The following is a 57,671-nucleotide window of genomic DNA, read 5'->3' as shown; positions in this document are numbered from 1 at the left end:
AGCATGGCCCGAGCTGGGCGAAGCATCCGCTGCCGCCCCCGCAAACGATCTCAACCGAAGTCGCAGATACTCATAGCGGACACGGCGTTTACGAGCTTTTGAACGACCATGAAACGGTTTACGTCGGCGAGACTCACGACATCGGGGCTCGGTTGAGGTCGGTATCGGCGAGTCCCGCGTGGCAAAAATTTGCGCCCACCCGTGTTAGGGTGTGGGAAATCGACAGCGAGACCGAGCGGTTTTCGCTGTGGGCTCATCGCGCCGATGCGACCGATGCGCTACTGAATTCTCCGTTTTTGCGGACCCTGGAATCGACTTTGCGTTAAGCGGTGATTTCTTACGTTGAAACGTACAAAGCGGTCGAGTTTGCGTCTACAATTGGGGTTCCAATCGAATTTCGACCTCCCCTCAAGGATTTTCTATCCATGCAAACCCCACCCGATCGCCGTTCTTTTTTGAAGACCACAACGGCTGCCGCCGCCGGCGCGGCTTTGACCAGCACCATCGCAAAGACGGCTCACGCAGCCGGCAGCGATGAAATTCGATTCGTGTTGGTCGGTTGCGGCGGACGTGGTACCGGTGCAGCGGCTCAGATTTTCAATTCCAAGGGCAACGTCAAGTTGGTCGCGGTTGCGGACGCGTTCGCGAAGAATGCTGAGAACGCGATCAAAGCGCTTTCACGTGGTGAAAACAAGAGCAAGATCGACGTTCCACCAGAACGCGTCTTTGTCGGTTTGGATGCCTACAAAGCAGCGATCGACGTCGATGCCGATTTGGTCATCATCGCAACTCCGCCCGGATACAAGCCACAGCAGTTCGAGTATGCCGTCAACAAAGGCCGCCATATTTTCATGGAAAAGCCGGTTGCCACGGACGCCGTCGGAGTTCGCCGTGTTCTGGCCAGCGTCGAAGAATCCAAAAAGAAGAATCTGATGGTCGCGATCGGGCTGCAACGCCGTCACGAACCCCAGTACATGGAAACCATCGAACGAATTCACGGCGGCGCGATCGGTGATGTCCTTTCGCAACAGGTCTACTGGAACGGTGGCGGCATTTGGTATCGCAACCGCAACGAAGGCCAAACCGAAATGGAGTTTCAAACCAACAATTGGTACCACTTCAATTGGGTTTGCGGTGACCAGATTTGCGAACAACACATTCACAACCTGGATGTGGGTTGCTGGGTCAAAGGCATGTACCCGGTCGAGTGCAACGGGATGGGTGCGAACTCGCAGCGCATGGGCGGCGATGCGACCAAGTCACAGATCTTCGATCACACGTTTTGTGAGTACACGTTCCCCGACGGAACCAAGATGTTCAGCCAAGGCCGTCACTTGTCGGGCGGTTGGAATCACGTCGGTGAATTCGTCCAAGGCACCAAGGGAACCGCCGATCCATCGGGCGAGATTTTTGGCGAGAACGCCTGGAAGTTTGCCGGCGAGCGTTTGAACGGTCACCAACAAGAGCAACACGATTTGATCGAGGCTCTGATGCGTGGCGAGATTTACAACGAAGGCGAGTACGGTGCCCATTCGACGTTCACCGCAATCCTTGGCCGCGAGGCCTGCTATAGCGGCAAGATCGTGAAGTGGGACGAGTTGCTGGAAACCGGCCGCGAACTGGCGCCCGGAATCGACAGCTTCACCATGCAAAGCGAAGTGCCAGCGTCGGCCCGACCAGGCGAAAACGGCATGTATCCGATTCCGGTTCCCGGCAAGTACAGCCCGTTTGCATAAGTCGTATCGGGATTCCGAAACCAACGAAAAAGCCTCGCCGGGAACGTTCCTGGCGAGGCTTTTTTATTTGCGAGTGGGGCGATCCGAGTTACCGAATCAAGGGCATCAGATCAATGTCGTCCGGCCGAGTCGCGATCCGACGGCAAATGAGACTTCAGCGGCGTGGATCCGCTTGCCGTTTCATGGCGATCGAGTCGCGGCACGCCTTCAACCGGGTTGTTCGAGTACACCGCATCGACCCGTGCTTCTTCGTCCACCGGCATGGGAAGCTCCGACGCGGCAGACTTCAGCGGTTGGCCATCGGCACCCAACCTTGGCTTAAAGAATCGACCCAGTGGGCCAGCCAGCAACGCCGGCAGCATCACCAGGTCACCGATCAACGCCGCGCCCAGCATCACCAGCATCAACGTTCCGAAACGCTGGGTTGGCGTGAACGTCGACAGTGCGAATACAAACAAACCCAAACCGCCGACAAATGTCGTTTGGGTCATCGCGGGGCCCACGCGACGATACGTTTCGATGATCGCTTCGACTCGCGACAGCCCGCGGTCCAAGTTGTCACGGAACCATGACAGAAAGTGAATCGTATCGTCGACCGCAACCCCCATCGCGACCGAAGCCGTCATCATCGTCCCGATGTCAATTTCGATATCGAAATGACACATCAATCCGAATACGGTCAGGACGGGGAAGACGTTCGGAATCATCGCAATGATGCCGGCCATCATGCCGTTACCTAGGTTGCGTCCGGTGAACCAACCATACGGGGCCCGCCCGGGATTGAGCAGCATCACCATCACGATCCAAATCAATACGAACGCCAACCCGATCGAATCGGCCAAGCTGACAAGCAGCGTCCGCTGGGCTTTGTAGACGACCGGGATCACGCCGGTATAGATGACTTGAATGGCGCCCGAGCCGTCGACATCTGGAATCTGTTCGGCCGCGATGGCGGATAAGACGGCGCGATTTTGAATCGCATCCGCATTGATGAAATTTTTTGCGGCGGCAAAATCTTCGGGCGTCAAACCTTCGCCACCCAGCCACACGACCGTTTCGTATTTGTCGAAGATTTTCGCCCAACGGTCGCTGGCAAGATACTCTTTGGCTTGTTCATCGGTGAAGTCGATCCAAGTCGACGTCTTGATCGGTTCGCCATCGAGGAGTTCACCAAGTGTCGCGACGAACGTGTTTCGCGTTAGGATTTCTGTGTGGTCATCAGACACCAATTTCGTCATCGCCAGCGACTTGGGCCGGTTGGCGCCGACGACAAGCACGGGCCCTTTCGAATCGGACTTCTCCAATGCTCGCATGACGGCATCACGAGTGTCATAGGCACGCAACACCGGTTCGACGGCGGTCCGCAGCGTAGAAATGAATTGCCCATAGTCGACGTCGGAAATCGCCGCGACTCGCAAGCTGATTCGCCACAGTTCGCTGTCGGCATAAACGCCGCGTTTCTCTAACTTCAAATAGTCGTTGTCACGCAGCGTGTCCCCGGCCGCCAGCAGGTCGCGATTGAACTTTGCACGAACGGCACTGTATTTGTTGCTCGGCGCCGGCAGCGGTGGCAAGAACGTATCGGCGCTGGTCGCTTGGCCGACGATTCCCATGCCCGGTTCGCCCAGTGTTCGATGCACGACACTACGGATTCGCGAAACCGTTTCGACACGTTGAAGAATGTCGAGCGGTTCGACCGTTTCGCCTGTTTTGACGGAAACGGTTCGTTCGTGTTCGGATTGGATCGACGGCGGGATGCGAACGACCAACTCCATCGGCACCAGCTTGCCAAAGTTTTCTTCCAGCCACGCATAGTCGTGGATGATGCGAGAATCCGCGTCAAACAGCTTCAGCAACTGGACCGACGTTTTGATGTGTCGCATTCCCATCGCACAGGCGAACAAAACCACCAAGCAGCCAACGGTGACGATACGATGATGGTTGGTGACATGACGCCCAAAGTTCGCCCACCACTGGCTGATCGCGCTTTCGGGGGCAAGTTCGTCCTGGTCATTGGCTTTCCCGTCCGATACCGCCGGTGCAAACGTTTGGAGTGCGGCAGGCAAGTATGAAAACAGGATGCCGAGTGTCGACATGACACCGATGGCCGCGTACAGCCCAAAGTTGCTGATCGGCGCCAAGTTGCTGGTCACCAACGAAACCAGTCCGATGGCAGTTGTTAGCGAAGCCAGCGTGCAAGGAATGACCGCGTGGCGAAGTGCTCGACCGGCGGCCCCTTGAGGCCCACGCGATCGAACTTCGTCGCGGTAATAGTTGACGACGTGGATCGCACCGGAAAGGCCAAGCACATAGACCAGCGATGGCATGCTCAACAGAATCGCGTCGACTTTGCCGCCGGTCCACCACACCATTGCCATGCTAAGCATGGCCGAGCTGCCGCCGACGATGAAGATCATCAATGTGATTTTGATGCTGCGGAAACACAGGTACGACAAGAAAATGCCGACAAGGACGCTGTAGCCGACCAAGCGGACCAACGTCACGCTGCCTTCTTCGTCGATCGCCATGTTGTCGACCGGTGGACCACCCATGCGAAGCGCCGGCGCGCCACCGATCGTTTCGGGCGGCGCAACGTTGAACGGTGGCGGAGCAAGCGATGGGGGAAGGGACGGCGTCAGCCCCGAATCGGCAGCCAGCGTCAACAGCCGGCCACGGGGTTGTCCCAACACGCCTCGGCCGATGGCATAAACGAGATTATCTTTCGCCAAATCCGTCAACGTCACCAACACGCACGTCAAGCGGTGCGGCGGCTCAACGTCAATGGCGTCCCAGACGGCGTACCACGCTTCTGTCTTCTGGGTATCTGTTGCACTTTGAAGTTGATCGAGTGAACCGCCGAAATGACGTTGCAAATGGCTATCCAGTGTGGCGGTCGCCAATGCATCGAAATCGGCGGGAAATTCCGATCGACGTGTTTCGGGCAATGCGGCGCGAAACGCATCGGGTGTCCACGAAAACTGGGTGGGTACCGCCGGCGCGAACAATGTTCCTGTCAGTCGTTCGATCGCCAAACGTTTCGCGACGGCGCCACGGCGTTCTTCGTCCGTCAAATCGATGGGCCACAGCGGGCCGCCTTCGCTGGCCAGTTCCGCGACGATCGATTCACCGGTCTGGACGCTATGGAATAGCGTCGCCGTCAACAGGGACAAGTCGTTGTAGATCGGGTTGACCATCCGTGAATCGGGACGGTCGCTGGGGGCTTCGCCGAACGCGGTGACGAACGTACCACTGAGTTCAAAGCTGCCGCGACTTCGCTTGATGGATCGATCCAAGCCGGCCGGCCCCGTCATCGATTCTTCCCATCGAAATAGCTTGCCGTCGGGCGTGACGTAATACCATTGACCGGTCGGTGTCGTCAGCCACTTCTCTTTCTTGCCACCCCAATCGAAGTGGTCGTTTTCGCCTTGCAGCAAACCTAATTCATTGCCGACGGCTTTGGCGCGGCGAAAGGTCGCCGCCAACTCCGGCGGATAGTCCGACGAGGGATCGTAAGCTTCCGATTCGTGCAACAACTTGCTTGCCAACAACGTCAGTCGTTGATCTTCGACGGTGCAGCCTTCCCAAGTCGCCAATACAAAACTTTCACCGGCGAAGTGTTGGGCGAACCATTCCAATTCGGCCGTTTCGGGGAAGTCCGAAGGCAACCAGTCTTTGACGTTGTTTTCTTTCTCATTCAAACTCAGACGCGCGGCACGAAACGCAGCCGGCAAACAGAAAAAGAACGCCGCCAAAATCATCAACGCGTATGGCATCCCCAGCGGTCCACGTCGCTCAAGTAGGGAAGACTGTTTCATTGTGGGAATCTGCAAAATCGGCTGAAGCGGATGTGGATCGATGAGCGTGTGCTGGCTGGGTTAAATTACAGGTCGCCCGGTATGTGGTCTACTTCAATCCAACGTGATCCGGGTGCCATTGGCGATCGGGTCGCATTTGATGTACCGGTTGTTCGGATTGGGCTCAGTTTGCATCGGCGGACGGTTGAAGGATCACGAAGCTGAATGATCAGGCAGCGCGGCGATAAAACCGATTCCCGAGAACCTGTTCCAGCAAAAAAATGATCAACGCCAACAGCATAGCGGGCGAATGCAACGATACTCGAGTGGCCGATTGGTTGTCCGATAATTCGATCTCCTCGCGCATCGTGGCCAAGGTATAGCCGTCAGGCCCAAATATCGAGTCCAGCAGTCCCTTGTCAGCTCGATCGGTCGTGATTGCCGCCGATCCCAGGTTGGCCGAGAACCCCAAACTTCCGCCCCTGCTAGCCTCGCCGCCGGCCCTGGAAAACCCGCCACCGCGCAGCCAATACGTACCGGCCGAGCGGACTTCGCCGACGGCAACCTGCGTCGCCGAAGCGCTGACTTCAAGCGGCACGGGCGATTCGCCATTGGGGGGGAAGAGTTGAAGGCGGGTTTGGTTCGCAGATTCCGCTGCGCCGGATGCGACTTGTGGCGATTCGGCGACCGGCAACTCGATGATGTGGGGTTGGCCCACCAGGGTCATCACCTGGTTGTCGCCCCGTCCCGTCAGAAACTCCACACTTTGGCGGATCAGCAGCCACGCCGGCCAAGGGTCTGTTCCGAACAAGTCGTTCCATTTGCGAGTCGCGTCAACGCGGGCCGGGATGGGCGTTGTCAGCGTCAAGACGCGACCGGCCGCCACGATCGCTGCATGATCGGTTCCCGCGTATTGCATCAACACCGAATCACCCGTCCCCGGTTCGATCTGCCAATACTGGTTGATGCGAAAGTCGTTCCAAGGCGTATCGGACGCGACTGCGGCGACGATTGGGTGCGATGTATCGATGGTTTGCAAAAAAGTCCCCGAGGCCGGCGATCGCCATCGGCGCACCAATCGCGGCGCGAACGGCGATTCAACAGATTCGTCGCCGGCTGCTGGGCCCAGCGCCACCAACACGCCGCCACCGCCGTCGACGTAATCGACAATGGAACGGTCACCCAGGACTGCGGGCGACGGATCGAGCAAGACGACGGCGTCGTAGTCCGCCAACCTCGCGACGCCCAAGTCCGTCGATCCGATGCGCTCGGTACGAAATTCGGAACTTGCATCGTCGGCGGTGTTCGACGTCGGCGCGAGCACCTGCGAGAAAATGTACGACTCGCGTTCGTCGTCGCTCACGATCAACACCGTCGACGGCGGCAACACCGACAACGAGAAATGACGCACGTCATCGATCGCCAATGCATCATCGCCGGTCAAGCGAACGCGGCCATGATGAGTCCCTAATGGAAGCGACGGAATCGTCATTAGCAACTCACTTGAACCACCGTCGGCAAGCCGGACGCTGGTTCGATCGACACTGCGCACATTCGGATAGACGACCTTTCCGTCGCGGACCACGGGAGTCGACGGGTCGGATTCGTACATTTCAAGCTCAACGATGACCGACGTGGCCGACGCATCGTCGTCGCTTTGATCGGTTCGCGAGCGAGTCAAGATCGTCGAGATCGGAATCGGTGTCCCCAGCGGTGGCGTTGCGTCGGCAAGCTTCGGAATCGATAACGATCGGTTGGTGCCGGTCATCGGGCCGAGATCAAACACGGCCAAGCCGATCGGCGATTCGGCACCCAGCGAATCGACGAGGCCGGCTTCGGCCATCGACTCGTCCCACGTCGATGTCGCTAAGTCCGTGATGACCAAGATTTGCCGGTTCTCGATGTCATTGGTGCGCAGCAACCGGGCCGCCGCGTCAATCCGCGCCGCCAATGATTGAACGACTTGCCTTGGTTCGACCCGTTCGATTTTCGAAATCGCACCGCTGGCATCCAGCGAGTACGCTGGTGGCGCGGCGGATCGATCCAGCACGGCGATGCGACTGGATCGCGGAATTTGAGAAATTCGCCACACCGCCAATTCTTGCATCCGGCGGATTCGATCGTCTTCGCCGTCTCGCCACGCCGATGTCGGTGAGTTGTCCATCACGATCGCAATCGCCACCGGTTCGTTCTCATCGATCGACACCGATGGCCCCGACGCAAGCGTGTAAGTCCCCCAGATTGCCGCCGCGACGATGGCAGCCACTGCGCCACTCAATAATCCGACCGACACGTTTCTCGATTGACCCTTCGCGATCGCCACCGAAGCCATCACCAGCATTGCCCCGCCCGCGGCGACGATCATTCCGATGGTAAGCCAGGTTAACGACAGCGATTGGTGAATGGCCGGTCGTGCCAGCGCTATTGCCATGGCAATGACGGCCAGGATACGCATCGCCAGCAACCACCAACGGCGCACCCGCATTCGGCTGCGGTTGGATTCGAAACGCTTGGTCAAGAATGTAATCGAGGGGAACACAACCTTGCGAGGCTCGCGGCGCGCGATCAAGTGCAGCACGATCGGAACGATCGCGGCAAGGGCGCCGAAGACAAGAGTGGCGTTGAGGAACGACAAAGCAGATTCGCACGGTTAAGAAAGCTGCGGGCCAGCCAAAGCAAGGCTCTACCGTCAGTCTAACCGAACTTCGCGATCCACCAATCAGGCGAGGCGAGGCGAGGCGATGCGAGTCGGGACGGGTCCGATGGCGGCGCCATGCAATGACCGCCGCACCGCCCATCAATAGTGCTAGCCCAGTCGTCGGCTCGGGCACCGCAACGACATTGAATTGGTAACGACCAAACATAGATGGGGCGCCGAGCCGGTTTGCTTCACGCGCAAAGAATTCGACGTCCAAACTTTCGACCGTATTGCCAGCCCCATAAACCAATTGGTGTACGGTGAATCCGCCGGTTGAGGTTGAAAACGCCCTGCCATCGCCACTGAAACTCAATCCTGCTTCACCATCCGCATGAAACGGATAGTCACCCGCATTGGTAAAACTGTCGCCGGCTTGAAGCAGCGCGTCGTCGGGCGCGGCGATCCGAAGGAACCAAAACTCGCGACCGATTCCTGCGTTCAGGTTCACATAGCCCGTCAAGCTGTTGTCGCCGTTGCGGCGTACTTCAAACGTACTTTCGAGATCCTCGAATAGTTTCGTCTCACCATTTGAAACAAATTCCTGTTGCTGCCCTCGAAATGCCAAGCCAGACATGGTGCCAATATCGGGAACCGAATCGAACGGGTTCGCAAAATACTCGGTGACCTCAAGCGAAATCGGATTCAGCGAAGAAATGCCGGCGTGCGTATTTGTGCCCTGTACTTTGACGCCCATCGCCGCCGATCCGCCACGAGCGATATCGCGAAGCTCGAATGTAACGTCACGCGTGAAGTTGACCGATGCATCGGTGGCGGTGTTGAGCGAAAACGTAGGAATGAAGGAATCCGTTGCAGCAACCGAGGCTTCAAAAACGTCCGCAGCTTGCACCATGCCATCGCCGCGATAGAGGCCTGTGCCGAAATCCCTGACTTCGGCGATGCCGGCCGACGGTTCGGCCGAGACCGTTCCTGTCACGCGAGCGGCGAAGATGCCATCAGGGTTGAGTCCCGATAAATCGAACTCAGCCAATACACCGCGGTATTCACTAGTGGCTTGCCCCGGCGTTCGGCGTTGAATGAGTTCGTTTCCTGGTTCAACGACACCATCGCCCGCCGTTGGTGTCGGGTTTGAGTCCAAGTCAATGTACACGCCTTGCTGGTCAAGCATGGTGACCACGACGGGACCCTGGCCGGGCAGATCCGAAACGGATGTGATCGCGACCAGTGATGATAATGCCCACGGTTCTAAATACGATCGAAGCATCTTGTACCCCACCGAAACGAAGTTCAGCGATAAGCTTTCGACAGCTTCGCTTTTTCACGGAGGCGGCAGTGTAACGGCGTCGGTTGTCGAAAGTCAAATCCTCTGTGTGTTCGTTCAACCTCGCGTGTTGCGAATTACTTTTTGTGAATTTTGGATGGCATTGATCGAGCTGTTTTGTGGCATCGGTGGCGCGGCGGAAGCGGCGCGGCAACTCGCGCGCGCGGACCTAGTCAGTGCCCGCGCGATTGACATCGATCGTGACTGTGGCGTCGTTTACCAGCACAACTTTGGATTGGCCGTTGATCACCAAACGATTGAGTCGATCGATTGGGGATCGCTTGTTGAAATCGGCGACGACGCTTGGTGGATGTCACCGCCATGCCAACCGTATTGTCGTCGCGGTCGCGGTGACCACGAAAACGACCGGCGCTGTGATGCGTTGTTGTCGTTGATTGCGTGGTTGGACAATCAGCCGACAACATTGCCACGGGCGATGGTGCTGGAAAACGTACCCCAGTTCGCGTCGTCGTCGCATCGCGATCGGCTTTGTTGTTCGTTGGAACGAAACGGGTTCCGTACCAGCGAAGTTGTTCTGTGTCCGACTCAGTTCGGCATTCCCAATCGGCGACGGCGGTATTACCTGATTGCGTCGCGAACGCATGAAGCGACGGTCGCCGCTCCGCACGACACAAGTCTTCGGTTCTCGGTTGCCGATGTTCTGGACTCGCCGCCACCGACCCAGTCGCCGTTGTGGCTTGCGATCGAGGTTGCGTCGAAGTACGCCGGCGCACTCGATATCGTCGACGCCGATGATCCATTGGCGATGACGGCGTGTTTCGCCAGCGGCTATGGAAAGTCGATCATTCGCAGCGGTTCGTACCTGCGTCACGACGGGCGACTGCGGCGTTTCTCGCCCGACGAAGTCGCGCGGCTGTTGGGCTACTCGGCCGAGTTTTCGTTTCCCCTTGAGATCGCCGATCGCAAGCGATGGAAGATGCTGGGCAACGGTCTATCGATTCCGGTCGCGAAAGCAGTCTTGGACGCGGTGTGACGTCACGATCACGACAATTGTTGACGTTGCAGCAAGTATTCGGTCAGCGCCTTGTCGAACGGCATGCCGGTGTCCAGCGGCACGTAGTCGACTCGCAATTTCTGGCACCCGATTCGGTAGGCTTCGCGAAACTCGTCGAGTTGTTTCAAGTAGTCTTCGCGAAAGCCGGTCGCATCGACTGAAACTGTTTCGCCCGTTTCGGCGTCTTCGAATTGAACCGGTCCGTCGTAGGGGAACTTCACTTCAGCTTCGTCCATGACGTGGAACACAATCACATCGTGGCCGCCGTGGCGAAGCCGCGCCAGTGACGAGATCACGTCATCGGGTGTTCCCGTCGTAGTATCGGATGGCAGTAAATCCGAAAATAGCATCACCAGCGAATGTTGTTTTAGCATCGCCGCCAGTTGAATCAGTGATGCCGGTAAATCGGTGCGGCCGGTCGGTTGCAGTTTTGTCAGCGCGGCCATGACGTCGCCGAGATGTCCACGGCGACTTCGCGCTGGCAACAGTGCTCGCATCGTTTCCGAAAACGAAATCAGACCGACCGGGTCTTGTTGCATCGTCATCAAGTACGTCAACGACGCGGCCAAGCACGTACAGTATTCGAACTTGGTCATCGAACCCGATTCGGTGAAGCCCATCGACTTGGATAAATCCATGACCAAAAATCCGGTCAAGTTCGTCTCGGCTTCGAAACGCTTGGTGTAGTACTTGTCGGTCTTGGCATACACCAACCAATCGATCATCCGCGGATCGTCGCCACGGTTGTAACGACGGTGCTCGCTGAACTGAACCGAAAACCCCTGAAACGGACTGCTGTGCAGCCCCTGCAAAAAACCACGAACAACCATCCGAGCGCGAAGATCGAGCCGCTGGATCGATTGCAACGATTCGGGTGAGAGGGAAGGCATGGGAATGGGTGACAGATTTCAGGCAACAGGTATCAGGAAGGGCAAAGCGGAAATGGTGAGACTGTTTCATTTGGGCGAACGAGGTTCGTCATGGGGCCCTTTCCCTGAGGCCTGTTACCTGGCACCTGTTATGTATTTCTCCCTATTTCCGCGTCATCTTTTCGGGTTCGGGCGGGCGGATGTCGTTGAGTAGTTTTTCGACGATGGCGTCGGTGTTCATGCCTTCGGCTTGGGCTTGAAAGTTGGTTGCCATGCGGTGACGCAGCACCGGTATCGCAATGCGGCGGATGTCGTCGGGGTCGATGCTGAATCGGCCGTCCATCGCGGCAAGCGCTTTCGCACCGGCGATCAAGTTCTGGCCCGCACGTGGACCCGCGCCCCAGTCGACCAATTCGCGAATGTACTTTGGCGCCGTTTCATCGGCCGGCCGCGTCGCCCGAACCAATTGCGCCGCATAGCGGATCACCAACGGGTTGACCGCGATGCTGGCCACCAACTTTTGGATGTTCAGAATCGCGCGTGCCGATAAGACTTTGTTGACCGAGGGTGTTTCGCCGCGAGTCGTCGCCGTCAGAATCTGTTCCTCTTCGGCCGCCGATGGATAACCGACTTTGATGTTGAACATGAATCGGTCAAGCTGGGCTTCGGGCAACGGGTAGGTGCCTTCCTGCTCGATCGGGTTCTGCGTCGCGATGGTAAAGAACGGTGGCGGCAGGTCATAGGTTTCGCGGCCGATCGACACTTGTCGTTCTTGCATCGCTTCTAGTAGTGCCGCTTGCGTCTTTGGCGGCGTGCGGTTGATCTCGTCGGCCAACAGGATGTTTGTGAAGATGGGGCCTTCGACGAACCGGAACGATCGACGGCCTTGTTCGTCTTCTTCAAGAACTTGCGTGCCCGTGATGTCCGAAGGCATCAGGTCCGGGGTAAACTGAATTCGCTTGAACTGAACGTCCAAAATATTGGCAAGGGTACTGACCATCAACGTTTTGGCCAGTCCCGGCACACCCTCGAGCAGCACGTGGCCGCGAGTGAAGATGGCGGCAAGCAACTGTTCGATCACATCGGATTGGCCCACAATGACTTTGGCCAACTCGGCCCGCATCGTTTTTTGGTGATCGGCGAATTCGCGAAGCACGTCACCAAGATTGCGTGCCGGCGCCGCGGGTTCGCCCGATGCAGAGCCAGTTGACGCAGGACCAGAAGATGCAGGACCGGGGGGAGGTGGAGGAGAACCGCTCATGATGATTAACAAACATTCCTTTGCTCAGACGGATCGGCCAAAACTGGCAGCGATGAAGTTTAACGTCTTTCCTCGCTTTGCGGCGGCGTTGTTCGTGATGTTCGCGATCTTCGTGGCGGATACCATCCCCGTTCGTGGCGATGTCGATGCGGCTGCGGTCCAACGGGCAATCGATCGCGGAGTTGCCTATCTTCGCAAAACTCAAACCGAACGAGGCGGGTGGGACGAGTTCAGCGGGTACTCGTGCGGCCAAACGGCGCTATGTACGTTGGCGATGTTGAATTGCGGCGTCGAGAAAGATGACCCGTCAATCGCGCGGGCGATGAAGTATCTGCGTTCGTTTGAGCCCGTCGAAACGTATTCGGTATCGCTGCAGACGTTGGTCTACTGTCATTTGGGTGCTGCCGGCGATTTGCCCCGCATTCGTCGCAATGTCCAGTGGTTGGTGGACCAGCAATTTCGCGAAGGCTCGCGACCGGAAGCGATAGGGGCATGGAACTATGGCAAGAGCCGCGGTGGCTCGACCGATCCGTCGAATTCACAGTTCGCGATCCTGGCGCTCGGCGCTGCCGAAGAACGTGGTATTCAAGTCGAACCCGTTGCATTCGAGTTGGCGCTGAAATACTGGATCGGCCGTCAAAGAAACGGCGGCGCGTGGTCATACGGGTCGCGAGACGCATCGGGCAGCATGACGTGCGCGGGCATTTCGTCGATCATCATCGCGCGTGGCAGGCTGGGTGGTGGAACGTCGTCGATTGCCGGAAACGTGATCCAGTGTTGTGGCGGTCAATCCGAAAATGTGGATCCGGTCGAAGCCGGTCTGGAGTGGCTGGGGCGTAACTTCACGACTCAGGTCAATCCGGGCGGCAACCTGATGACGTTCTATTACTACATGTACGCGCTCGAGCGGGTCGGCCGATTGTCGGGACGCCGTTTCATCGGCGATCACGATTGGTACCGCGAGGGCGCCCAGCGATTGATCGAGCTACAGGACGGTTTTTTGGGGTACTGGAAAAACAGTGGCCCGTTGGAACCCGAAGCGGTTGCGACTTCGTTTGCGCTGTTGTTTTTGAGCAAAGGGAAACGGCAGGTCGTCGTCGGTCGACTTCGCTATCCACGAAATGCCCGCGGTGATTCGGCAACATCGACGCATTGGAAACAGCATCCCGACGGCATGCGGCAACTGGTGCGACACGTCGAAAGCGATTGGGGGCGCGATCTGACTTGGCAGACGATCGACAGCGAAAAAGCTGGGCTGGCCGACTTGCTGCAGACGCCGGTGTTGGTGATCAGCGGCAATCAACCGCTTGTCCTTGCCGATCAAACGAGCGAAAACCTGCGCGAGTACATCGACCAGGGCGGCACAATTCTGTTCGAAGCCGATACCGGCGCCGGTTGCCCCGACGCCAGCGGTTTCCAACGCAGCGTCGTCCAACTGTGCAGCCAATGGTTCGACGGCGCGGCGCTGGATCGCTTGCCGCCCGAACATCCGGTCTGGTTTGCCGAAAAGAAAGTGGACGCAACGGCGCTGGGGCCGGACTTTTGGATGTACGGTGTGCAAGCGTGCTGTCGCACCAGTGTTTTCTATTCGCCGACCAGTTTGTCGTGTCGGTGGGAACTCGGCGACGCAATCTTTCGTCGATCCAAAATCGCCAACGGTCCAAAATCGCAAATCGAAACGGCGATCGGTATCGGCGAAAATGTGATCGCCTACGCGACGGGACGCGAATTGAAAGACAAGTTGCAGCAAAGTTTTGTGATCGATGGAGCGTCGGCCATCGATGCTCGCCGCTCAACCATTTCGATCGCGACGCTGGGTCTCGACGCGGGTGGCCAAGAAGCTCGTCGGGCGGTTCCCAATGCCGCGGCGTTGGTCCAGTCTCGGGTGCCGCTGGCGATTGCACCGGTCGTCGATCCGGTCGGTTTCGATGCCGACACGCTGGCCGACGTCCAGTTTCTTTGGGTTCACGGTCGCACGGACTTTTCGCTTTCGGACGCGCATCGGAATGTGCTTCGTCAATTCGTTCAACGCGACGGCATCATCCTGGGCTCGGCGGTTTGCGGCGGCGAAGCATTTACCGAAGCGTTTCGGCGGGAAGTCGCGTTGATGTTCCCCGATTCACCGCTGCGTCCGATTCCCGAGGGGCATCCGCTGCTGACGGCCAGCGGCGGATACGACATTTCTAGCGTGATGATTCGGACTCCGGCCGTGGGCGGACGAGGCTCGCGGAACCAGGGGGTTGGGAAGCGGGCCGGCCGGCCGCTGATCGAGGTTGCGGTAGTGGACAATGTCGCGGGCGTATTTTTCTCGCCGCTGGACCTCAGTTGTGCCCTGGAAAGCCCTAATTCTGTGCAATGTCCGGGCTATAGCACCGAAGACGCGGCCAAAATCGTCGCAAATATGATGCTGTTTGGCCTGCAACAGTGATTTCGGCAGACATTCAGGTGGGTGAGACGATTCAGGTTTGGTTTGACCCTTGCCTAAATGGCCTGGTCCCTGCCATAATCCCGGGCCACGAAAACAACAACTTTCCCATAGTACTGTCCACCCGAAGACTCGATCGATGTCCAAGAGCAAGAAGAAAGCGGAAACCGTCTTCCTCGTTTGCGAAGAAACCGGCGATTACAACTACTCACTGCGGCGCAAGCCTGGTGGTGAAAAGCTGCGTCTTTTGAAGTACAGCTCGCGACTTCGCAAACGTACCTGGCACAACGAAAAGAAGAAGTAGTTCGCCCTCGCGAACTTCGGCCACACCAGCGACGACCCACCGACCATCGATTCGGAGTCACGGATGCAGCGAAAATGGCGGATAATCCCTCACGACTCTGCGCGCATCGAAATGCTGATGCGAGAGGCTCGGGTGCCCGCCGTTGTTGCTCAAGTGTTGGTCAGCCGCGGCGTTTATACCGCCGATGGCGCGTCGCAATTTCTTGAAACGAAACTGATGGGGCTCCGCGAGCCCCTGCTATTGCCCGGCGTGCCGAGAGCCACCGAGATTCTGGTCGCCGCGCTCCGCGAAAAATTGCCAATTGTTGTTTACGGCGATTACGACTGTGACGGCATGACCGGCACCGCGATTTTGGTCAATGGTTTTCGTTTGCTTGGCGGCGAAGTCTCGTACCACGTTCCCAACCGACTCGAAGACGGTTACGGGTTGAACGAAGACGCGATTCGCAAGCTGGCCGCACGCGGTAAGAAAGTCATCGTTTCGGTCGACTGTGGCATCACCTCCGTGTCGCACGCCAAACTTTGTAAAGAACTTGGCGTCACCCTGATCATTACCGACCACCACACCATCGGTGCCGAGTTGCCCGATGCCGCCGCGATCGTCCATCCGCGTTTGCCCGGCACGTCCTATCCGTTCGGCGAACTTTGTGGCGCAGGTGTGGCATTCAAGTTGGCGTGGGCGATCTGCCAAGAGATGTGCGGGTCAAAGAAAGTCACCGAGCCGCTGCGTCGGTATCTGATGCAATCGTTGGCACTGGCCGGCATTGGTACGGTCGCCGATGTGGTGCCGTTGCTGGACGAGAACCGCATCCTGGTCGAGCACGGTTTGAAGATGCTCAAGGCCGAGCCGCTTCCCGGCCTGTTGGAACTGATGAAGATTTTAAAACTCGACGAAGCGACAACGCTGGATACCGAATCGATCGGATTCGCGATTGCACCGCGGCTGAACGCGGCCGGCCGCTTGGGTCAGGCCCAATTGGCGGTCGAACTGCTGACGACGCCTGCGGGTGATCGAGCACGTGCCCTGGCCGACTACATCAACGAACTCAACGGCAGCCGCGACACCCTTCAGCGCAGCGTTTACCTAGCCGCACAAAAACAAGCCAAAGCGGATTTCGATATCGAAGGCGACGCGGCGCTCGTGCTTGCTGGCGTCGGTTGGCACCAGGGTGTGATCGGTGTGGTCGCCGGACGTTTGGCCGAAAAATACGCCAAACCCGTGCTCGTCATCTCGCTGGATTCAGCGGGCAAAGTCGACGCGGTCGGATCCGGACGAGTCGGAGGGACGAACATCGACTTGTACGAAGCCTTATCCGAATGCAGCGAGCGACTGGTTCGCTTCGGCGGTCACAAGGCGGCGGCCGGTTTAACGATTGACGAACGGCAACTCGATGCGTTCCGCGGCGATTTTTGTGAAGCGGTGGCCAAACAGTGGGCGGACAACGAAGTCGTGCCCGAGATCGTGATCGACGCCGAAGCACCACTTGGCCAATTGAATCTCGAAACGTTGAAACAGATCGAAATGCTGGCCCCGTTCGGTGCGGGCAACCCGCGTCCGATTCTGTGCTGCCGCAATGTCGAATTGGATGCGCCGGCCTCGTTGATGGGCAAGACGAAGGCGCACTTGACCGTGAATCTTCGGCAAGGAAGCAAGGTGATCCGAGGCGTCGCGTTTGGAAACGCCGATTGGTGCGACGAACTGAACGCCGTAGACGGTCCCATCGAGATTGCCTATCGCCCGGTTATCAACGAATTTCGCGGCTTTCGCAAAGTCGAAATTCACCTGGTCGATTGGCGCCCGGTCACCAAGATGGCCGCGGTTTAACGTCTGACGTCGCGCGGCCGCACTTTGCGTTGCCCGTCGTAGTAGGATAGGGATCTTGCTTCCGCATCCGAAATAGCGACGACAGGCCACTATGAAAACTCAGACAATTTCGACAGGTACGCTCTTTCGATTTTTCGCGTCGTATGGGTCGACACTCAGCCGAACGATCTTCTTGCTTGCTGTGGCGATTTCGATCGAAATCACGACGTTGTCTTTCAGTGCAGTCGCGGGCGACGTCACGTCGCCGAACATTCTGATCATCTATGCCGACGATCTCGGGTTCGGTGATTTGGGATGCTATAGCGATAAGTCGAAGATTCCGACGCCGAACCTAGATCGGCTTGCTTCCGAAGGCATTCGTTTTACCGATGGCCACTCGTCATCGGGAATTTGTACGCCAAGCCGATACGCACTTTTGACGGGGCGTCACCATTGGCGTGACTTTCACGGCATCGTCAACGCGTTTGGCGGTTCGGTTTTTAAACCCGAGCGATTGACGTTGCCGGAAATGTTGAAGTCCAAGGGCTATCACACTTCGGCGATCGGCAAATGGCACTTGGGCTGGGACTGGGACGCCATTCGAATCCCCGGTGCGAAGAAGTTCGGAAGTGGTCGGGCGTCTGGTTGGGGATTCGACGCGTTCGATTGGTCGAAAACAATTCCCGACGGACCTCTGGCCCACGGCTTTGACCAATACTTTGGTGATACGGTCATCAACTTCCCGCCGTACTGTTGGATCGAAGACGATCACGTCGTCCGCGCACCCGACACCAACATGGATACGTCAAAATGGAAACCTATCAAAGAAGGCAATTGGGAATGCCGACCCGGTCCGATGACTTCCGATTGGGATCCCTACCAGAACATTCCGACGACAACGAAGCGTGGCGTTGAATTCATCAAAGCCCAGACCGATAAAGATGGTCCGTTCTTTCTGTACTTTGCGTTTCCATCGCCACATGCGCCGATCATCCCGAACGACGAATTCGATGGCCGATCCAAGGCCGGACCCTATGGCGACTTCGTCGTCGAGACCGATGACGCGTGCGGTCAATTGCTACGTGCTCTCGAAGAAAGTGGACAAGCTGAGAATACATTGGTCGTTTTTACTGCCGATAACGGCCCGGAAAAGTATGCCTATGCCCGCGACGAAAAGTACGACCATTGGTCGGCCGAACCTTTGCGAGGTTTGAAACGAGACATCTACGAAGGCGGTCATCATGTTCCCTTCATGGTCCGATGGCCGGGCCAAGCGGCCGCGGGTCGAGTTTGCGAATCGCTGGTCAGCCAAATCGACTTGATGGCCACCGTTGCAAGCGTCGTCGGATTCGAACTGCCCGACGATGCGGCCGAAGATTCGCACGATCTGGTTCCGCTGATCCGAGGGGACGTCGATGCGGTTCGGGGCACTCACATTCACAATACGCATGCGAAACAGTATGCCATTCGGCACGGTGATTGGCTGTTGATCGATCACAAGACGGGTTACGTGTCGTCGCGAGACGCTGGTTGGGAGAAACGCCACGGCTATGCCGCCGACAACGATGGGCCGGTCGAGCTCTACAACTTGAAATCCGATCTCGGGCAGCGTCACAATCTTGCTGTCGATGAACCAGGAGTTGTCGCCGAGCTGCAAGCGATGCTGAAAAAAGTTCAAGATCAAGGGCATTCGGCGCCTCGGTTGGAACGTTGATCTCACTTCTGTTTCTGTCGAACCACTGCACCTGTTTTCTCGCCGGTAACCGATGACCCCACTGCGTAGCGTCGCCGTCTTCGTCGGAATTGGGTTGGCGATCGTCGTCGCCGTTGTTTGCGAACGAGTCTTTGGGCTCTCGTCGGCTGCGTCGGTAACCGCCGGTGTGACGATACTTTGTGGCGTGTGGTGGTGTACCGAGGCGGTGCCGATTCCGGTGACGTCGCTGGTTCCTTTCGTTGTCTTTCCGTTTGCCGGCGTGTTGGATCATGGCCAGCTTGCATCGGCGTATGGTGACAAATTCGTCCTGCTATTCTTGGCTGGGTTTATGATCTCAAGGGCTGCGGAAAGCTCGCAAACTCACCTGCGAGTCTCCCATGGAATGATGAAGTTGTTGGGGACCCGTTCGCAGCGACGTATCGTGATCGGGTTTATGCTAGCGCCGGCGCTGTGCAGCATGTGGATATCCAACACCGCTACCGCGTTGATCATGCTGCCGGTCGCGCTGGCGGTGTTGCAAGAACAGAACGATCCAAAGCTCAACGTTCCACTGCTGCTTGCAGTCGCCTATGGATCAAGCGTTGGTGGCATCGCAACGATCATCGGCACGCCGCCCAATGGCGTCTTCGTGTCGATCTACGAACAACAAACCGCTCGCACGGTCGATTTTTTCTCATGGTTGCGAATCGGGTTACCCGTCGCGGCAATGATGCTTGTGGCAACCGGCGTTTGGTTGACTCGCGGGTTGGGAGTTCCGGCGAAGCCGATCGCACAGAACTTGGGGCCATGGAAACCGTACCAGCGGCGAGTGCTTTCCATCATCGCGATCACGGCATTGTTGTGGGTCACTCGCAGCGCACCGTGGGGCGGTTGGTCCCAGTGGTGTGGGGTGCCGATGGCTCACGATGCGACCGTTGGGTTGGCGGCTGTTGTTCTCATGTTTCTTGTGCCCAGTGGCGAACGCGACGAAAAAGGTCAGGCGAAGTGTTTGCTGGACTGGGAAACCGCGCGGGATATTCCTTGGGGAATCCTGATCCTGTTCGGTGGAGGACTGGCGATTGCTCGGGCAGCCGAGGTGTCGGGGTTGTCGGAGACCATCGGCAATCAGTTGGCATTGCTGAAAGATTTTCATCCCGTGCTGTTGATCGCAGCGGTTTGTCTTGCCGTCACATTCTTGACCGAGGTCACTTCCAACACCGCGACGACGACATTGTTGATGCCGATCCTGGGTGCCGCCGCGGTGGGCGCTGGGTATGACGCGTCGATGTTGATGGTGCCCGCCGCGCTGTCGGCCAGTTGCGCATTCATGTTGCCCGTTGCAACGCCACCCAACGCAATCGTTTTTGGCAGCGAACGAATCACGGTTCGCGAAATGGCGCAGGCCGGCTTTGTTCTCAACGTGATCGGGGTGATCGTCATCACGTTGGTATGTTACTGCCTGCTTGATTTCGAGTCCGGCATCGGGCATTAGCCCGCTTCCTGCGTCGTCCGGCGGAATCGCATGGCGTGAATCGTTACCACAGCGTCGCTAATTGCGATGGAATCACCGCTTTTCTTGGGTTCAAATATGGGACATCCGGTTTGCTAAGATGGATGAGAGTCTTTTCGTGCGCTGACCGACGCAGCGTCCCGCCCGCAACCTCAACCGGTTACTTGATCCATGAATAAGTTTCTCTCTGCGTTCTCGTTGCTCATCGTCGCAGCGAGTGTTGCGATTGCGGACACTCCGCCCGCCAAGCCGAATATCATCATCGTGATGCCCGACGACTTGGCCTACGGAGACTATGGCTGTCTCGGCAATCCTATCTTGAAGACGCCATCGGTCGATGCGTTCATGAAGGAAAGCTTGCTGTTCACGCAGTTCCACGTCAGCCCCACGTGTTCCCCGTGTCGCGCGGCATTGATGAGTGGTCGCCACGAATTTAAGAATGGTGTGACGCACACGATTCTAGAACGTGAGCGAATGAGTTTGGCCACGATCACGATGCCGCAAATGCTGAAGACCGCGGGTTATACGACCGGCATCTTCGGCAAGTGGCATTTGGGTGATGAAGAAGCCTATCGGCCCGAGAGTCGCGGCTTCGATGAAGTGTACATTCACGGTGCTGGTGGTATCGGGCAAACGTTTCCCGGTTCGTGCGGCGACGCACCCGGAAACACCAACATCAATCCGACGTTGTGGCATAACGGTACGTTCGTAAAAACCGAAGGCTATTGCACCGACTTGTTTTTCGAGCAGTCGATCAAGTGGATCGATGCGAAACGCCAGGGTGACCAACCGTTCTTTGCTTACGTCTCGCTCAATGCCGCCCACGGACCCCATGTCGTGCCCGATGAGTATTGCGCCAACTACGCGGGCAAGCCGAACATCAGTGATGATCTGGCAAAGTATCTCGGGATGGTCGAGAACATCGACACAAACTTTGGCAAGCTGTTGGCGAAACTGAAGCATTGGAACATCGAAGACAACACATTGGTGATTTACATCGGCACCGACAACGGTGGCGGGATTAGTCGACGGATTTTTAATTCGGGGTTGAACGGTGGTAAGAATTCGGTGACGCAAGGCGGGACCTTGTCGCCGACGTTCTTCCGCTGGCCCGCTGGTGGAATTCCTGCAGGCGAAAAGTGTGACGCTCTTAGCGCGCACCTAGACCTTTACACCACGTTGGCCGAAATCGTTGGAGCAACATTGACGCCTGCGATGCAAGAGCAAGCCGAAGGTCGCAGTCTGGTTCCGCTATTGAAAAACCCAAGCGCCCAATGGACCGACCGGACGTTAGTGCATCACACCGGACGCTGGAAAAAGGGAACGGTAGCGGAATCGAAGTACAGCAAAGCAGCGATCCAAAATTCGCGTTTTTCGTTGGTTGAAAACACGGCGCTTTATGACTTAAAAGCCGATCCCGGTGAGACAAAAAACGTAATCGACCAACATCCTGAAATCGTGACCCAACTGCGTGCCGCATACGACGCGTGGTGGAACGACATTCAACCGTTGATGGTGAATGAAGACGTCATGCCGGTAAAAATCAATCCTTTTCAAGAACTGTATTTCAAACAGTTCGGTGGCAGTCCATCGGAGAAAGACCTAGCGAAGATGAGTGGACAGCCTCAGCCGAATTCCAGTGAAAAGCCAAGCCGCGCCGCTCAACGAAGAAAAGCTAGAGAGCAGGCGAAAGCTCAGCAATAACGGTTGCCATCCACTGAACTCTACGAGATCTTGCTTCATGTATTTTTTAAGACCGCTTTCTCTTGTTTGCGTTTTGTTGTCATTGTTGATCGCCGCGTCTTCCTGGGCGCAAGATTCGGCGAGTGCGAAGTATGACGGCAGTTGGGAATCGCTTCAAAAGATGCCGGTGCCGGCTTGGTTCGACGATGGAAAAATCGGCATCTTCATCCACTGGGGACCGTACAGCGTCATCGGTTATAAGAAGGGGAATCGTGGCTATGCCGAACACGTGCCGAAACTGTTGTACGCTGAACCGGATCACTATTATCCGTACATGCAAAAGCGCTGGGGATCGACTCCACCGCAGTTCGGTTACAAGGACATCATCCCGGAGTTCAAAGCCGAAAATTGGGATCCCGATGCCTGGGCGGACTTGTTCGCCGACGTGGGGGCCAAGTATGTCGTGCTGACCGCCGAGCACCACGACGGTTGGGCCAATTGGGATTCGGATCTCACCCCATGGAACGCGGCCGACAAAGGCCCCAAGCGGGATCTCGTGGGCGACTTGGGCACGGCGGTGCGAAAACGTGGACTGAAGTACGCTCCGTCGTATCATCGTGAACGTCATACCGGTTTCTTTGCCAACGATTTGTATGTCGTTCACAGCGAACCGCGGTCCGATGTTGCCGAAGAGATTCGTCGCGTTCCCGAAGCCGCTTCACTGTACGGCCCATTCCGTCTCGACAAGGCCTTTGTCGACGACTACGTCGCCCGTTGGAAAGAGATTCAAACCAAGTACCAGCCCGATTTTTTGTGGATCGACGATGTGCCGATCTTCACGCGTGATGGCAATGACACGCGGAAGAGTCCCCAAGTTTTCAAGCCAGAGGTGCGGTACTTTTACGATCAATGCCGGTCAATGATTACCGACTTCATGAACGATGCCGCTGCGCGTGGTCAAGACGTTTATTTGAACAACAAGGGTGGTAACCGAAATTGGCCCGAGGGTGTCGGATGCTTAGAAAAAGACAATTTGAAACTGAAAGTGATCGGTCCCAAATGGGAAAGCTGCACGACGTTCGGCAGTTCCTTCGGTTACTTGGAAGGTGACGGATACAAGTCGGTCGAAAGGGTGATTCACGAAATGGTTGAAGTGATTAGCCGCAACGGAAACTTTCTGATCAATATCGGCCCGAAAGCCGACGGCACGCTGGTTCCCGAACAGGTCGAGCGACTGCGTGCGATGGGTGATTGGTTGAAAATCAACGGCGATGCGATCTACGGTACCCGCTATTGGAAAGAGAGCGAGCAGAAGGACGAGCAGCTCGCGTTCACTACCAGGGACAAGAGCCTGTACGCGATCAAGCTAGCCAAACCCGCCGGGCGATTCACCGTTAGTGGTGCCGCCGGATGGAACGCCAAACAGGTGCATTCGGTTCGCTTGCTAGGTTCCGAATCATCCGTGCTCTGGTCGATGACGTCGTCTGGTTTACAGATCACGCCACCCGCGGATCTAGGCACCACCGAACATGCTTGGGTATTCGAAATCGTGACCGACCAAGAACAGCATCATCCCAACCCCACATTGATTCAATGAACCAATACTTCCTTAGCTCGATCGTCGCCGTTTCGTTGTGCAGCCTCGTCTCGACTGCGAACGCCCAAAACGCTTGGACGGTGGATAGCCAGTCCGATTGGGTCGACGGAATGGCGAGCCAGTCTGACGTGAAAATTCAGGACGGAATGGCGGTGCCGACCGGGCAAACGGCAGCTTTGCAAAGCAAGCTCAACTCCTTTGACGAGAAACGATCGGCAAAGTCGATCACGGTGACTCAGTCTGCTGTTTGGCAAAACTGGGAACAAGCCGATGACCTTGGTCCAACCAACCTGGGCGATGCTCCGGTGATGTTGAGTCTTGGGCCGGATAACTACTGGATGTTTGGTCGCTATGGAAATGGACGCAAACGAGGCGATACGTCCAAGCAACCTCCCTTCGTGCCCGAATCGGCAACGCTCGAAGGCTTTGACGTTCCGTTGAAAACGACACGATTCCCGAATCAGTTCGATGCACCGGGCGGACTGCAGCCAAGGTTAGGTGGTTACCACGCGTGGCAAAGTAAAGACATGGTCAACTGGGTGCATCACGGCGCGATCACGGAAAAGAAATCCGCATGGATGACGACGGCCGAGTACGCCAACGGTAAAGCGTATTTTTACTACGACTTTCCCAATGACCAGGATCCCCACGTCTATGTCGATGCCGATATGTTCGATGGTGTTCCCGGTGAAAACAAAGGAATGGCCTACGACGATCCAACGCACGGTTCCGACTGCGCGATCATTCGTGACCTGGACGGAAAGTTCCACTTGATCGTGGAAGACTGGAGTCCGATCAATGCACAACGTCATGCATGGGATTCGCCTCTTGCGGCGCACGCGGTCAGTCCCGATGGCATTCAAGACTTCAAACTGCTTGCCCCACCGGTGGATGAACGCACGAAACCGACCGGCGAGACGGGGACTTACAAGCATCCGCATTGGTTGAAGGAAAACCCAGAACGATTTAAGACCAACATTGCTGAGTATCAGATCCACGAACCCGAGCAAAATGCTTACGGTGATTGGGCGGCGATTTCGATCGGTGGCCAGTACTACCTGTTCTGTGACTATGATCCGGCCGACAGCAAGTCGATGAGCGTCGGTTGGTTCACATCTTCAAGCATCACCGAACCGTTCACATGGTGCGGCAATGTCGGAAAAGGGCACCCCGATCCCGACGTCATGTTTGCGGAAGGTAAGTTCTATTTGGCGACGCAACAGCCCATGGACTTTGTCAGCCCCGGGCCTTGGGTCGAAGACGTCCAGGTTCGCGTCGGCGTCGATACCGACAACGATCACACGATCGATCAGTGGAGCGATTGGTCCGCAGTGAAAGAAAGCTACGACTACATTCCCGGTTTCGCAAAACAAATTGCGAGGACACCCGCAACGTTGGACTTGTCGCAGTTGCCAGATGGATATGGGTTTCAGTTCGAGATCAAGATCAAGGACACAACCGAGAATCTATCGAAACCGATTCTGGACAAAATCGAAATCAAGTTCTAAACAATTAAACGGAACAGTTTCATGAACGAAGCCATCAAGACGATTGCTGTAGCGATTCTGCTTGGCCTGTTTTTGCCCGGGGAAGCGTCGGCTGTTGAGATCACACCGACCCGAACAGTGACTTACAAGAAGATCAAAGATGTCGCACTGAAACTGCACGTTTTCGATCCCGTGAATCACAAAGCAGACGCGAAGGTTCCCGCGATCGTGTTTTTCTTTGGCGGTGGTTGGAATGGCGGAACGGCGTCTCAGTTTTACGAACAGGCCGACTTTTTTGCCAAGCGAGGGCTCGTCGCAATCTCTGCCGATTACCGTGTCAAAAGTCGAAACGGAACGACTCCCTTTCAGGCGGTTGAGGATGCAAAATCGGCGATTCGCTGGCTTCGACAACATGCGGCCGAACTGGGAATTGATCCGAATCGGATTGTCGCCTCGGGAGGTTCCGCGGGCGGCCATATTGCAGCTTGTACGGGCGTGATCGTAGGTCTTGACGGCGATGGGGAAGACGTTTCCATTAGCTCGGTTCCCAACGCGATGATCCTGTTCAATCCCGTTCTCGATACGACGGAAAATGGATATGGGTCGGCCCGATTTGATGAACAACGAAAGACCGACCTATCGCCGTGCCATCACATCCGACCTGGCATCGTGGCAACGTTGTTACTGCATGGAACGAAAGACACCACGGTTCCGTTTGAGAATGCAGAACGATTCGCCGGGTTGATGACCGAGGCTGGCAATCGGTGTGACTTGAAACCCTTTGAAGGCCAAGGGCATGGTTTTTTCAATGGAGCCTTCTTTCGCCCGAAGACAAAGGACACAACTCCGTACAACCAATGCATGAAGGACAGCGTGGCGTTTCTGGTTTCGCTAGGCTACCTGGAAAGTGTGGCGTCGGCGGAGCACTACGACGAATCGGCCCAGCCAGCGATCCGATAAGATCATTCTTGAACCAGCACGAAATGGTTTGGGATCGGATTTTCGGTCGCTGAAATGTTCGCGAACAAGACGACACGTTTACCGGGACACGCGTTTACTACAGGGTTTGACCATCGATGATCGCAAGCATGACTAACAGCCTGTTGAAAAAGGGGGCTGACCCTCTCCGGCGTTTCGAATTCACAATGTTTCAGCAACGTTTCCAAAGGGTCAGACCCCGTTTTCAACAGGCTGCTAAGCGGCACCTATCAAGCTCGATCGCGATCGGTCTCGCCCTTCTGGTTTGTGGGTTCGCCGAGGCTGACAAACCCAACATTGTGGTCGTGCTGTGTGATGATCTCGGGTATGGCGATGTCCAGTGCCTGAACCCCGAACGAGGAAAAATTCCGACGCCTTGCATCGATGCACTCGCGAAGGATGGAATGACGTTCACCGACGCTCATTCCGGTTCATCCGTTTGTACGCCGACGCGTTACGGTTTGTTGACCGGGCGTTATAGCTGGCGATCGAAGTTGCAAAAGGGTGTGGTGCAGGGTTTTGAGCCTTGTTTGATCGCCGAGGGGCGTCCAACCGTGGCGGGGTTTTTGAAGTCCCATGGCTATCACGCAGGGATCGTTGGGAAATGGCACCTCAATTTTCAATACACGGATTCCGTAACGGGTGCATCGCTGAAACGAAGCAAGACAAACACTCTAGCGGGTGTCGGCAGCAAGATCCCGGATGGCCCGAACAGCCGAGGATTCGATTACTTCCACGGTTTCCATCACGCTCGCGACATGAAAGCAGTGATCGAAGATAATGAAGTGATCGCTCACGATGACGAAATCAACATGTTGCCGCGTCTGACTCGCAAAGCGGTCGAATTCATCGACGAGCGAGCCACGACGGCTGTCGATCAACCGTTCTTTCTGTATGTGCCGTTGGGTTCACCCCACTCGCCGATTGTCCCGTCAAAACAGTGGCAAGGAAAAAGCGGGATCAACGCTTACGCAGATTTCGTCATGCAAACCGATGCGGGCTTTGGCGAGATCGTTTCGGCGATCGATCGGAACGGTCTTCGAGACAATACGTTGGTGATTTTCAGCAGCGACAATGGTTGTTCGAAGGTCGCCAACTTCAAACAACTGCAAGACCACGGACATTTTCCGAGTGCACATTTACGTGGTTCGAAGGCGGATATCTGGGATGGCGGACATCGAATTCCATTCATTGTGCGTTGGCCTGGCCAGGTTGCTTCGGGATCGACTAGCGACCAGACGATTTGCTTGACGGATCTGTTCGCGACATGCGCTGAACTGTTGGGCGAATCGCTTCCCGAAGGATCGGCCGAGGATAGCGTCAGCTTCGTTCCGGCACTCAAGGGCAACCCGATTGTTTCGACGCGCGTCGGTGTTGTTCATCATTCGTTCAGCGGTCACTTTGCGTACCGATTGGGCCAATGGAAACTTTGCCTAGCGAAGGCGTCGGGAGGTTGGAGCAAGCCAACGGAAAAAGACGCGGCGAAGGACAGTCCTGTGGCACAGCTCTACGACTTGGACGCTGACCCTGGTGAAACAAACAACCTTTACACATCAAAGCCCGAAGTCGCCGAAAGGCTGCTCAAGCAACTTGAAGCCGACGTATCGCGAGGTCGTAGCACGGCCGGAGGCGACGGCATGAACGATCTGGACGAAATCAACTTATGGAAAACTCGCTGACCAGCCTCCGGATTCGAATGTCGATAATCGGCTTCTTGTTGGGATTGTTGCCACTTTTTCACGCGACCGCGGAACAGCCGCAGCGTCCCAACGTCGTATTGATCATGACGGACGATCAGGGCTACGGTGACTTGGCCTGTCATGGCAATCCGATCGTCAAGACTCCGCATCTCGACCGGTTGTTCGCCGAGTCGGTTCGAATGACGGACTTTCATGTCAGTCCCTTTTGCACACCGACACGTGCGGCGCTGATGACGGGGCGATATCCCGGTCGCACCGGTGCTTATCGGACCAGCAGTGGTCGCACGATGATGCATACGGACGAGCGGACCATTGCCAATGTTTTCGCAGACGCTGGTTACGTTACCGGTATGGTTGGCAAATGGCACCTGGGTGACAACTCGCCCCATCGCCCACAGGATCGCGGCTTTCAAAACGTCGTTTGGCATCGGTGTGGCGGCGTTGGCCAGGCTTCTGATTTTTGGGGTAACGACTACTTCGACGATACTTATGAACGAAACGGTGCGTTTGAAAAGTTCGAAGGCTACTGCACCAACGTCTGGTTTCGGGAATCGATTCGCTTCATCGAAGAAAATCAGACCAAGCCGTTCTTTCTGTACCTTGCGACCAACGCTCCCCACGGTCCCTACATCGTCGATCCAAAATGGAGCCGCCCGTACGGCGAGGTTGCCACGTGGGGCAGCGGTGCGAACTTTTACGGGATGATCACAAACTTCGATCACAACCTATCTCTACTTCGAAAAAGGCTGGCCGATCTGAATTTGGCGGACAATACGATCTTGGTTTACATGACCGACAACGGCACTGCGAACGGAGGGCAATTCAAAGGATTGGACTCAGAACCAAGTCGAGGATTCAACGCGGGCATGCGAGGGAAAAAGTCTTCGGTTTACGAAGGCGGGCATCGGGTTCCGTTTTTTGTTCATTGGCCGGTCGGTGGTCTCGTGGGTGGCTTTGACGTTGATGCATTGGCCGGGCACATCGACGTGCTGCCGACACTAGCCGAATTGTGCGGAGTCGATGTTCCGCCCACGCACAATCCCGATGGCATTTCGTTTGCCAGTCAATTGACAGACAGCCAGGCCAAGCCACATCGGGATCACTTGATTGTTCAATTCCAAGGTGGAGCCTACTTTCGCGAATCGCCTCAACCGTGGAATGACACCTGCGTGTTGGAGAAAAACTGGCGACTGATCAACCAGGACGAGCTCTACGATATGAAGGCTGATCCGGCACAGCAGCACAACGTCGCGGCGCAACATCCCGAAATCGTATCGCGGTTGATGAAGCACTACTCGCCCTTTTGGGACGCTGTCTCGCCACGCATGACGCCCGTTCGGATCGATGTCGGCAATCCCGTAGAAAACCCAACCGTTCTTTGTTCGCAAGACTGGTATATGCCATCGGGCAACCCTCCGTGGAACTTCGGTTCGATTCGAAAGCTGCCCAAAACAACAGGGCCTTGGAAGATCGACGTCAAGACGGCGGGACGCTACCGATTGACTCTGCGTCAATTGCCCAAGGAAGCGGGTGCAGAAATCAAAGCGGTGCGTGCGACCCTTGTGATCGCTGGCCGTGAGTTAACAAAAGAAGTGGTCGAGGGCAGTACGGAAGTCATCTTCGATATCGATCTGCCGGCTGGCCCGACCGATCTTGTGACGTACCTCTACGACGAGAACGATCGTGCGGGTGGAGCCTACTTCACCGAAGTGCTCGCATTGTGAACAAGTGCCGGGCGGAGGTCGGAAACGCCTTGATCGTTTGTCAACGTGTCGAAGTCATCAACATCAATCGCTTACACCCGAAAACTATCATGCGAACCAGCCAAGCCAGCCGTCGACCGGTTCGGTGTTTTCGTTTCGCCGTGCTGTTTGCTGTTGCGATGTCGCAACCGGCGTATGGCGAACTGCAACTCGGTTCGCTCTTCACCGATCATGCGGTACTGCAACGCGATATGCCGGTTCCCGTTTGGGGGAAAGCAGATCCGGGTGCTACGGTGACCGTTGCTTTTGCCGGACAGTCCAAGTCGGGTTTGGTTGACGGCGATGGCAAATGGCGTGTCGACTTGGATCCACTGAAAGCGAATGTTGATTCCCGTGACATGACGGTTTCTAGCACAAAGCACAGTGATGAGATCGTGATCGCAGATCTGCTGGTGGGTGAAGTCTGGATCTGTTCGGGGCAGTCCAACATGCAGATGGGGACTCAGGCGGTGAAGGAGATTGCCGCCTTGGTGCCAGAAGCAAAAAAGATTCGCGGCTTTCAAGTCAATCGAACGGTTTCGTTTACAGAACAAGAGAGCTGTGAAGGCAACTGGGAAGTCGGCCCGCCCAATAGTGCGGTGGCATTCGCATTTGCTCATTTTTTGCAACAGTCCGATGATGTGCCGGTTGGCATCATTCTTTCTTGTTGGGGTAGTTCATCCATCGAGGCTTGGATGCCGCGTGGCATGACCGAATCGGTTCCGCACTTCAAAACGGTGATGCAGGAGTTTGATGCAGACGACGAGACCAAGCAAAAGATTCAAAGCATCTTGGCGGGTACCAAGCCCTGGAGCAATCAAGACGATGTGTTTCTGCGTCGCCAGCCCAATATTCTTTACAACGCGATGATGAAACCGTTAGTTCCATTCGCTTGCCGAGGGCTGGTTTGGTACCAAGGCGAACGCAACACTCAGTCGATGTTTGGGATGGTGGATTCGCCATGGTTTTCACGCAATTCGGGCATGTTGATCTATGGCGACGTTCTCAAGCAGTGGGTCACCCGATATCGAAAGGAATGGAATCGCGACGACTTGCATGTTCTTGTGGTGATGATGCCCGGGTTTGGTGTGGCACTCGATTCAGGCCCGTCAAAGGATCCCGAGAACCCCATCGCACACTCGTGGGCATGGATGCGAGAATCGCAATTGAAAGTACGAGAGCTCCCCGGTACTGGTGTGTCGAATAGCATCGACCTGGGAGAAACGAAAAACGTTCATCCGAAGGACAAGCTTCCCATCGGAAAGCGGTTGGCGCTGCTGGCCGCGCGTGACACGCTCGGGCAAGCAGTCGAAGCCGATGGCCCGGTGGTAAGCCAGGTGGTGACCGCACCTGGTCGCATCACGGTCCACTTCGAACATGCCGATGGGCTAACGACTTCGGACGGCAAGCCACCCACGGGATTCTGGTTGGCCGACGATTCCAAGAATTGGTTTGCTGCGAGCGCAGCAATTGAGGGAGAGGCTGTGGTGCTAAGCAATGATGGGCTGAGCCACCCTTTGTATGTCCGCTACGCATTCTCGGGAAAGCCGAGTGTCAACTTGGTCAACGCATCAGGGCTGCCGGCATATCCTTTCCGCACTGATACCTTTCAACCTTAACTGCTAACACGATCAAAAAGTTGATTGAATATGAACAACAATTCACAAGAACGAAATGTGAAATTTGCGTTTGCTTTATTCGCTTCACTGCTGGGCTTTGCGAATGTCGGCGCGGCCGAGTCGCTGGTTTATGAAGGTGCCGAGGGTTTCGGGCACGGCAAGCACATCGTTTTTCTGGCGGGTGATCATGAATATCGCTCGGAAGAGTCGCTTCCTGCGTTAGCCAGGATCCTTGCCAAACGCCATGGGTTTAAGTGCACGGTGCTATTCAATATCGATCCGAAAAGCGGAGAAATCGTAGCAGGCACGCCATCGAACATTCCAGGAATGGAGGCGCTCGAGACAGCCGATTTGGCGGTTGTCTTTTTGCGTTTCCAAGATCTGCCCGAAGAACAGATGAAACACTTTGATGACTATTTGAAACGAGGCGGGCCGGTGGTCGGTATGCGGACTTCGACCCACGGATTTAAGATTCCCAAAGATCGACCGTATGCGAAGTATTCCTTCGATGCGAAGGGGCCGGACTATGAGTTTGGTTTCGGTCATCAAGTGCTGGGGCAAACCTGGGTCGGCCATTACGGCAAGAATCACCAACAAAGCACTCGCATCACCATCATCGAAGCGATGGCAAACCATCCGATATTACACGGCGTTGATGACGTGTGGGTTCAAGCGGGTGGCTATGTCGGCAAACCGACGGACGGCGATATCCTGACGATAGCTCAACCGCTTGATGGAATGACTCCCGATTCGCCCGCTTCCACGACACAGTCGCCGATGCCATCGGAATGGACTCGCACCTACAGGTCCGAGTCGGGGCAAGTGGGGCGAGTCTTTACTTCGTTGTATGGGACTCCGGAAGACCTGACCAACGAAGGCTATCGCCGGTTGATGGTCAATGGGATCGTCTGGGCGATCGGACTGGAAGACGCCATCACGTCGGACTTGAACATTGCATTCGTCGGACCGTTCAAACCCAACACTTTCGGCAATCAAACCCATGCTCGTGGCATCAAACCGGAAGCCTATGCGGGCTATGAAAGCCCGATCCCGGCGCACAACAACATTTCGCCCCCCAAAGCCAAAAAGCCGCGGGCGCCGAAGAAAGTGAAAGCGGAGTCACCGTAGTCTGGCAACTCGAACGGTGCCTGTGACTCTAAAATGCGTCGCTTTACAAAGGACAAGACAGAACTACTTCTCGGAATGAACATGTCCGTGATCATGTTCATGGTGATGGGTTTCGTAGTGTTGTCGTAACAGGTCTTTTCCGTAGTCGTTGCCGTTGGGTGTGCGAATGACCGCGTGGATGTGGTCGCGACTGGGATCTTGTGACCGCATGGGGGCGACGCGTCGTTGGTGATCGAATTCGATCAACACGACCGGGCTGTGGATTCGGTAATAGAAGACGCTTTCCGCGGTCGTGCCGCCGATCCAGGCAAAATAGGTGCGGTTGAGGTGTTCACGAACTTCGTCCATCTTCACTTTCGCGTGCCCGTCATCCATGTTGCCAACGTATTGGCCGATCACCGCCAGCAATGATTCCTGTTGGGATTCGTCTAGTTTCGAGGCAACCAATCCGGCGTAGTCCAAGTCGACGTTGTCCTTGTAGGCTTCCGTCAACGCGTTATTGCCATCTTTGACGGCTGACAACGTGGCTTCATTCTGTTGCCCCGTGTCGAGCGACCTCATGAACGCGAGCGCCATGTCTTGCTCAGTTTGCATGACGACGGTTCCCTTGAACTTTCCGCTAGTTGCGTGAACGGGTTCGCTGCCGATAAAAACCGGCGACATCACGACTTGGTCGCCCACGACAAAGTAGTTGATGACAAGATGATGTCCGTCGATTTGCCATCCCCAGGGCTCGGTTTCCGATGGTTCGCCCATGATCGTGATCCAGTACAACCACTCGCCATACTCGTCGAAGTTGTTGGCCAGTTCTGCAAGCGTCCCGTTCAGCTTCATGATGTCCTGAGACAGTTTAAGTCCCTTGGCGCTCAAGCTCGATCGCAACAGTCCGAACGCGAGATCTCGCTGTTTTTGGTCCATTTCGTCGAAACCGACGCCTTGTCGTTTGTAAAAGTGTCGGTTGTCCCACTTTCGCCATTCCAAATCATCGACGGGAAACGTGGTTCGCTTCCGCTGCGATTCACTCAATCCATCCAGCAGCGCCAGCGCCGCATCGACAACCGGTTTTGTGCTGACGCCGCTCGATTCGATCTTGAACAAACCCGTTTCCACTTTGCCGTCGGCGACCACGCCGCGAAACGGTTGTGCAAGTGAAGCTTCGCCTCCACCGCCGCGCGGCCTACGCTGGGCATACACCGTGACGCCAACAGCGATCGCGATTGTTGCAATCCAGATTCGGTGGTTGTTCTTCATCGTGTGAGGCTCGATTCGGATGTCGGAATTAGGGGAATGACACCATCACGGCGATGATGGAGCAATCGTTACGTTTTAGGCACCGAAAGGTGCCGGCGGAAGTCGCTTGACGCGCCATCGATGCGGCCAAATGCGGCGTCCCCACATAAACTTCTTCATCGCAACGAACATCAAGATCGCCGACCCAGGGTGCGGCCGTTGATAGTTCGGCATGTCGTCTACTCGGTACAGCGAGCCCCTTCGCTCGGCGTCCTCGGCAACGTCCAGGCAATACCGGTGATACTCGCCGAGCGGTTCGGGACCGAACGGTTGTGGCTGTAGCGTACCCCATCGTTGTGCGTGCAATGATTGCAGTTCGTTCGCACTTGCGTTGGGGAACACCATCGAGATCGTTCGGCCGGTGAAATCGTGTTCGAAAGCGGCTTCGGCAATCATCGATACGTTGCCACACATCAAATCGGATCGCTGGCCGGGCGCAAAAGACGATGGCCGAGTGCCCAACGAAACAAGTGTCACGTTTGCGACCGGAATCTTTGCAAGGGTTCCGGCAGCCACGAATGCCAAGATCAAGCGGTCGGCCGATACCATCACGTCGTAACGTATTTGGTAGATCCCGCCTTTCACGTGGCGGAATGCGCCGACGTATTGATATCCCATCTGATTCAATTGCGATCCATACTGCATTGCAAACGGCGTAATCGGAAACGCGTCCGCAAGACTGGCGGCGGGTTGGTACGCGCTGGCGACCGTGGCGCGTGAACTGCCGTCCAACGGCTTTGACGCGGCGTCAGCGTTGTTGGAATCCGTGAAAGGCTCGAACGGCCATATCGTTCGCTTCTCGCGGAACGAGATGACAAGCGTGGCGATATCCAGCAGGATCGCGAAGATAAAGAAACCAAGTGGAATCCAAGTCCAGAGGGGTAGCGACATGACAAGCGATCTCTTTGCGGGAATCGGGCGTACCAGCAGTCTCCATTTTAAACGGCACGCAGTCGGCAATGTTGATAGTGCCGGGGTAACCCAAGTCGGACGTCATCCACTGCAGTCGTTCCTTTCATCACTCCTTGACGCTCAATTCCCGTTTGGAAACCAACGGAATGATGGCTTCAGCATATCGTTTGCCGAGCAAAAGTTGACTTGCCGCGTCAAAGTGTGTTCCCGGGTCTGATGTCGTCGTTTCACTTGACGACACGAAACCGTAGCCTGCGCCGCGAGTGCCAACCGCTTCAATCGCGGCGCGGACACTATCTCGCTTGCCATTGTCAAATACTTCGCCAACGACGACCGGAAGATTCGCAAATTCGGTGTCTTCGCGAATACGGTCGATGAACCGCAGCAAGCGTTCTTGGTAGACGTCTTTGCTTGTTTTCGAATCCGATTCGCCTTGATGCCACAAAAGTCCTCGAACAACAAACTGATGACCATCGCGTGTCAGCGAATCGGTTGCCAGACGAAACGTCTCGACAAAGTTCCGGTAGCAAGGGCCCTGCGTCTCTGGTTTGCCGGATTCTCCCGGATCCCAATCAACTCGCAAGCTCGTTGCACCCTTCGATCCTTTGATCAACGCCAGCTTTTGACTTGGGTTCGCGTCCGTCATGGCGATCGCGAATCCGATTTCAGGTCCGAACGTCGGCGAGGGCAAGTCTCCCTTGTATCGCGGAGCGATGCTGAAACCTGGGAGCAGCGGTTTCCAAGTGTTGGTCGAGTGGGGCGGGTTGCGGTAGAAAATGATCGCGTTTCCGAGCGGTCGCTGTTGGATCGGTGTCAGGTCATCGACGCTGCCACGGCCATCCATGTTGGATTGCCCGGCCAGCAGGTAGACATCGTACGTCGACGGCGGATCGACCCATCTGAGATTTCGAAACTGTGGGTCGTTGCCTTGCCAATTCTTTCCAACGATCTTTGGAGGACCCGATGCGGGTTTGGTTGGCTGTAGTCGTTCGGTGTCTGACAGTTTCAATTTGCCCATCCCGGTCCAGTCGGGCAGCGACTCGCCGGCGTGGTTGCGAAGATCGGACCGCGACACCATCACCTGCTGCCATTGATCGGGTTTCGTGACGTCCACCGCAACCGCGTGGTCGTCGATCTTTACGACCAATTCATTGGGTTGGTCGCAGTGAACTTCGATGGCCAGTCGAGCGTTGCTGCTTGGCGCTTGAAATTGTTCGTCGTGCAACTTGTGCGTCGATTGTGGCCAGGTTTCGGGCCTGTGCGAGAACCATTCTTTGTTCCAATCTTTCCCAAATGATTCGATCATCGATTCCGGACGAAGTGTTGGCTTGATGCCAGCCGACTGCAACGTTTGTGGGGACACCTGTTCAAGCAGCGATGAAACGTTGAACGTTACGGTTTCATAGATGCGGTAGTAGTAACCGGCGCCCGTCACGGGTTCGTCTAACGCGTAGGTCACATTCGCGAACACCCATAGCGGTTTGTCGACGGTGCCCAGGGGTAGTTTTGCCGTCCATGCTTTGTCCTTGCGAGTCGACTTGGCGCAACGCCAAAATCGATTGACGACGCTATCGCGATCCGATGACGTTTCTGTGTCTTGGCCGTGTTGAGTATAGAATACGTCGACCGACAACGGTTCCCTCGCTGCATCCGGCGTGACAGTGATTGTCGGCGTTCCGTTTTTTTCGCTCAGATCGACGCTTGTTTCGGGTGTGCTTGGGAATTCGAAGTTGCCTTTGAGGTGCTGGTCGAACCACAGCAAGCTAGCGACTTCGTACTCGGCCGAGTCCTGGTGATTGTGATGCGGCGAACACGTCACTCGCCAATCTTTGCTTTGAATCTCTTCGACCGCGCGGGGCAGGTCCCCGATTCGTCCGTGAAAATCGTTGGACGGGCTTAGGAAAATGATGGGGCACTTGATGTGTCGCAAGTTAACATCATCGCTGATCGTCGTTCGATAGAGCTGGCTATCGTTGTCTCGATCGCTGATTCCGCCACATGACGGCGCAGCTGCTTTCACACGAGCATCAACGCTGGCCATTACCGTCAACTTACCGCCCATCGAGTGTCCGTAAACTCCGAGTTTTTCCGCGTCGACGACGGGCTGTTGTTCCAAGAAGGTGAGTGCCCGCCGAGCTGCGATCGCACACAGGAACCACGGACAATTGCAAGGCGATTCAACATCATCGATCGTCCATGCGGCAGGCGCGACGGACAAGAAATTGTTCTTGGGATTGCGACAAGGTGCGTGGTAGCCGTCGACCGCGCCCCAGTCGGTGGTCTGTCTGTATCGGGGGTCGTTGGTCTTGTTGTCCCAGAACAGTTTTACCTCGGGTTCAGAAACGCGATACTGTGGCGCCGAGATGCGACCGGCCCAAGCGATCGAGACTGTCGCGTAACCGCGTTTCGCATTCATCAAGCAAGCCCGGTGGTCAGCGAACTGCCCACCACCATGGATTTGGACCAAGCCTGGAATTTTTTCACCACTGTCGACGGCAGACTTGGGGATGCCGAAGATTGCCGCGAGTTTGGCCGGTTGTCCCTTGAAGACTCCGATACGAAACCGAACGACTCGCAGCAGCACGCCATCTTCTTCCCACTCGTGAAGCGTTTCCGTTTCGAGCGGTTCGGCGCGGGGATCAAAGTCGTCCCACATTTCGGCGAAATTCCGTGGAGCGATGCCGCTGGCCAGTCCCGTCAATGTCGCTGGTTCGTTTCCTGGGGAGACACCTGTCGTGGGTGGTCCGACAAGCATCGCCAACAGGATGACCATGGGAATGAATCGGCGCATCATGGTTTGTATCTTCGATTGTACGGTGGGTCGTATGGTAAGTTCCGGTTCCCATTGTAAGCCCTGCGATGGATGCGTTTGCGATATTGACCATTGCTACATCTGCATTCGAATCTTGGGTTCGCCTTGTCGCGGCGTAAGCTTTTAGTCCTTCATCGAGCAAGCCTGCGTCGCTGATCGTTCCACAGGCTCGAAGCCATCAGCGTTCTACACGCGTTTTGGAGGTTGCGAAGACTTCAACACGCACGCTCAACGAAGGTTTCGAGTGAACGCCAAGCCATCGCCGCACGCGGCATCGGCACGCTACTGGAACTGATCAAGCGGATCGCACTTACAAGCGTTGGCTTGTCCGAGCCAGGAATTCGTTGGGCTGTTGGAAAACCGCGCAACGTGGATATCAGCGGAGTCGTGCCTGTGCGAGCAACGCAAAGGCAGCTAAGAAATCTCTACGCATCGGTGTTGTTGGACGCGACCGGTAAGCATCGTTGGATGTTCGATGCAAAACACCCTATGTCTCGGCCAAAAGCATGTTTTGTACGTGCCGTTCGCGGTCCTGATCGATACTCGCGTTGATCCGACGGAGCGATTGTAAGTATTCCGCTGGCAATCGATTTGCAATCGCACCAAGCAGGACGAATGCAAGGTACCAAGAGTACGGACTCAAGTCCGCTTGAATTGCTTCGAATCGCGCTGTGTAGATACTCGCGCGAATCGAATTTCGTTGGGTTTGCACCATCGCATTTTCGCAATCATAGCCAACGCCAACGGATTCGTAGCCGTCAAGGATTTCCTTTTGATGTTCAGGAAGTGAGTAGATCACTCCCCAAACACGGTCGTTGGGGTTGCCTGTGACGGTGGCATCTGCCTTCCCCGATCCATCAATTCCGCGTTTGTGAAACGCCAAACGACGACCTGAAACGAAACCTATATCGACGGGCACAACGCCAGTAACTCTCGCACGCATTCGCCGCGGATGCATGTTCGATCCGTAGGCGAATACATGAATCGTTCGGTTTGATGTGGTCAAAATCGGTTGATTAAAAAGACGTTTTCAACGTAGCCAGTTCCGTCGCTTCGTGGACGAGCAGCGAGTGGCTGGCTAAAGTTCGATCTCGGAAGCAAATCGTGTATTAGAACTCGACTTGGTATCGCTGGGTAAGGGTTCGTCGAAGATCTGCCATCAAGTTCGCGATTTGCTTCTTCTGTTCAACGCCTGATAGCGCGGAACTTGCTCGCCCTAAGTGTTTGGCGACTTGTTGGTCTGACAGGCCGTAGCGAAGGCCGTAGGAACCACCGTTGTAGGAATATTCTCGACTGTTGTTGCTGTAGTTACCAGCTTTGATTTGGTTTCCTCGCAAGCCTTCGGATTGGGTGCGAAGTCGCATCGCGATCTCGGCACTGGTTCCCAAGAGATCCTCGTCGACGTTCAAAATCGGTAGCCCGTCAATCTTGCTGGCGTAGCGTTCGAGGTAGTTTGCTTTGGCACCAGACGTCAAAATGGAGTTAGTGGGATGTGTGATATCACGAAGGATTTTGTTGAGCATGTCGTAATGCATCTTGGTGGATTCGACTTTGGTTAGCGATGAATTGGGTGATCCAGCCGATTCCTTTGATAGTTGCAGTTGATCAAGTGATTCAGGCGACTTAGCCAAGACGGACATTAAAACGCGGATGTCCGAGGGGCTCAATTCGCCGGTGATGAAGAGACTCTTGTCGTTGACTCGCGCTTCCCATGTTTGCATGCTCGTCAAACTGAGTCCCAGGCGATCGATCAAATTCAAAATCAATGGCTTGGCGACGAGTTCCAACGTCTTTACGTTTGCACCAAAGTCGAATCGCCAGCTTGCGACGGCTTTGTCGGTGCATTTGATTCCCATCGTGCAGCCGTCCAGCGACGCGATGATATTTGCGGCGCTCTGCGGATTGAGCTGCGTAGAACCAGGGAAGGGATTTGATTCGATCCAGCTACGCATCGAAGCAGGGTCAAGAGCGTTATCCAGGTCGACTGCAAACACGATTTGGGTGTCGTTGTTTTCAGCGTAGCCGATACCCTTGGAAAGATAGTCGGATTGGAAATTGATCTCACCGCTGTCCGCCCATCGCATCGCAGCTTGCCGATCGTTTGGGTAATAGAGTCCCAATGTGTCAGCGGAAAGTTTGACGGGGATGGTCCCCTCGGGAAACTTGCTCGATTCACTCGCTTGGTCATTGGCAATGACGTCACTGGCCGAGACACCATCCAGATAAACGATCATCGTTTCGAAGATCGCTGAACCCTCTGGCAATCGCCATCGCGACGCCGCGACAAATTGTTTGACCGACTCGAGTCCAGGAAAGGGGATATCGCCTTCGGACGCTGCTGCGGATTTATAGAAATCGCTACTTCGAATTAGATCTGCGTTGACCAGCGTTAGCACGTTGCTGTCGCTCGGTGCCTTACCGACCAACAAGGAAAAATCCTTGTTCTCCGCGAATGCGAATGTCGTAAGCAGAGAAGTCAGGATTGCGGAAGCCGCAAACGCGCGGAATATCATGTTGAGACTCGTTGTTGGTAAAAGTTTTAAGCTAGGTGTTCGCAGGGCACCCTAAGATAGCTGGTTTCCACACGATCTGCACCTAAGGGATTACCGGACAGACGCCGCAGTTGGATTGAGCGGGGGCAATGCCGATTTGGTCCGTTTTGGGAGTTTTTCTTGGGCGTTGGCCCGAGCCCGTTGGACGGCGTCCAAGAGCGTTTGAAAATCCGGTTCGGGTTGGCCGGTATCAATGGCTCGATAAAGGGAGTCCAATCCGGTTTCGGCACTAGACGGGCCGTATGCGGCAAAAAACTGCTCGAACGTCAAATATGTGGACGGATGGACCGAATCAATCCATGCCTGAAGGGCAGTCGTGCTCGCCGAGACTTGGCCCGACATCAACGCCTTTCGAAGACGACGGAACGCGAACGCCTCGGACTCTTCTCTTGTACTCCACCTAGCCTTGATCCAATTTCGGCCAAGGAGAAAAAAACAAGCGATCGCGAGGCACGGCAGGAACAGATAACCGATCTCTCGCAATCGCCAGCGGCCTTGATCTTGGATGGGAACGGATGCTGATTGGAGCGGGACATCGGCTACTGAGATGGTGACACCGTCAAGGGTTTTCGTTTGTCGCCGATGCGTGTTGGTATCGAACCAGGTCACGTCGATCGGCGGCAGGCTGATCTCGCCCTTCCGCCCGAACACATAGGTGATCGAATCGGTACGAGTTCCCGTTAGCTCGCCGCGGTCGGATTTGACAGAGGTCTCGGGTTGCTTCGCGTAAAAAGCGACACCGTTAACATCGGCGAAAACAATGGGTGTCAAAACCAATGGCGTAGCAGATTGGATCGTTCGCGTGATCGTCCGCGTGATTCCGTCGCCCACTTTCATGCTTTCGGCGTCTCCGTTCCAAGACTGTTGGACGGACAATCCCGTCGTTACCAAGACATCTTTGTCCTTATCGTCAAATCCTGGCGGAGCGACGACATCAAGGGCAATCGCTTGGGTCGTTGTCGATACGGGCTTGGCGTCATCTTTGGGGTCAAAGGTTTGGATGGCAACTGCGATTTCCATTGCCGGGATGGCAAGCTTGCCAGCCCGTTGTGGATACACCCACCACTCATTGCGTTGACCGCTATAGCTTTTGCCGCGAACGTTGTCGTTCAATCGAGTGCTCTGGCCATCAGGTTCGTAGACGATCGCACCGGGAATCTCCAGCATCGGAAGGGTGGGGACGTTCGCCCAACCATCGCGGCCCAGCACATCAATGATCACCCGAACACGCGACCCGACCAATGCCTCGCCGTCCTCTTTCGGTTCGGTCGAAACCTTGACGATGACAGGAACCGTTTCGGCAGCGCGGGCGAAATGTCCAGCCAGAAGTGACACCGGCACCGCCAGTAACACACAAACGATATACGATATTCAAACGGAATAGACTCACTGCTCCGACTCCGGTGCATGCTCTTGTGCGTTTTCGGTGCGGGATCGCATTGCTTGCTGGTACGCAAACTTGGATTTCAAAAAATCGCGTGGCGTCGTTTGGACTTGGCGCAACCAAGCCAGTCGGACTTCGTCATCACTCGCTTCGCCACTTTCCGCATCTTCTTCGCCCGCCTGGGCGTTCTTGTTGTTGTCCAGATCAAACACGATCTCATCCGCCCCCAACTCGCCCTCGGTGCCGACTCCGGGTTCGTCTTTCATGCGTTCGGCGCGAAGGGCCGCAATCTGTCGGTTCTCGATCGCAGCAGTCCAGTCCGGACGCAACTCGAGCGCGCGGTCGTAGCGTCTGATCGCGGTTTCATAATCGCCTTGCATGACCAAGGCATTGCCATGATTGAACGCCGCTTCGGGGCCGGGCAGTGTCGCATAAACGCCAGCGGCCGCCTTGAAATCACGTGCCTCGGCTAGTGAAGCCGCACGTCGGAACGGATCCGAAAACGCTATAGCAGCTTCTTGGAAATCGCCCGCGTCATACAGTCGTTGTCCGCGTTGATCCGGAAGAATCCAGAAATTGCGACCCTGCCTGAATGCGATCATACAAGCGAACAGGATGACGGCGAGGCTTACTCTTTTGGCAAACGGAATCGGTTTCATGGCGTCACGCTCCAGCCTTTGCGGAACCAAATCGCCAGCCCCATCGCGACAGGCCAGACCAACCAAATGCCTTCGTCGCGCCACTGCGAAGCGTCACCGATAGCAGCCATGGCGAAGGTTTGTTCGGCGCGTCGGGCAATTGCATTCACGTCCGTGTCGTCGGGCGTGATCGCGATCGTCGCAGCGGCGATTGAACCCGCGGCAGTCGTGATACCGATTGCATCGAGTGAGCTGCCAACGGGAACCGGCGCGAGCCACTGGACCGGCGTCGATGTCGTCGTCCGCCACCCCGCTAGACTTGACGCTTGCGCTGGTTCGTTGCCATCGGCAACGATCAAGACCGAGCCGCCTCGCCCGGAAGATTCAATGTGATCACTGGCCATGCGCAAGGCATCGGCCAAGGCGTCGCCTTCGCCTGGCATCATGGCGGGATCGAGCGATTGCAACATTTGGTCAATCACTCCCGAGTCATCCGTGGCGGGCATCACCAAGTGTGCGGATTGGGAATACACGATCAAGCCAGTGCGGCTGCCGCGACGAAGCTCCATCAAATCATGCAGTTTTCCCCGTGCTCGTTCCAAACGATTCGGCTGGACGTCTTCACTGATCATCGACGGCGTCATGCGCACGACCAGGTACAACGACGATTCATCCTCGGTCCATGGTGGCGGTTCCGTTCGCCACGTTGGGCCGGCCAGGGCCAAGACGCTTAGGGTCCATAGCGGCACTGCCATCATCGCAGGGCGAAATCGGGTGCTTGATGCGGGCGAGATCGTGAGTGGCCGCAGCAGATGCGGTGCGATGGCGTGTTTCAGGTCACCCGTGGGATCGTCGCGGCGGATCATCCACCACCCCAACAACGTCACCGGAAGAATTGCCAATAGCCACCATGGCCGCAAAAAATGAAAAGCGTCAAGAAATTCCATCATACGGCCACCTCCATGCTTTCCGATCCCGCGACCGCCACCAATCGGCGCCGACGAAGCAACGCCCAGGCCATCGCGAGGGTCTGGTACCCAACCGATAGTGCCAACGAAGCGGCAAGCGGAATCGGATACAGAGCTTTCCGAGGCCTGTGCGAGATCGTTTCGACGGTGCGTGTGTCCATCGCATCGAGCTTGGTGTAGACCGATTGCAACGCATCGCGATCCTGAGCGCGAAAGAACTGGCCTCCCGTTTCAGATGCGATCGCTTTCAATTCAGTTTCATCAAGTGTTTGTTCACCGGCCGCTTCTGGATCGCCGACGCCGATGGTGTGAATGATGATTCCCTTGTTCGCTGCGATCTTGGCTGCTTGGGCCGGTGGTACGCGGCTGCCCGTGTCGTTGCCGTCGGTCATCGCGATCAGAACTTTCGATTCCATTTCGCTGCGGTCGAACAAATTGATCGACAAGCCGATCGCGTCGCCCAGTGCCGTCTTGGGACCGGCCATGCGTGGCTCTAAGTCTGCCAGCAATTCACGGCAAACGTCCAAGTCCTGCGTGAATGGGACTTGAACGAACGCCCCGTTGCCAAACACAACCATGCCCACTCGATCGCCGTGACGTGATTGCAAAAAGCTGTCCAGCACTTGCTTGGTCGCTGTCATTCGGTCGGTTTTCTTTCCCGACTCGTCCGTGAAATCCTCGGTCTCCATCGAACCTGACAGATCCACCGCCAGCAACAAATCGCGAGTCGCCACGTCACGCGAAATCGGGTCGAGCAACCATTGAGGCTGTGCGAGCGCAGCAACGATCGCGATCCACGCCAGCGTCAATACGACTGCGGCGGCTATAGAACGCGAGGCAATCGACGCTCCCGATCCAGGAGTCTGTCCGCTCGTGGTCACCAAAACATCAAACATCGGCACGCGTACGGAATCACGGGTGCGTGAATGCGGCAGCAACACCGCTCGCAGGATCAACGGCAATGGCAAGATCGCAAAGCACCACGGCGCGGCCCAGGTCAACATGATGTTGCCTTCGGTGAATGGTGGCAAATCCAATCGCGTGCGAATGCGAATAGTTCGGTTCGTTTGTCCGCCGAAAGAACCATCGAGGGTTGCGATGACGCATCACCAAGAATCGCGATACTCCGATTTGACGTCGGCGGGCTAGCCGAGTGCAAGAACTCCACCCAACGCTCCCCATGCAGTGACGCCACCTCATCGCGTCCGTACGCCGTCATTGCGGTTCGCTTTAGCAGTTCATTTAGCTTCACCACATCCGCCTCCGCTTCGATCACGGCAAGCTCCCCGATTGCTTGGCGACGGTAAGCATTGCGAAGAAAGCGAATCACTCGTATCCAAACCCAAGCGGTCAGCCACACGATCGCAATCGAGATGAGAAATTTCCAAACCGGTGCAAGCGGCAACCAACCCACCGGATCGGGCAACACGAACTCGTTCAAGTTATCCAGGCTGGCGGGATCAGGGCTTTCCATCACTCAACGCCCCAGCCAATGTTGAATCTGCGCTGCTGTTTCTTCGCCTGCGCTGATCGGAATCACAGGGATCCGCAAGTTCTTCTGCAACGACAGTACATCGCGAATTCGTCCAGCGGTCGCATCGAGCAAACGTTTTCGAATCCGATCGCTGTCGGGCAATTCCAACTGCATGTCGCCGTCACTGACTGTAATCCGTGACGCGGGCGGAAGTTTGGAAGCACTCGGGTCGTGAACCAATGCGGCGATCACGTCATTGTGGCTGCGGAGTTTTCTCAGTCGCTGGCGAGCGGCATCGTCTAGCCCGTGAAAGTCGCTGATCACAATCACCAAATGGTCATGGGTCGCCACCCGAGCGGCTTGGTCAAGTGCGACACCAAGCATCGAGGCGTTGGACCGAACCGGCGATGCTGCGGACAATCGACCGTTGAAGTCCACGATCGTACGAAGCATCCGCATGACTCCGTCACGACTGCGGGCTAACGGCAATGCTTGAGCGTTCTCGTCGTCGAAAATGATCATGCCCATGCGGTCACCGACGTCGATCGTGCGCCAAGCGGCCAGGGCCGCCGCTTCCGCGGTCGTCACCGACTTCATGTTGTGCTGCGTTCCAAAGAACATGCCGATGCGGCTGTCAACAACCACCAGCGTCGGTCGATCGCGTTCCTCGGTAAACACTCGCGTGTGCGGCGATCGCAGCCGAGCGGTGACTTTCCAGTCGATCGTGCGAATATCGTCGCCAGCGTGATAGCGACGGATTTCTTCAAAGTTCAATCCGCGTCCGCGAATGTGTGACGCGTGACGCCCCGACAACAAACTGGCCGTGGGCTGCTTGGGCAGAAACGTGAACCCGCGTGCCTTGGATCGCAATCGTACCAATGCGTGCAGGTTCGTGGTCACGCGAGAGTCAACGCTGGCGGCGTCCACTCGTGACGCCGATGTTGCGGCATCCAGCCGATCGGTCAACGTGCCGCTCATGCGACCGCGACCTTGCGCAGTATCTTGTCGATAACTTGATCCGGCGAAACACCATCCGCGCTCGCTTCATACGTCAGCATCAGGCGGTGCCGCAAACAATCGTGCGCGACCGCTTGGATATCATCGGGCGTCACGTGATCGCGACCGTGATACCACGCATGCGCTCGCGAAACCTTGTCGATCGCCAGCGTTGCGCGAGGACTGACGCCGACCTGGATCCAGCGGGCGAGTTCGTTGCCATAGTCGATCGGCCGTCGAGTCGCGGCCACGATCGCAACGATGTACTTTTCCATCGGTTCAGAAATTCGAATGCCATCAATCTCCTTGCGAGCATCAAAGATGGCCGACTGTGGCACGATGGGTTTTTCTTCACCAGTCGAGCTTGTCGACGACTCCCCACGCACCAACCGCATGATCGCCAACTCCGATGCATCATCTGGATGCGTCATCGTGATGTGCATTAGGAAACGATCCATCTGAGCTTCCGGAAGCGGATACGTGCCTTCTTGCTCCACCGGGTTTTGGGTCGCCAATACCATGAACAATTTGGGCATCTTGTGTGTCTTACCCGACACAGTCACCTGCTGTTCTTCCATCGCTTCTAGCAACGCGGCTTGGACTTTTGCCGGCGCTCGATTGATTTCGTCGGCAAGCACTAAATTGGCGAAGACAGGACCTTGCTGGAAAACGAACCGTTCAGCGGCATCTTCGCCCAGATAGATTTCTGCACCCGTGATGTCCGACGGCAGCAAGTCCGGCGTGAACTGGATCCGACTAAAATCGGATTCTAGATTCTTGGAAAGCGTTTTGATCGCTCGCGTCTTGGCCAGTCCCGGCAGCCCTTCCAGCAACGCGTTGCCATCGCAAAGCAATGTCAGCAACAACTGCTGGACCACATGATCTTGCCCAATGATTGACTCGGACATTCGCGACTGAAGTTCTTGAAGACTTTCTCGTGCACTCATGTCGCGGTCGCAATCTTGGTGGTCAGAATCCGAATTGAAATTGTGTTCGAAAGAGCCAGCCGTCATCGCCCGGGAAAATGTCGAGAGCAGATGAACTAATCGGGGCTCCATTGACGTGCGTAGCGTCCACAACAAGTTTGACGTGTTGGTCACGAAAATGCCATGCGGCGCCCGCAGCAATTTCCTCGGCACTTTCGTTCTGGACGCCAAGCATTCCCGATGTGCCCCGAACACGGGACCAGCGTGCCATCAACTGCAGCTTTTCAGGAATGACGAATTTCCCCGCTTGTAACCAAAACCCATCATCAGAAAGCGTCGGTACCGTTGCCCCCTGAAAGTCGTCGATGTTCCGCCAGTAATACTCTAGCGTGCTCGACCAACCTCTCCACTTGATCGACGCGTTGGCGACGAACGAGGTGACCGAATAGTTGTCGACGCCACCGGGAAGCAGCAATGCCAGGGAACTCCCGCTATCAACGACACGGATGGCGTTGAATTCGGTCAAACCTTTCCGGTCGATCGTCGTGTAGACCCCTGCTCCGCCGATTCGCAACGCAAGGTCTTCATGGCCCTCGAGATCTGCCATGTCGTTGCTGCCCCACTCGCCCATCGCATCCCATTGCAGTCGCCCCGAGTAGGCGTTGTTGTTATCCAAGTTTCCGCTGCTGCCGGTTTCAGCACCGCCGGTGACCAATCCGTTGAAGATCGCGACCTCCCAGTCCACTGGCCGGCTGAAGCTGTTGGTCGAACCGTACAGGCCCCAAGCAAGGCTGCGGTTGACATCGAAAAAGATGCTGGCCATCGAGCGGTCGGCGAACTCGAACTCCCGGCTGCTGATTCCGCGTGCGTACGTGAACGGAATTTTGTAAAGACCCGACCGAAAACCGAGGGTCCCCGGATCGCATCCCCACTGGGCATGAGCCAAGTCGTAGGTGAAGTAGTAATCCAAGATTCTCAATTGGTCCGCAGCGTTGCTGCGTCCATCAAGTTGGACAAGATAGAAGATGTCGGAATCGAACGCGTTGCCAGAGAACGTCAGCCGACCTCGCTTGAGTTGGATTTGGTTCAGGTCATTCGAGGAATCCGTTCCCGAGTTGAATACGGTATCGCGAAGTTGGCCGAACCCATTGATTCTCAATCGAAACGGATCTTCCGAGCCACCGATGGTCTGCTGGCGCGGCCCCGAAATGACAAACCCATCGTCGTATCCCGCACGCAGCGGGAACGTCATGTCGAGTGACGGATCCGAGTCCGTCAGCGGCACCGTAGCACTGGGCGGTAAGGCCGGCATGGTCGAGAACTCGTACGGACCGTCATCCGATACCAGCATCCCCTCGCCGACCGCGATCGAGCAAGCCAACAGGCTGTTGAACAACGCCATCGCTAAGCCGATTAAGACGAACCTCGGCTTCATCGACTCCGTTCTCCGGTGTGGCGAACCTGAACATTATCGAATCAGGACGCCGGTGTTCAAGACAACCCACATCGGTTCATCGGCACAATCGGCAGATTCCTCCACTTCAATTGATTGAAATCCAGTTGCTTTTGAGTCAAGCCATTCGTGGGTTACGTCAGTGAAACAGAGAAATCACGGCGGAGTCCCGTCGTGATTTCAACTGTGACACACCAGCATCGCTGGTTCTACTTCGCTGGACCTTCCATCAGGCTCTTCATGACGTCATCCAGATTGAAGCTGGCCGCCTTTTGACGGGGCGGATAGTCCTTGAAGGTAGCCATGAACTTGCCCACGTAATCTTGAGCTGGAACCAGCAAATAAGCTCGGTCGATCATCCAGTCGTAATACGTGTTCGACGTGACATCGGCTCGCTCGTAGGGGTCGCCTCGTAAGTTGAAAATCTTTGGCAAACGCAACGATACGAACGGCTCAGCCCAAATCTGCAGCGTGCCTCGAATGCGCTGCTCTAGGAAAACGAGTTTCCAGTTGTCGTAACGCAGTGCCGTGAGTTGCTGGTCATCGTTGCAGTAGATGAACGAATCACGAGGGCTCTTGTCTTCTTCATCGGTCAAATACGGCAACAGGTTGTAACCGTCCAGGTGGACCTTGTAGTCACGACCGATGGCTTTGTGTCCGGTAAGCAATTTTTCTTTCACATCGGGTTCGCCAGCCATCGCCAAAATCGTAGGCAACCAATCCAGGTGCGAAACGATCTCGTTCGATACGCTGCCTGGTTTGATCTTGCCGGGGTAACGCACCATGGCCGGTACTCGGTAAGCACCTTCCCAATTACTGTTCTTTTCGTTTCGGAAAGGAGTCATGCCGGCGTCGGGCCAGGTGTTCATGTGAACGCCGTTGTCGGTGCTGTACATGACAAAGGTGTTGTCGCCGAGTCCAAGATCGTCAATCGCATCCAGCACGGTACCAACGTTCTTGTCGTGGTCGATCATAGCGTCGGCATACTCGCTCATCCAACGACCAGATTGCCCTTTACTTTCCGGTTTGACGTGAGTGCGAAAGTGCATGTGAGTGAAGTTCACCCAAACGAAGAAAGGCTTCTCGGCCTTGGTTTGTCGCTCCATGAAGTCCACGGCGCGATCAGCCGTGTCGTCGTCGATCGTTTCCATTCGCTTGCGAGTCAGTGGCCCGGTGTCTTCGATCTTGCCATCGGCAAACGAATGCAGCACGCCACGAGGACCGTACTTTTTGCGGAACTCGGGATCCTTCGGGTAATCAACGTGCTCGGGTTCTTCTTCGGCGTTAAGGTGATAAAGGTTGCCGTAAAATTCGTCGAAGCCATGATTGGTCGGCAACATGTCGTCGCGGTCGCCCAAGTGGTTCTTACCAAACTGCCCAGTCGCGTAGCCGTGGTTTTTCAGCAATCCGGCGATCGTGGGGTCTTCCTTTTGCATGCCCAGTTTGGCACCCGGCAAACCGACCTTCGTCATTCCCGTTCTTAAGCCGTGTTGGCCCATGATGAAACTGGCACGGCCCGCCGTGCAACTTTGCTCGGCGTAGTAATCCGTGAACATCATTCCTTCGCGAGCAACGCGGTCGATGTTCGGTGTCTTGTAGCCCATCACGCCGTGCGTGTAGGCGCTAACGTTGGACCGACCGATGTCGTCACCCCAAATGATGACGATGTTGGGTTTGTCGGCTGCAGATGCCACTGAGCTGATAATTACCATCAGTCCGGCAATCGCCAAGGATACATTTCTCATTAAGTCTGTTCCTATGCTGTTTCATGTTTCCGGAAGTTCAAAACGCTTCCCAAGATAATAGCCCGTTTCGACTCAACTGCGAACATGACGGTCGCCATTGACAGGGAAAAATGCGAGGATTCACCCAAAGAATGGCGTCAAATTAGACGGGTCAATTCCGAAATTTGATTTCAATTCATCCGCAAGTGCGGCTTCGCCCACCACTTCACTTCAATTCAATTGCTATGCCGAAACTGAAAGCTTGGCTGCACCGATATTGGCAGACCTTCTCGTTCACGGGGCTCGTTTTTGCGACGCTGTTTTTTGCAGCGTCGGTGACGCCGTCGTTGCTTCCCCGAGTCAACATCGTGCAGGGATTTCTATCCGGTTTTTCGCTCGCGATCGGCTATGGGCTTGGTGTGGCGATGGTGTGGTTGTGGGGATTCCTGGAACTGCCCCAACCCACCGAGGGACTTGAGCGGTGGAGTAAACGGATCACCAGTGTCGCGGCCGGAGGCATCCTTGCCTTCTTTGTTTGGAAGTGCGCCGATTGGCAAAACTCGATTCGTGTCTTGATGGAGATGCCGCCCTTGGAAAGCGAATTTCCGCTTGGCTTCTTCGCCATCGCCGTCATCATCGCGACAATCATTGTTGCGGTGGTGCGGACGATGATCCATGGCGTCAACCATTTGTCGATGCGGCTCAATCGCTTTGTGCCCAAACGTGTTTCAATCGCGATCAGCACAACGGCGATCCTGGCGTTCGCGTTTATCGTTTCAAACGACTTGGTCGTGCGGCAACTGCTTCGTTCGGCGGATCGAGTCTTTTTGAATGCCGATCAAAGGGTCGATTCCGGCATCGAACCGCCATTGGATCGATCTGCGTGTGGCAGCCCCGAGTCGTTGATCTCTTGGCCCTCGATCGGTCGCCGTGGCAAAAACTTTATCGTCGGCGGACCATCACGACGAGACATTTCCGACTTTACAGGCAGCGATGCCAAGCAACCGATTCGCGTCTATGCGGGAATGGAAGCCGACGACAACGACGCGGTTGAACGAGCCCGTCTGGCGGTCGAAGAACTGAAGCGTGTCGGTGGCTTTGAACGCAAAGTCTTGATCGTTGCAACGCCGACGGGTACCGGTTGGTTGGATGAGGGCGCTGTGGACACGATTGAGTATCTGCACAACGGCGATACCGCGATCGTGAGCACTCAGTATTCGTATCTGCCCAGTTGGTTGACGATCCTGATCGATCCGGAACGCTCGAAGCGATCTGCGCAACTTTTGTTTGATCGTGTTTACGGGTACTGGACTTCTTTGCCCAAGGACGATCGACCCAAGCTGTATTTGTTTGGACTCAGTCTCGGTTCGCTTGGATGCGAACAGGCCGCCGATCTGTTGCACACCTTTCAAGATCCAATTCAGGGCGCCGTCTGGAGCGGTCCTCCGTTTCCAAGCCGACAATGGTCCTCGGTCGTTCAGGGACGAACCTCTGATTCGACGATTTGGGCACCGCGATTCAACGACCAGTCCATGATTCGATTCACGTCTCAAGACAATCTCTTGAACTCTGACAAGCCTTGGGGACCGATTCGATGCGTTTACATTCAACACGCGAGCGACCCGATGGTTTGGTTTTCGCCCGACTTGGCATGGCGACGACCTCAGTGGCTAAACGACCCCCGCGGCCCTGATGTGTCACCCAAACTGGGGTGGTATCCCGTGGTGACCTTCTTGCAGATTGGTTTTGATCTACCGTTGGCGACCAGCGTTCCGGTGGGCTACGGCCACAATTACAGTCCGTCCAGCTACATCGACGCGTGGGTCGCGGTGACCCAGCCGATCGGATGGAACGATCGATCGCTCAACCGCTTGAAAACCAAATTTTACGCCCCATCGCAGAATTGACGATCGATTGCCCGACACGCGGAGTCGGTGTCGCATCACGGATTTGAATCGGATCCTTCGTTGGAAGTCGGTTCAGTCGTCTTTCGCTCGCTTGCAATCAGATAGAAAAACACCGGCGTCAAAAATATCCCGAACAACGTGACGCCGATCATTCCCGAAAACACGGCGACGCCAAGCGGGCGACGCATCTCGGCGCCCGCACCCGTCGCCAGCACCAGTGGCACGACACCCAAGATGAACGCCAGCGACGTCATGATGATCGGCCGCAATCGGGATCGGCATGCCTCGATCGTCGCATCAAATTTTGACTTGCCGGCGGCTTGTTGCTCCTTGGCAAATTCCACAATCAGAATCGCGTTCTTGCTGGCCAGTCCGACCAGAACAATGAATCCGACCTGCACGAAGATGTTGATGTCCATTCCGGACGCGGCAATTCCCACGACCGAGCAAAGAAGGCACATCGGTACTACCAAAACGACTGCCATCGGCAGTTTCAGGCTTTCGTATTGGGCCGACAAAACCAAGACCACCAACAGCACGGCAACCGCGAACACGATCAATGCCGTGTTGCCTGCACGGATTTGCAAAAACGTTAATTCCGTCCACTGGGTGTCCATGCCGAAGGGCAACTGCTTCGCCGCCAAACCGTCGACGATCTTGACGACGTCACCCGTGCTGACGCCCGGCATCGATGCGCCGTTGATGGCCGTCGCTTCCACGCCGTTGTAACGTTGAACCATCGACGGTCCGGTGCTTTGGCTGACCGTTGCCACCGCACCGAGCGGAACGATATTGCCCTGACGAGAGCGAACACGGAACTGCGAAATCTGTTCGGGGTGCAGCCGAAATTTCGGATCCGCTTGTAAGTTCACTTGCCACGTACGACCAAACTGATTGAAGTCGTTCGCATAGGTTCCGCCCAAGTACAGTTGCAGCGACGTGAACACTTCTTGAAGCGAAATGTCCATCGTCTTGCACTTCGTTCGATCGACGTCGACATACATCTGTGGCGTGTTGGCGCGAAAGCCGTTGAACATGCCCAGGATACCCGGTTCGGCAGTCCCGGCGGCCGCAAACTCGTCCGCCGTCGCTTGCAAATTGTCCAAGCCCAGCGAAGCCACATCCCGAATCATGACCTTGAACCCGCCGCCCGAGCCGAGCCCGTCGACGGCGGGCGGACCAAAAACGGACACCTTGGCGTCAAAGATTTCTTCGGCACAAACCTGCCGAATCCTGTTGGCAATGTTGTCGGCGGCGGCCTCGGCTTCTTCTCGTTCCTCGAACGGTTCCAAAATCACAAATGCCGATGCGAGGTTGGACCCGACCGCTCCTTGCACGATCGATTGGCCGTTGATCACCAAAGAGTGGCCGACGCCCTTGATTGCTGGTTCGTTTGCACGCTGGCCCAACAAAACGATTTCGTCGAATCGTTTCATCACCGCTCGAGTGCGTTCCAACGAAGCCGAATCGGGCAACTGGACATCGACCAACAGGTACCCCTTGTCTTGCGACGGCACAAAACCCACGGGCGTGTTGGTCATCGTAAAATACGTCAAACCGAGCAGCCCGCCGTACAGCAGCAAAACCAAAAAGCTAAGCCGAAGCAACCAGCCGGTCCCACGGGCGTAGCCGTTGGACACGCTGTCAAAAGCTCGGTTGAACCATTTGAAGAATCTCCCGAAAATTCCGTTGATCAACCGAGTCAGCCCATCGCCGTGGTGATCCTTGGGTTTCAGCAACAGCACGCACAGCGCAGGGCTGAGCGTCAGCGAATTGACGGCGGAGAAAAACGTCGCGGCGGCGATCGTGACCGCGAACTGGCGAAAGAATTGTCCCGTGATTCCGGAGATGAACAAACACGGAATGAAAACGCACATCAACACCAACGAAATCGCGATGATCGGCGTTGTCACCTCGGTCATCGCTTGGCGAGCCGCATCACGAACGCCCAATCCGTTTTCAATCTTGTGTTCGACCGCTTCGACGACCACGATCGCATCGTCCACCACGATCCCGATCGCAAGCAGCAGACCAAACAACGATAGATTGTTCAAACTGAATCCGACGCCTGCCATGACCGCGAACGTCCCCACGATTGCGACGGGGACGGCGACCAGGGGAATCAAAGTGGCGCGCCAAGATTGCAAAAATAACAGCACAACCAGGGCGACCAAGATGATCGCGTCACGCAGCGCGTGAAAGACTTCGGCAATCGATTCTGAAATGAACGGCGTCGTGTCGTAAACAATTCTGTAGTCGACGCCGTCGGGAAACGATGCCTTTAGCGCTTCCATTTTTGCACGAACGCGGTCGGCCGTGTCCAGCGCGTTGGAACCGGGCAATTGATAAATGCCCAGGCCCACCGAGGGTGTCCCGTCGAGCACGCACGACGTATCTTCATTTTTCGCACCCAATTGGATGCCACCAAACGTTTGCCCATCCTCGGTCGATCGCTGTTTGGTGACGATATCTTTCAATCGGACCGTGCGTCCTTCTTCACCGGTTTTGATAACGATATCACCAAACTGCGACGGATCTCGCAATCGCCCGAGCGTCGTCAGCGTGTACTGAAACGCTTGGCCATCCGGAATGGGCGGGCGGCCGATCGCACCGGCGGCGACTTGGACATTTTGTTCACGAAGGGCCGCCAACACATCGGATGCGGCTAAGTCCAGCGATGCCATTTGTTCGGGATCCAGCCAAACCCGCATGCTGTAATCGAGTTGCCCCAAGAACGCTAAGTCTCCGACGCCTTCGGTGCGGGCGAGTTCATCGCGAACACGGATCGTCGCATAATTGCTTAGGTAAAGTTGGTCTCGCGATTCGTCGGGCGAAACCATGTTGACGACCAACAGAATGTTGGGCGACTTTTTCTTGACCGACACGCCGGTTTGTTTGACTTCGGCGGGCAGCGACGGCAGTGCCAAGTTGACTCGGTTTTGCACCATCACCTGTGCCATGTCCAAGTCGGTGCCAAGTTCAAACGTGACCGTCAAAACATACCCACCGTCGTTGGTCGAACTGCTGGACATGTACAGCATGTTTTCGACGCCGGTGACCTGTTGTTCGATCGGCGCGGCAACCGTTTCCGCGACGACGCGACTGCCGGCACCCGGATAGAAGCACGATACTGAAACCGTCGGCGGCGCGATCTCTGGATATTGCGCGATCGGCAACTGAAAAACGAACAGCCCGCCGATCATCGTGATCAGTACCGAGATGACGCTGGCAAATATCGGACGATCAATGAAAAAATGCGGGATCATTCAACCTCTCCCGCTGCGACAGGCACTTCTTCTGGTTCGATGGTTGGTTTGACCTGCGTTTGTGGATCCACCTTGATTCCCGGTTGGACTCGCTGGACGCCTTGAACGACCACGTTTTCGCCCGGTCGGATTCCGTCCTTGATCACGCGCATCGAACCACCTTCGGGCTGGGCCACCAAGGGCCCCAACGTGACGGCGCGTCGCTGGGCCACGTTGTCGTCACCGACGACGAAAGCGAACTTGTAGGTTTGGTCGGTTCCGATCGCGGCCTCGGGAATCATCACCGCTTCATACGGTTCGCTGGTTGGTATTCGGACGCGAACAAACAGCCCGCCACGCAGCAGGTTGTCGTCGTTTTCGAAAACGCCTCGCAATCGAATCGTGCCCGTTCGGTCGTCGATTCGATTCTCAAGAAAGTCGAGTGTGCCCTTGTGAGGAAACCCCGACTCGTCCTTGAGTTGAAGTTCCACGGGAATGTTCAAGTCACGCAATACCGTCGTCTTGCGGTCGCCCTCGGCTGACTGGCTTTTGCTCTGCCGGATGTAGCGCAAGATGCTCGCTTCGTCGACATCAAAGTAGGCGTAAGTCGGTGAATCATTGACAATTGTGGTCAACAACGTACCGCTACCCAAGCCTCCCGTGACCACATTGCCAGCCGTCACCAGCGCCCGGTCCACGCGGCCCGCGATCGGCGCCTTCACTGCGGTGTACTTCAAGTCCAATGCCGTTCTGGCGGCGTCGGCCATCGCGACCGTAATCTGAGCCTCGGCTGCCTTCAATGATGCGGCATCTTCCTCAAGCTGTTCTTGCGAGATTGCGGAACCTTCTTTCAACTTTTTCGATCGCGCCAAAACGCTTGCCGCCAATTCAACTTTTGTTTTTTGCAATTCCACCATTGCCAAGGACTGGTCATGAATCGCTTGATACTGATCGGGTTCAACGGTGGCGAGCAATTGACCTTCTTGCACGAACGCGCCATCTTCGAATTCGACCGACCGCAAAAAACCGGATACACGGGATCGAACTTCCACGAACTCACACGCTTCGGTCCGCCCGACGAACTCGTCGTAGTCCGTCATTGGAATCGCCGAGGCCGGAGCAACGATCACTTTCGGAGGCTTCTTCGCAACGGCTACTGACGAACGGTTTTCGCCGCACCCCAATATCAACGTCAACATCAGCCCCGTCATGGCCGAAAATGCCGCCAGAGAGAACGCCCTCGAAATCGGGATCCTGCAGCCGTGATGTTTCGCTTCTGGGACTAAGTTCTTCATAGCATCGGGTTACTGCGTTAGCGTTTTTCAATCCGGTTCGGTAGAGGCATTGTAGATGGATCGCGTCCGATGACTACGGTGACAACGCGACTTGGCATATTCGCGAATGTTGGTTTCGCGTTAGACTGCCAAGTACTCCACAGAAATGGCTTTCGTTCGACCCAAAGGATTCTTGCCGTGCCAAGTTCACTCGCCCGCGTCGCCGTTGTTTTTTCCTTCGGATGCCTGTTGTCGTTCGCATACCTGAACCACGCTCCCATGGTGTCCGCCCAGGGCACGCCCGAAACGGCGGAGGATCGGGTGGTTCGCGAATCAACGACGGTGCTTCGCGAAACGATGGACACGGCGGGTAGCCGCATTCCGCAAGCGATGTTGGCAGACGCGTTTGGTGTTGCGATCATTCCCAATGTCGTCAAAGGCAGTTTTATCGTCGGTGCGAGGCATGGCCGTGGCCTGGTATTCGTTCGGGAACCCAACGGAATTTGGCATGCGCCCGTCTTTGTGTCGTTGACCGGCGGAAATATTGGCTGGCAAGTCGGTGTTCAGTCGTCGGACATTATCCTGGTCTTCAAAACCGCGCGCAGCATCCAAGGACTACTGTCGGGCAAGTTGACTTTGGGCGCCGATGCCGCCGCAGCCGCGGGCCCCGTCGGACGCGAAACCGGTGTGGCCACCGATGGTCAACTCAAAGCGGAAATCTACACCTACTCGCGCAGTCGCGGACTATTCGCAGGCGTTTCGATTGACGGATCCGTTGTTCGAGTCGATCCGATCGCCAACGGCTCGTATTATCGAAGCCCCGCGCCGGGCCAGCCGGTAATCGTCCCGACCGCCGCCGGCGAGTTAACGATCGCGGTTGCTTCGTACGCCGGTCACGCGGAAGCCAATCCGCAACCCGCATTCAACCCCGGACTTGGTGAACATCACGTGTCTCGCGAATCCGAGGTGATCCGCAATCAGCTCGTTCAACTTGCTCCCCAGTTGTACAAAATACTCGACGAACAATGGGCGAACTTTCTGGCGTTGCCCGCCGAAATGTTCCGCGGCACGGACCCCGATCCCGCTTCGCTGCAGACCATCATCGATCGATTCACTGCCGTACAATCGGATCCTCAATTTCGCGACCTGGCCGATCGCCCTGAGTTTCGATCCGTCGACGGGATGCTCCGTCACTATCAACATTCGCTTGCGGTCACCGCAGGAGAACTCAAGCTTCCACCACCGCCCAGTCGTTAGGGGTGATCGCCTGCGTCAATTATCGACAAGCTTGGTCTGTCGTTACATCAAGTACCGCAACCAACTTTGGGCTCGGATCACAAACATCACCGGCAATCCGGCGATTTGAATGTCTTCGGTGTAAACGGCCGCGAGCGCTTGAGTACCACCGGGCAACCGGACGCTGTCAGCCTCGTCGAGTTTGATTCGCACGGCGAACGCAGATGGTTTTCCCGAACTTAGAATCGTCGGCAGGATTCCCGATGCGGTCAACTGACCAGCGCCCGTCACATCAATCGTGTTGAGGACTCGTCCTGTGAAAATTTCGCCTGGATGACTGTGCAGTGCCACTTCGGCGTATTGACCGGGCTTGATTCTCAAATAGTTTTTCTGGTTGAACGAAGCCACGACGACACCACGGTTGTCGTCCGAATTTTCGAGCACAAAGCTGAGCACCGGACCACTGACCGCGCCGACCATCATGCCCTCGCGAAGCTGCAAGTTGACGACGTATCCGTCCGTCGGTGCAACAACAGTCGTTTGTTCGAGTTGATAGTTG

39 protein-coding genes and 2 pseudogenes (2 of these 41 running past the window's edge) are annotated in these 57,671 nt (G+C 56.0%); 18 read left to right on the top strand and 23 right to left on the bottom strand.

Annotated features, from left to right (window positions below):
* Together Poly51_RS06630 and Poly51_RS06625 are read left to right on the top strand one after the other, a co-directional pair.
* On the top strand, positions 1-326 hold the 3' portion of the coding sequence (locus Poly51_RS06630) for a DNA-methyltransferase (RefSeq protein ID WP_146455626.1). 1,354 nt of this gene lie to the left of the window's left edge; only the last 326 of its 1,680 coding nucleotides appear in the window; the start codon falls outside the window, past its left edge; its stop codon occupies positions 324-326.
* A gap of 99 nt (positions 327-425) precedes the next feature.
* Positions 426-1,736, top strand: coding sequence for a Gfo/Idh/MocA family protein (locus tag Poly51_RS06625; protein WP_146455624.1), 1,311 nt, complete (start codon positions 426-428; stop codon positions 1,734-1,736).
* A gap of 110 nt (positions 1,737-1,846) precedes the next feature.
* On the opposite strand, the gene Poly51_RS06620 is transcribed toward Poly51_RS06625, so the two are convergent.
* From Poly51_RS06620 to Poly51_RS31725, 4 genes and pseudogenes are all read right to left on the bottom strand, one after another.
* On the bottom strand, positions 1,847-5,551 hold the full coding sequence (locus Poly51_RS06620; protein ID WP_146455622.1) for an efflux RND transporter permease subunit: 3,705 nt from the start codon (positions 5,549-5,551) through the stop codon (positions 1,847-1,849).
* Between the two features lie 208 nt (positions 5,552-5,759).
* Positions 5,760-7,796, bottom strand: coding sequence for a hypothetical protein (locus tag Poly51_RS06615; RefSeq protein WP_186775480.1), 2,037 nt, complete (start codon positions 7,794-7,796; stop codon positions 5,760-5,762).
* Positions 7,797-7,982: 186 nt separating this feature from the next.
* Positions 7,983-8,108 (bottom strand): annotated as a pseudogene (locus Poly51_RS31730) (BatA domain-containing protein); the annotation flags it as partial.
* Positions 8,109-8,295: 187 nt separating this feature from the next.
* Positions 8,296-8,394, bottom strand: a pseudogene (locus tag Poly51_RS31725) (PEP-CTERM sorting domain-containing protein); the annotation flags it as partial.
* Positions 8,395-9,604: 1,210 nt separating this feature from the next.
* On the opposite strand from Poly51_RS31725, the gene Poly51_RS06605 reads away from it, so the two are divergent.
* Positions 9,605-10,501, top strand: coding sequence for a DNA cytosine methyltransferase (locus Poly51_RS06605; RefSeq protein ID WP_186775387.1), 897 nt, complete (start codon positions 9,605-9,607; stop codon positions 10,499-10,501).
* An 8-nt stretch (positions 10,502-10,509) separates the two neighbouring features.
* Here the strand turns inward: Poly51_RS06605 and Poly51_RS06600 are convergent, their stop codons facing one another.
* On the bottom strand, positions 10,510-11,412 hold the full coding sequence (locus Poly51_RS06600; protein WP_146455614.1) for a DUF58 domain-containing protein: 903 nt from the start codon (positions 11,410-11,412) through the stop codon (positions 10,510-10,512).
* Positions 11,413-11,554: 142 nt separating this feature from the next.
* Entirely contained in the window at positions 11,555-12,547 is a 993-nt protein-coding gene (locus Poly51_RS06595) for an AAA family ATPase (RefSeq protein ID WP_146457178.1), read from the bottom strand.
* 103 nt (positions 12,548-12,650) lie between these two features.
* Here Poly51_RS06595 and Poly51_RS06590 point away from each other — a divergent pair, with 103 nt between their 5' ends.
* From Poly51_RS06590 to Poly51_RS06530, 13 genes are all read left to right on the top strand, one after another.
* Positions 12,651-15,080 (top strand): DUF4159 domain-containing protein, encoded by a 2,430-nt coding sequence (locus Poly51_RS06590; protein ID WP_246114309.1) that lies wholly within the window; start codon positions 12,651-12,653, stop codon positions 15,078-15,080.
* 136 nt (positions 15,081-15,216) lie between these two features.
* Positions 15,217-15,381, top strand: coding sequence for a 50S ribosomal protein L33 (gene rpmG / locus Poly51_RS06585; RefSeq protein ID WP_146455612.1), 165 nt, complete (start codon positions 15,217-15,219; stop codon positions 15,379-15,381).
* 63 nt (positions 15,382-15,444) lie between these two features.
* Positions 15,445-17,205 (top strand): single-stranded-DNA-specific exonuclease RecJ, encoded by a 1,761-nt coding sequence (recJ, locus tag Poly51_RS06580; RefSeq protein ID WP_146455610.1) that lies wholly within the window; start codon positions 15,445-15,447, stop codon positions 17,203-17,205.
* Between the two features lie 91 nt (positions 17,206-17,296).
* The gene (locus Poly51_RS06575; protein ID WP_146455608.1) at positions 17,297-18,898 is read left to right on the top strand and encodes a sulfatase family protein; all 1,602 of its coding nucleotides are present in this window, start codon (positions 17,297-17,299) and stop codon (positions 18,896-18,898) included.
* 52 nt (positions 18,899-18,950) lie between these two features.
* Positions 18,951-20,369: an SLC13 family permease gene (locus tag Poly51_RS06570; RefSeq protein ID WP_146455606.1), complete on the top strand. Its 1,419-nt coding sequence runs from the start codon at positions 18,951-18,953 to the stop codon at positions 20,367-20,369.
* A gap of 189 nt (positions 20,370-20,558) precedes the next feature.
* Positions 20,559-22,091: an arylsulfatase gene (locus Poly51_RS06565; RefSeq protein ID WP_146455604.1), complete on the top strand. Its 1,533-nt coding sequence runs from the start codon at positions 20,559-20,561 to the stop codon at positions 22,089-22,091.
* A gap of 37 nt (positions 22,092-22,128) precedes the next feature.
* Positions 22,129-23,667, top strand: a complete 1,539-nt coding sequence (locus tag Poly51_RS06560; protein WP_146455603.1) for an alpha-L-fucosidase — start codon at positions 22,129-22,131, stop codon at positions 23,665-23,667.
* On the top strand, positions 23,664-25,175 hold the full coding sequence (locus Poly51_RS06555) for a hypothetical protein (RefSeq protein ID WP_146455602.1): 1,512 nt from the start codon (positions 23,664-23,666) through the stop codon (positions 25,173-25,175). The genes Poly51_RS06560 and Poly51_RS06555 overlap by 4 nt, the downstream gene beginning before the upstream one ends.
* Before the next feature lie 21 nt (positions 25,176-25,196).
* Complete coding sequence (locus Poly51_RS06550; protein WP_146455600.1) at positions 25,197-26,114, top strand: alpha/beta hydrolase; 918 nt, start codon at positions 25,197-25,199, stop codon at positions 26,112-26,114.
* 185 nt (positions 26,115-26,299) lie between these two features.
* On the top strand, positions 26,300-27,811 hold the full coding sequence (locus Poly51_RS06545; RefSeq protein ID WP_146455598.1) for a sulfatase family protein: 1,512 nt from the start codon (positions 26,300-26,302) through the stop codon (positions 27,809-27,811).
* The gene (locus tag Poly51_RS06540; RefSeq protein WP_246114308.1) at positions 27,796-29,556 is read left to right on the top strand and encodes an arylsulfatase; all 1,761 of its coding nucleotides are present in this window, start codon (positions 27,796-27,798) and stop codon (positions 29,554-29,556) included. Before Poly51_RS06545 ends, Poly51_RS06540 begins: the two co-directional genes overlap by 16 nt.
* 89 nt (positions 29,557-29,645) lie before the next feature.
* The gene (locus tag Poly51_RS06535) at positions 29,646-31,193 is read left to right on the top strand and encodes a sialate O-acetylesterase (protein ID WP_222435804.1); all 1,548 of its coding nucleotides are present in this window, start codon (positions 29,646-29,648) and stop codon (positions 31,191-31,193) included.
* Between the two features lie 30 nt (positions 31,194-31,223).
* Positions 31,224-32,321, top strand: a complete 1,098-nt coding sequence (locus Poly51_RS06530; protein WP_146455596.1) for a ThuA domain-containing protein — start codon at positions 31,224-31,226, stop codon at positions 32,319-32,321.
* Between the two features lie 63 nt (positions 32,322-32,384).
* Here Poly51_RS06530 and Poly51_RS06525 read toward each other — a convergent pair whose 3' ends face one another.
* From Poly51_RS06525 to Poly51_RS06455, 14 genes are all read right to left on the bottom strand, one after another.
* Positions 32,385-33,572 carry a DUF3500 domain-containing protein gene (locus Poly51_RS06525; protein ID WP_146455595.1) on the bottom strand — a complete coding sequence of 396 codons (1,188 nt, stop codon included), beginning with the start codon at positions 33,570-33,572 and terminating at the stop codon, positions 32,385-32,387.
* Between the two features lie 75 nt (positions 33,573-33,647).
* Positions 33,648-34,502: a hypothetical protein gene (locus Poly51_RS06520; RefSeq protein WP_146455593.1), complete on the bottom strand. Its 855-nt coding sequence runs from the start codon at positions 34,500-34,502 to the stop codon at positions 33,648-33,650.
* Between the two features lie 127 nt (positions 34,503-34,629).
* Positions 34,630-37,317, bottom strand: a complete 2,688-nt coding sequence (locus Poly51_RS06510) for a sialate O-acetylesterase (RefSeq protein WP_246114307.1) — start codon at positions 37,315-37,317, stop codon at positions 34,630-34,632.
* A 505-nt stretch (positions 37,318-37,822) separates the two neighbouring features.
* Positions 37,823-38,341, bottom strand: coding sequence for a gamma-glutamylcyclotransferase family protein (locus Poly51_RS06505; RefSeq protein ID WP_146455591.1), 519 nt, complete (start codon positions 38,339-38,341; stop codon positions 37,823-37,825).
* 103 nt (positions 38,342-38,444) lie between these two features.
* On the bottom strand, positions 38,445-39,848 hold the full coding sequence (locus Poly51_RS06500; RefSeq protein WP_146455589.1) for a hypothetical protein: 1,404 nt from the start codon (positions 39,846-39,848) through the stop codon (positions 38,445-38,447).
* A 90-nt stretch (positions 39,849-39,938) separates the two neighbouring features.
* On the bottom strand, positions 39,939-41,222 hold the full coding sequence (locus Poly51_RS06495; protein ID WP_186775385.1) for a BatD family protein: 1,284 nt from the start codon (positions 41,220-41,222) through the stop codon (positions 39,939-39,941).
* 51 nt (positions 41,223-41,273) lie between these two features.
* Complete coding sequence (locus tag Poly51_RS06490; RefSeq protein ID WP_146455585.1) at positions 41,274-41,930, bottom strand: tetratricopeptide repeat protein; 657 nt, start codon at positions 41,928-41,930, stop codon at positions 41,274-41,276.
* The gene (locus Poly51_RS06485) at positions 41,927-42,859 is read right to left on the bottom strand and encodes a VWA domain-containing protein (protein ID WP_146455582.1); all 933 of its coding nucleotides are present in this window, start codon (positions 42,857-42,859) and stop codon (positions 41,927-41,929) included. Before Poly51_RS06485 ends, Poly51_RS06490 begins: the two co-directional genes overlap by 4 nt.
* On the bottom strand, positions 42,856-43,881 hold the full coding sequence (locus Poly51_RS06480) for a VWA domain-containing protein (protein WP_146455580.1): 1,026 nt from the start codon (positions 43,879-43,881) through the stop codon (positions 42,856-42,858). Before Poly51_RS06480 ends, Poly51_RS06485 begins: the two co-directional genes overlap by 4 nt.
* Positions 43,875-44,351 carry a DUF4381 domain-containing protein gene (locus Poly51_RS06475; protein WP_146455577.1) on the bottom strand — a complete coding sequence of 159 codons (477 nt, stop codon included), beginning with the start codon at positions 44,349-44,351 and terminating at the stop codon, positions 43,875-43,877. The genes Poly51_RS06480 and Poly51_RS06475 overlap by 7 nt, the downstream gene beginning before the upstream one ends.
* A 3-nt stretch (positions 44,352-44,354) precedes the next feature.
* Positions 44,355-45,329 carry a DUF58 domain-containing protein gene (locus Poly51_RS06470; protein ID WP_146455575.1) on the bottom strand — a complete coding sequence of 325 codons (975 nt, stop codon included), beginning with the start codon at positions 45,327-45,329 and terminating at the stop codon, positions 44,355-44,357.
* Positions 45,326-46,294 (bottom strand): AAA family ATPase, encoded by a 969-nt coding sequence (locus Poly51_RS06465; RefSeq protein ID WP_146455573.1) that lies wholly within the window; start codon positions 46,292-46,294, stop codon positions 45,326-45,328. Before Poly51_RS06465 ends, Poly51_RS06470 begins: the two co-directional genes overlap by 4 nt.
* A gap of 22 nt (positions 46,295-46,316) precedes the next feature.
* Positions 46,317-47,708: a hypothetical protein gene (locus Poly51_RS06460; RefSeq protein ID WP_146455571.1), complete on the bottom strand. Its 1,392-nt coding sequence runs from the start codon at positions 47,706-47,708 to the stop codon at positions 46,317-46,319.
* A gap of 227 nt (positions 47,709-47,935) precedes the next feature.
* Complete coding sequence (locus Poly51_RS06455) at positions 47,936-49,471, bottom strand: arylsulfatase (protein ID WP_146455569.1); 1,536 nt, start codon at positions 49,469-49,471, stop codon at positions 47,936-47,938.
* Positions 49,472-49,695: 224 nt separating this feature from the next.
* On the opposite strand from Poly51_RS06455, the gene Poly51_RS06450 reads away from it, so the two are divergent.
* Positions 49,696-51,357 (top strand): alpha/beta hydrolase, encoded by a 1,662-nt coding sequence (locus tag Poly51_RS06450; RefSeq protein ID WP_146455567.1) that lies wholly within the window; start codon positions 49,696-49,698, stop codon positions 51,355-51,357.
* Between the two features lie 35 nt (positions 51,358-51,392).
* On the opposite strand, the gene Poly51_RS06445 is transcribed toward Poly51_RS06450, so the two are convergent.
* On the bottom strand, positions 51,393-54,623 hold the full coding sequence (locus tag Poly51_RS06445) for an efflux RND transporter permease subunit (RefSeq protein WP_146455565.1): 3,231 nt from the start codon (positions 54,621-54,623) through the stop codon (positions 51,393-51,395).
* Positions 54,620-55,813: an efflux RND transporter periplasmic adaptor subunit gene (locus Poly51_RS06440; RefSeq protein ID WP_186775384.1), complete on the bottom strand. Its 1,194-nt coding sequence runs from the start codon at positions 55,811-55,813 to the stop codon at positions 54,620-54,622. Before Poly51_RS06440 ends, Poly51_RS06445 begins: the two co-directional genes overlap by 4 nt.
* Before the next feature lie 261 nt (positions 55,814-56,074).
* On the opposite strand from Poly51_RS06440, the gene Poly51_RS06435 reads away from it, so the two are divergent.
* On the top strand, positions 56,075-57,133 hold the full coding sequence (locus tag Poly51_RS06435) for a lipid-binding SYLF domain-containing protein (protein WP_246114306.1): 1,059 nt from the start codon (positions 56,075-56,077) through the stop codon (positions 57,131-57,133).
* A gap of 42 nt (positions 57,134-57,175) precedes the next feature.
* Here the strand turns inward: Poly51_RS06435 and Poly51_RS06430 are convergent, their stop codons facing one another.
* On the bottom strand, positions 57,176-57,671 hold the final stretch of the coding sequence (locus Poly51_RS06430) for an HlyD family secretion protein (protein ID WP_146455561.1). The gene runs 629 nt beyond the window's last position; only the last 496 of its 1,125 coding nucleotides appear in the window; its start codon lies beyond the right edge, outside the window; it ends in the stop codon at positions 57,176-57,178.

Origin of the sequence: Rubripirellula tenax, from assembly GCF_007860125.1 — a bacterium.
Classification (GTDB): Bacteria; Planctomycetota; Planctomycetia; order Pirellulales; family Pirellulaceae; genus Rubripirellula; species Rubripirellula tenax.
Note: the sequence above shows the minus strand (reverse complement) of the source record. Positions and strands in the feature narration are given on the sequence as shown.

Coding starts and splice junctions, on each gene's coding strand:
- Poly51_RS06625 (WP_146455624.1), top strand. CDS start 426: ATGCAAACCCCACCCGATCGCCGTTCTTTTTTGAAGACCACAACGGCT.
- Poly51_RS06620 (WP_146455622.1), bottom strand. CDS start 5,551: ATGAAACAGTCTTCCCTACTTGAGCGACGTGGACCGCTGGGGATGCCA.
- Poly51_RS06605 (WP_186775387.1), top strand. CDS start 9,605: ATGGCATTGATCGAGCTGTTTTGTGGCATCGGTGGCGCGGCGGAAGCG.
- Poly51_RS06600 (WP_146455614.1), bottom strand. CDS start 11,412: ATGCCTTCCCTCTCACCCGAATCGTTGCAATCGATCCAGCGGCTCGAT.
- Poly51_RS06590 (WP_246114309.1), top strand. CDS start 12,651: ATGATGATTAACAAACATTCCTTTGCTCAGACGGATCGGCCAAAACTG.
- rpmG (WP_146455612.1), top strand. CDS start 15,217: ATGTCCAAGAGCAAGAAGAAAGCGGAAACCGTCTTCCTCGTTTGCGAA.
- recJ (WP_146455610.1), top strand. CDS start 15,445: ATGCAGCGAAAATGGCGGATAATCCCTCACGACTCTGCGCGCATCGAA.
- Poly51_RS06575 (WP_146455608.1), top strand. CDS start 17,297: ATGAAAACTCAGACAATTTCGACAGGTACGCTCTTTCGATTTTTCGCG.
- Poly51_RS06570 (WP_146455606.1), top strand. CDS start 18,951: ATGACCCCACTGCGTAGCGTCGCCGTCTTCGTCGGAATTGGGTTGGCG.
- Poly51_RS06565 (WP_146455604.1), top strand. CDS start 20,559: ATGAATAAGTTTCTCTCTGCGTTCTCGTTGCTCATCGTCGCAGCGAGT.
- Poly51_RS06560 (WP_146455603.1), top strand. CDS start 22,129: ATGTATTTTTTAAGACCGCTTTCTCTTGTTTGCGTTTTGTTGTCATTG.
- Poly51_RS06555 (WP_146455602.1), top strand. CDS start 23,664: ATGAACCAATACTTCCTTAGCTCGATCGTCGCCGTTTCGTTGTGCAGC.
- Poly51_RS06550 (WP_146455600.1), top strand. CDS start 25,197: ATGAACGAAGCCATCAAGACGATTGCTGTAGCGATTCTGCTTGGCCTG.
- Poly51_RS06545 (WP_146455598.1), top strand. CDS start 26,300: ATGTTTCAGCAACGTTTCCAAAGGGTCAGACCCCGTTTTCAACAGGCT.
- Poly51_RS06540 (WP_246114308.1), top strand. CDS start 27,796: ATGGAAAACTCGCTGACCAGCCTCCGGATTCGAATGTCGATAATCGGC.
- Poly51_RS06535 (WP_222435804.1), top strand. CDS start 29,646: ATGCGAACCAGCCAAGCCAGCCGTCGACCGGTTCGGTGTTTTCGTTTC.
- Poly51_RS06530 (WP_146455596.1), top strand. CDS start 31,224: ATGAACAACAATTCACAAGAACGAAATGTGAAATTTGCGTTTGCTTTA.
- Poly51_RS06525 (WP_146455595.1), bottom strand. CDS start 33,572: ATGAAGAACAACCACCGAATCTGGATTGCAACAATCGCGATCGCTGTT.
- Poly51_RS06520 (WP_146455593.1), bottom strand. CDS start 34,502: ATGTCGCTACCCCTCTGGACTTGGATTCCACTTGGTTTCTTTATCTTC.
- Poly51_RS06510 (WP_246114307.1), bottom strand. CDS start 37,317: ATGATGCGCCGATTCATTCCCATGGTCATCCTGTTGGCGATGCTTGTC.
- Poly51_RS06500 (WP_146455589.1), bottom strand. CDS start 39,848: ATGATATTCCGCGCGTTTGCGGCTTCCGCAATCCTGACTTCTCTGCTT.
- Poly51_RS06490 (WP_146455585.1), bottom strand. CDS start 41,930: ATGAAACCGATTCCGTTTGCCAAAAGAGTAAGCCTCGCCGTCATCCTG.
- Poly51_RS06485 (WP_146455582.1), bottom strand. CDS start 42,859: ATGATGGAATTTCTTGACGCTTTTCATTTTTTGCGGCCATGGTGGCTA.
- Poly51_RS06480 (WP_146455580.1), bottom strand. CDS start 43,881: ATGTTGACCTGGGCCGCGCCGTGGTGCTTTGCGATCTTGCCATTGCCG.
- Poly51_RS06475 (WP_146455577.1), bottom strand. CDS start 44,351: ATGGAAAGCCCTGATCCCGCCAGCCTGGATAACTTGAACGAGTTCGTG.
- Poly51_RS06470 (WP_146455575.1), bottom strand. CDS start 45,329: ATGAGCGGCACGTTGACCGATCGGCTGGATGCCGCAACATCGGCGTCA.
- Poly51_RS06465 (WP_146455573.1), bottom strand. CDS start 46,294: ATGAGTGCACGAGAAAGTCTTCAAGAACTTCAGTCGCGAATGTCCGAG.
- Poly51_RS06460 (WP_146455571.1), bottom strand. CDS start 47,708: ATGAAGCCGAGGTTCGTCTTAATCGGCTTAGCGATGGCGTTGTTCAAC.
- Poly51_RS06455 (WP_146455569.1), bottom strand. CDS start 49,471: ATGAGAAATGTATCCTTGGCGATTGCCGGACTGATGGTAATTATCAGC.
- Poly51_RS06450 (WP_146455567.1), top strand. CDS start 49,696: ATGCCGAAACTGAAAGCTTGGCTGCACCGATATTGGCAGACCTTCTCG.
- Poly51_RS06445 (WP_146455565.1), bottom strand. CDS start 54,623: ATGATCCCGCATTTTTTCATTGATCGTCCGATATTTGCCAGCGTCATC.
- Poly51_RS06440 (WP_186775384.1), bottom strand. CDS start 55,813: ATGACGGGGCTGATGTTGACGTTGATATTGGGGTGCGGCGAAAACCGT.